Raw genomic sequence first — 56420 nt, 5'->3', positions numbered from 1 at the left:
GATGTCGGGATGGGCCTTGGTGAAATGCTCCGACAGCTTCTGCATGCGGATCATGTCGCCGTTGTTCACCGTGGCGATCGACAGCGTTTCCGCCTGTGCCGAGCTGCCGAGAAACGCGGCGACCGCCGCGCCGATCAAGGATAGCGCACGCTTCATTCCAGTTTTCCTCCCCAATGTCCTGTCCGGCCGCGCCTTGGCTTTGCTCCGCCGGCCTCTGCGACTGGTCGCCCGACCTCCGCATGCGTCCACGGCATTCGGTTTGTAGGGCGCACGAACACTATGGCGCAGGAGGCGGAGGGGTGCAATAGATAAATCACATTGATTTTGATATTCGGGGGCGTATGGCACCGAGGCCTTGGTCGTGGGCTAGGTCTGTGGCAAGGAGTAAGCCGGTTTCGGTACTGCGCTTGCGTCTGTCCGGTGCGACTTGCTACGGTGATCAAGGGTCTGAACGGAGCCAGCGGCGCCATTTCGAAGGTTCAGGAGCGCCACTAAGTAAATCACTTTGATTTTGTTATGATCGGTTGTTATACGGATTGTTGGTGACATCCGAGGCAGGAGGCGGCGGGAGCATGCGGGGCGGCGATACCACCGGGCTGCGCGCCTACAACGAGCGGCTGGTCATGCATGCGCTGTTGCAGGCCGGCATGCTGTCCAAGGCGGAAATCGCGCGGGAAACCGGGCTGAGCGGGCAGGCGGCGTCGGTGATCGTCAACCGGCTGCTGGAAGACGGGCTGCTGGTCAAGCTGGACAAGGTGCGCGGGCAGGTCGGCCAGCCCTCCACCCCGATCGCGCCGAACCCGGAGGGGGCCTATTCGCTGGGGGTGAAGATCGGCCGGCGCAGCGTCGAGGCGATCCTGATCAACATGCTGGGCGAGGAGATGGGGGCGAGCCGGGTGCGCTACGACGCGCCGCTGCCGGAGCCGACGATCTCCACCGCCATCGCCCAGGCGGTCGGGCTGCTGGGGCATCTGTCGCCGGCGGCGCGGTCGCGGGTGGTCGGGCTGGGCGTCGCCATGCCGGACGAGATCCATGCGTGGTCGGCGGAACTGGGCTTGGCGCCGGGCGCGCTGGACGGCTGGCGCGATGCCGACATCGGCGGCGCCTTCGCGCGGGAAACCGGGTTGCCGGTGACGCGGTACAACGACGCGGCGGCGGCCTGCGCGGCGGAGATGATCGCCGGCCACGCCATCACCAGCCGCAGCGCGCTCTACATCTATCTCGGCACCTTCATCGGCGGTGGGGTGGTGATCGACGGGCGGCTTTACCGCGGCGAGCAGGGCAATGCCGGGGCCATCGGGTCGATGCCCACCGGATCGAACGGCCGGGGAGAAGCGCCGGGGCAACTGATTCACGCCGCGTCCATCTTCCTGCTGGAGCGTGAACTGGCGGCCGCCGGGATCGATCCGTCGGCGGCGCTGTCCGCCGCACTGGCCGACGGCAGCGGCGAGCGGGCGGACGCCATCTTCGACGCCTGGGCCGAAACCGCCTGTGCCGAGCTGTCGCGCGCCGTGGTGTCGGCGCTCAGCGTCATCGATTTTCAGGAGGTGGTGGTCGACGGCTTCCTGCCGCCGTCCTGGCGCGACCGCTTCACGCAACGGCTGGCGGCGGCGGTGGAGCGCTTCAACCGGTCGGGGCTGAAGGCGGCGCCGGTGCTGGCGGGCTCCATCGGCCCGATGGCCCGCGTGCTGGGGGCGGCGATGCTGCCGCTGAAAGCGCGGTTCTCGCCCGACACCGATTTGCTGGTGCGGTCGGGCATGGCGCGGGATCTGGTCTGACGGCTCAGATCACGATGCCGGCCAGGGCGGGGCTCTGGTCGAGGGCGTCGGTGAGGGTTTCCAGCATGCGGCGGCAATCGGCGCGGCTCACCGGGGCGCCGAGGCAGATGCGCAGAGCCTCCGGTGCCGGGCCGGCAGTCAGGAAGACGTCGCTGACGGCGGCGGCGATGCCGGCGCTGCGCAGATGGGCGGCGAACTCCCCGCGCGTCCAGGCCGGCGGCAGGCTCAGCCACAGGTGGAAGCCTTCCGCGTGGGCGGTGACCGATTCGGGGGGCAGCAGGTCGCGCGCCATGCGCTGGCGGGCCGTGGCCTCGGCGCGGATGGCGGTCAGCAGCGCGTCGGCGGTGCCGTCGGTGATCCATTGGGTGGCGACGGCGGCGGGGATCGGCGGCGTGCCGAGGATGGTGGCGCGCTGGGTGGCGGCCAGCCTTGACGCCTGACGGGCGTCGGGGGCGGCGACATAGGTGACGCGCAGGCCGGGGGCCACGCATTTGGCGAGACCGACGACGTGGAAGGTCACGTCGGGCGCCAGCGCGGCGATGGGTGGCGGGGCGTCCTGCGGCAGCACGCCGTAGATGTCGTCCTCGATGATCGGGATGTTGTGCGTGCGGGCGATGGCGGCGATGGCGGCGCGCCGCTCCGCCGGCAGGTTCGCCGTCGTCGGGTTGTGCAGGGTGGGGGTGCAATAGAGCGCCTTCGGGGCATGGGCCTCCACCGCGGCGCGCAGGGCGTCGGGGTCGAGCCCGTCGCCGTCCATCGCCACCCCGACCACCCGCAGCCCAAGCTGCCGCGCTATGGCCTTGAAGCCGGGATAGGTCAGCGCCTCCGTACAGACGGTGTCGCCGGGGCGGGTGAGCATGCAGAGCAGGGCCAGCAGCGCGCTCTGCGTGCCGGGACAGACGACGATCCGGCCGCTATCCTCAAGGTCGGGCAGGCGTCTGCCGAGCCAATGTGCGCCGGCGGCACGGTCGTCTTCCCCGGCACGGAAACCGGCGTCGGCCTCGGGATAGCGCAGCAGCGCTTGCGGATCGAGGTGCAGCATCGCCTGGGCCAGCCCCTGCCGCACGCGGTCCAGCAGCTCCGGCGAGTCGGGCAGCGGCGGCTGGTTCATGGTCATGTCGATGACCGCGGCCGGGGCGAAGGCCGGGCGCTGGGACGGGACAGGTGCGGCGCTTTCCGATGGTGCATTCGGTGCGCGGACGAAGGTGCCCTGGCCGACACGGGCGTCGAGCAGGCCGCGGCGGCGGGCCTCGGTGTAGGCGCGGCTGACGGTGGTCAGATCGACCCCCAACCGGTCGGCCAGCACCCGCTGTGGCGGCAGCCGCTGTCCCGCCGCGAGACGCCCGCCGGCGATGTCGCCGGCAAGGGCGTCAGCGATGGCGAGATAGACCGGCCGCGCGCGGTTGGTCAGGTCGGGCTGCCAGATGCCGGTGTCCGCCGCTTCGGCTTGCCCTGCGTTATCGGATTGCATGGATTTCCTGGCCGTTCCCTTGCCTGCATGCTGCGGCAGTGTCGATAGCATATGCGCGTTTCAGTGCGGGTGCCGCAAGCAATCACACATCGACGATAAATGCCCTCTCCCGTCCCGGGAGAGGGAGGGACCCGCCGAAGGCGGGAGGGTGAGGGGTAGGGCAAGGATCCAGAAGCGCATAGCTCCTTGAATCACCCCTCACCCTTCCCATGCTCCGCATGGGCCCCGAAGTCGCTCGCAAGTCTCGCGACTGCATTGCACCTACGACTGCGTTGCAGTCGTCCGGCCTGCGGCCGTCGGCTCCATGCCCTCTCCCGGGGCGGGAGAGGGAAAGCTCCTGCGGGCGATTCGGTCACGGCGCCAGGAAGACGCTGTCGTGCCGGACGGGCTGGCCGTCGCCGGTTTCGGGAGTCAGAGTGACGGTCACGGGGGTGGAGGAGCCGGTCAAGGCCGAATGGGGCACGCGGACCTGGATGCGGTAGGTCTCCACCGCGTTGGCGCGGGCGGACAGCGACAGCGCGCCGGCCTCGGTGCCGTCGCCGGACAAGCTGAGGCTCGCCTGCGGCAGGCCGGCGAGGGTGAGGCGGTAGTGGCGCTCCACCAGCGACATGTTGGCGATCTTGATGGTGTAGGCGTTCTGGATGCGGCCGTCGTTGAGCGTCACGAACAGCGGCGCCCGGTCGCGCAGAACGGAGATGTCGTTGCTGGACCTCAACGCCAGCGCGATCGCCATCGCCCCGCCGACCACGACCAGCATCAGGCCATAGACGATGGTGCGTGGCCGGATCAGGCGGTAGCGGGGCGGCGGAACGGCGGTGGCCTTCGCCGCCTGGGACGTCAGCGTGTCGAAACGGATCAGGTCGCCGGGCCGGCCGATGCGTGCCATCACGTCGTTGCAGGCGTCGACGCACAGGCCGCAGCCGATGCATTCCATCTGGATGCCGTCGCGGATGTCGATCCCGGTCGGGCAGACGTGGACGCATTGCCCGCAGTCGATGCAGTCGCCAAAACCCTGGTGGGTGCGGGTGTCCCAGCCCTCGCTCTTGCGCAGCGGCGCGCGTCCTTCGCCGCGCCAGTCCTGATAGGTGACGACCAGGCTGTCCTCGTCCAGCATGGCGGCCTGGATGCGCGGCCAGGGGCAGACGTAGAAGCACATCTGTTCGCGCATGAAGCCGGCCATCGCATAGGTGCAGGCGGCGATGAACAGGACGGAGCCGGCGGCGAGCGCCGAGGCGTCGAAGCGCAGCAAATCGACCGCCAGCGTCGGCGCGTCGGTCAGATAGGCGATGCCGAGGAAGCCGGTGACCAGCGAGACCGCCAGCCACGCCGCATGCTTGACCGTCTTTTTCGCCAGCCAGCCGGTGGTCCAGGGGTGTCGGTCGAGGCGGATGCGGTCACCGCGGTCGCCCTCAACCCGCCGCTCCACCCAGACGAACAGGTCGGTCCACACCGTCTGCGGACAGGTGAAGCCGCACCAGACCCGGCCGCCGAGCGCGGTCGCCAGGAACAGGCCGATGGCGGCCAGAATCATCACGCCGGTGATGTAGTAGACATGCTGCGGCCACAGCTGCAGGGCGAAGATGTAGAAGCGCTGGCTGCCCAGGTCGAACAGGACCGCCTGATCCGGCAGGCCCGGCCCGCGCTCCCAGCGCAGCCAGGGGATGACGGCGAACAGCGCCAGCAGGACCACGCCCAACAGCGTCTTCACGCGCCGGTATCGCCCGCGCACCGCCTTGGGATGGATCTTGCGGTGGGAGGCATAGGCCGGACCTGGGGCCGGGGCCTGCTCCGGGGGGACGGTCGCATGGTCCGGGCGGCGGGTGATGATGGGCGCATCGCTGGGCATGGATCACCTGGCACGAAGAAGCCGTCCGGCCGCCTGCCCGTGCCTGTCAGGCGCATGGAGCGGCGGCCCTCCGGCGATGCGGCTTGTATGGATCAATCGTACGGATTGCTCAAGAGCATTGTACGGAAATTTGTGCTGGGAAATCCGTCGTGCGTCGGTTTGACGCATCATACCCATGGCTTTGATAGCCTGACTTCTCCATACAATCGACTGGTTCGGTGTTGATCTCATGGACTGTATGGATTTGGTGCGTGGTCAGCCGCCATTGCCGCGCCGGATTTGCGGCGCACTTTGTCTGCGACTGGAGACGACCACGCGACAGGACAGATGAGCGGAAAATCGAAGGACAGGTTGGGCAGGGCGACGGACAACCCTTGCATCGGCCTCTGCCGGTTCGGTGGCGACGGTGCCTGCCTGGGCTGCCACCGCACCAAGGCGGAGGTGAAGGGGTGGAAGCGGCTGAGCGACGCGGCCAAGGCGGCGATCAACGACAGGATCGCCCAAGGGGGCCGGCAAGCAGTTCAGGCCGACCCCGCCGAAGGAAAGGCGCCGCGCAAGCGCCTGCGCAAGCTCGACCGGAAGATCGGCAAGCTGGAATCGAAGCTCGCCGCCTTGCGGGCCGAGCGCGACCGCGTGGCGGGTGCCGGCCGGGCCGGATAGGCGCCGCCGGTGGGGCCGCGTCAGGTTTCTGAAAGGAAGGTCCGGATCGCTTCGACCACCTCGTCCTCGCATTCGCGGTGGGGAACGTGGCCGGTGTCGGGCAGGAGGCGGACGGTTCCGCGTCCGGCGGCGATGCGGGCCGGGTGCTCGGCCGACCCGTATTCGTCGCGGTCGCCATGCAGGGCCAGCACCGGGCAGCGGACCTGCGACAGCGGCGTGTCCAGGGTCCAGTCGGCGAAGGCGGGGGACAGCCAGCTTTCAGTCCAGGCATCGACCGCCCAGCGTGCCTTGTCGCCCTGATATCTCGCCAGCCGGGCGAGCTGCGCCGGATCCTGGAAGCCCTGTTTCGCCACGCGGATGCCGTCGAGCGTCCGTTCCTCGACGAAGGCCTGCGCGGCGATGGTCACCAGCGCCCGGCAGCGGGTGGGGAAGCGGGCCGCGGTCTCCACAGCCATGCCGCCGCCGACGCTGTGGCCGCAGGCGACGAAATCGCCGATGCCGAGATGGTCGAGCAGGAGAGGGATGGTATCCCGCGCCTCCGCCGCGACGAAATCGCGGGGGAGGGCGCCGGGGTGGGGATCGGAGCGCCCGAATCCCAGCCGGTCATAGGCGACGACCCGCCGCGCCGTCGCGGCGGCAAGGCGGGCGGGAAAGCTGCGCCACAGATCGACGCAGCCGAGCGAATCGTGGAGCAACAGGATGGGCGGGAGCGTGCCGGCGGTCTCCGTGTCCGGGGTCCAATCCTTCACATAGAGGCGGCCGGCGGGAGTGGGGATGAGGCGGTCCTGGTCGCTGACGGCGGTGGTCATGTCGTCCGGTGGCTGGTGCAGTCGAGGTCGGACGGCAGGATAGCATGAATTGCCGCGCCTTAAGCCCGTGCGCGCAGATAGGGGGTCATGCGCCATTCGGCGTGGCGGATCAGGCGGGTGGCGATGAAGTTGATCAGCAAATAGAGGATGCCGGCGACGATGAAGATCTCGAAGACCGCGAAGGTCTGGGCGATCATGCGGCGGGCGACGCCGGTGATCTCCATCATCGTGATGGTGCTGGCGAGCGAACTGGCCTTGACCATCAAAATCACCTCGTTGCCATAGGCCGGCAGCATCTGGCGGATCGCCACCGGCAGGACGATGCGGCGGAACACCCGCAGCCGCGACATGCCGCAGGCCCGTGCCGCCTCCACCTGTCCCTGCGGCACGGTTTCGATGGCACCGCGCAGGATCTCGGACGTGTAGGCGCCGGTGTTGAGCGCCAGCGCCAGGATGGCGCACCACATCGGCTGGCTGAGGAGCGGCCACAGGACGCTGTCGCGCACGACATCGATCTGGCTGAGGCCGTAGTAGATCAGGAAGATCTGCACCAGCAGCGGCGTGCCGCGAAAGACGAAGGTGTAGGCGGAGGTCAGCGCCACCGCGATGCGGTTGCCGGACAGGCGCAGAAGCGCGGTGGCGAAGGCCAGCACCGCGCCGAAGGCGAGCGCCAGCGCCACCAGCTCCAGGGTCAGGGGCAGGGCCGCGAGCATGCGCGGCAGGCTGTCCCACATCAGAGTCCAGTTCATCGTCAGGCCCTCCGCACGCCGCGGCTGGCGTAGCGCTCGGCCTGCTGGAACGCCGTCGTCGAGACGGTGGTGAGCGCGAGGTACAGCAGGGCGGCGACGCTGTAGAACAGGAAGGATTGCCGGGTGGAACCGGCGGCGATGTGCGCGACGCGCATGATCTCGGCCAGCGCGGTCACTGAGATGAGCGCGGTGTCCTTCAGCGTCAGCTGCCAGACATTGCCCAGGCCGGGCAGGGCGAAGCGCAGGGTCTGCGGCACCAGAACCCGGCGCAGGATGCGCCAGCGCCCCATGCCGCAGGCGCGCGCCGCCTCGATCTGGCCGTAGGGCACCGCTTTGACGGCGCCGCGGATCACCTCGGTCGAATAGGCGCCGGAGATCAGGCCGACGGCGGCGACACCGATGGAGAAGGCGTTCAGTTCGACATAGCCGCTGTAGCCGAAGATGCCGGCCACCGCCATGATCATGCCGGACCCGCCGAAGAACAGCAGGTAGATCACCAGCAGTTCCGGCACGCCGCGCACGGCGGTGGTGTAAAGCTCCGCCAGGCCCTTCAGCAGGATGCTGTCGCTGAGCTTGGCGGCGGCGCCGGCGGCCCCGAAGGCGAGGCCGAGCAGGAAGGAGGACAGCGCCACCGCGACGGTCATCGCCGTCCCGGACAGCAGCTGTGGCCCCCAGCCGTGCAGGCCCTGGGTTATGAAGTCCAGCATCGGCGTTCCCTCTGTCGATTGTTCTGAAGGACGCGGGTGCGCGTCAGGCGGCGAGATGGCGGGACAGGAACTGCCGCACGCGGTCGGAGTCGGGGTTGGTCAGCACGGTGTCGGGCGCCCCTTCCTCCTCGATGCGGCCCTGGTGGAGGAAGACGACCTTGGAGGAGACCTCGCGGGCGAAGTCCATCTCGTGCGTCACCAGGATCATGGTGCGGCCTTCGTCGGCCAGCTGGCGGATGACGCGCAGCACCTCGCCGACCAGTTCGGGGTCGAGGGCGGAGGTCGGCTCGTCGAACAGCATCACCTTCGGCTGCATGGCGAGCGCGCGGGCGATGGCGGCACGCTGCTGCTGCCCACCGGAGAGCTGGACCGGGTAGCAATCGGCCTTGCCCAGGATGCCGACCTTATCGAGCAGGCTTCTCGCGAGGTCGATGGCCTCGCCCTTCGGCACGCCAAGGACATGCACCGGCGCCTCGATGACGTTTTCCAGGATGGTCATGTGGGTCCAGAGATTGAAGTTCTGGAACACCATGCCCAGGCTGGTGCGGATGCGGTCGACCTGCCGCGAATCGGCCGGCATGGTCCGCCCGCGCGCCGTCTTCATGGCGATGGTCTCGCCGCAGATGGTGACGCGGCCCTCGTCGGGGACCTCCAGCATGTTGATGCAGCGGAGAAGTGTGCTCTTGCCCGAGCCCGACGAGCCGATCAGCGTGATGACGTCGCCTTCGCGGGCGGTCAGCGACACGCCTTTCAGCACCTCCAGCGATCCGAACCGTTTGTGGATGCCGTCCGCCTGCACGGCGATGGTGGCGGCAGGGTTGGTGGGAGGGTGGCGGTGGGCCGGCCCGTCCTGGCCGACGCTGGCGATACGATCGATGGCGATGCGATGCTGGTCCATGCGGCGTCCCGTTTTCGTTGGGGACACGGAGCATCCGTGAAGCAGATGGCGGCCGAAAGATGAAAAAGTGACGGAAGACTCGGGTAAACTTGCCAGATTGGAAGCTTGGTCTGCGCGGATTGGCAGGTCGGGAGCGGTCTACAGCCGGGCGCGGGTGCTGCGCGGGGTGTTCAAGAGAAGGTTCGTCTCGCTGGTGGTGATGCCGGGAATGAGGCGGATGCGGCGCAGCACCCCGTCGAATTCCGGCAGGCTGGCGGCCGACAGTTCGACGATCAGATCCCAACGCCCGTTGGTGCTGTGGATCTCCATGATCTCGGGGAATCCGCTGAGCGTCCGCACCACACGGTCGGTCGCCTGCCCTTCCACCTCGATCAGCATGATGCCGCGCACCGGCGCCTCCACCGTGTCGGCGCGCAGGATCACGGTGTAGCCGGTGATGATGCCGGAGCTTTCCAGCCGCTCCATCCGCGAGCGCACCGTCGCCCGCGACACGCCGAGTTCGATGGCGAGGTCGGAAATGCTGCGGCGGCCGTCATGGCGCAGCAGGGTGATGAGCTTCTCGTCGAGTTGGTCGAGCGTCATTTTCGCGGCCCTTCGACATTCTGGAAAGCTTGGCTGTTCAGTTTGGTAGGCCCGATGGAGAGTTTTGTCAAATTGTCCTGTCCGTTCCGCCGGAATCCTGTGGTTTGCTGGTGAGAGGAACAGGCAAGAGACCAAACAATGTCCTACCAGAAGACAAAGACGAAGCAGTGCCGGCTGGTCGGCGTGCCGGTGCAGGATGGGGCGGGCCGGCTGGGCTGCGAAATGGGACCCAGCGCCTACCGCACCGCCGGCATCGCGCGGGCTCTGTCGGACCTCGGCCACAGCGTGATCGATCTCGGCAACGTGGCGCCGGTGCCGCAGCGGCCGATGGTGCATGGCAACGCCGCGCTGAAATTCCTGCCGGAGGTGGCGGGCTGGACCGCCGCGCTGTCGCAGATCGCTTATGAGGCGAGCGCCGGGCAGGACGCCATGCCGATCTTCATGGGCGGCGACCACAGCCTTGCCGCCGGCACCCTGACCGGGCTGGCGCAGCGCGCCGCCGAGATGCGGCGCCCGCTGTTCGTGCTGTGGCTGGACGCCCATCCGGATTTCCATACGCTGGAGACGACGGAGAGCGGCAATCTGCATGGCGTGCCGATGGCCTACGCCACCGGGCGGAGCGGTTTCGACGGCTATTTCCCGCCGCCGCCGGCCCGGCTCGACCCCCACAATGTCTGCATGATGGGCATCCGCAGCGTCGATCCGGCCGAACGGCGGGCGCTGGAGACCTCCGGCATCACCGTCCATGACATGCGCAAGATCGACGAGCACGGCATCGTCGCCCTGCTGCGGCCGTTCCTGAAGAGGGTGGTGGAGGCGGACGGGCTATTGCATGTCAGCCTGGACGTCGATTTCCTCGATCCCGGCATCGCGCCCGGCGTCGGCACCACGGTTCCCGGCGGCGCCACTTTCCGCGAGGCGCATCTGGTCATGGAGATGCTGCACGACACCGGTCTGGTCAGCAGCGTCGATCTGGTGGAGCTGAACCCCTTCCTGGACGAGCGCGGCCGGACCGCGACCCTGATGGTGGAACTGCTGGCGAGCCTGATGGGGCGCCGCGTTCTCGATTACCCCACCCGCAGTTTCTGAACGAACGGAGCGTCCGACAATGATTCCGAACCTGAACCTCGTTCCCTTCGTCAGCGTCGATCACATGATGAAGCTGGTGCTGCACATCGGCGTGGAGCGCTTCCTGACCGAGTTGTCGGCCTATGTGGAGGAGGATTTCCGCCGCTGGGAGAGCTTCGACAAGACGCCGCGGGTGGCCTCGCACAGCGCGGAAGGCGTGATCGAGTTGATGCCGACCAGCGACGGCCGCACCTATGGCTTCAAATACGTCAACGGCCATCCCAAGAACACGCGGGAAGGGCGGCAGACCGTCACCGCCTTCGGCGTGCTGGCCGATGTCGGCAACGGCTATCCGGTGCTGATGACGGAGATGACCATCCTGACGGCGCTGCGCACCGCCGCCACCTCCGCCGTTGCGGCCAAGCATCTGGCGCCGAAGGATGCGGCCTGCATGGCGATCATCGGCAACGGGGCGCAGGCGGAATTCCAGGCGCTGGCCTTCAAGGCGCTGCTGGGGATAGGCAAGCTGCGGCTCTACGACATCGACCCGGCGGCGACGCAGAAATGCGTGCGCAACCTGCGTGACCAGGGCTTCGAGATCACCGCCTGCAAGTCGACCGAGGAGGCGGTGGAGGGCGCGCAGATCATCACCACCGTCACGGCCGACAAGCAGTATGCCACCATCCTGACCGACAACATGGTCGGGGCGGGGGTGCACATCAACGCCGTCGGCGGCGATTGCCCCGGCAAGACGGAACTGCACCGCGACATTCTGCTGCGGTCGGACATCTTCGTCGAATACCCGCCGCAGACGCGGATCGAGGGCGAGATCCAGCAGTTGGCGCACGACCATCCGGTGACGGAACTGTGGACGGTGATGACCGGCCAGGCCGTCGGCCGGCGCGACGCGCGGCAGATCACGCTGTTCGATTCGGTGGGATTCGCGACAGAGGACTTTTCCGCCCTGCGCTATGTCCGCGACAAGGTGGCGGGGACCGGGCTCTACGAGAATCTGGACATGCTGGCCGATCCGGACGAGCCGCGCGACCTGTTCGGCATGATCCTGCGCGCGGCAAAACCGGCGCCGGTGGGCGAGGCGGCGTAGGGAGGCCATCTCCCGCCGGAATCCTCCCTCTCCCCCCCGGGGAGAGGGTCGGGGTGAGGGGGATGCGTAGGGTGGATTCGGTCGAGGCGGAGGGTGCGCGATGCTTGATGTTCCTCGCCGCGCGACCCCCTCACCCTAACCCTCTCCCCGGGGGGGAGAGGGGATCCTGGCGGGGTGAAGTGGAGTTACCCCACACCTTCCTCCGCCAGCGCCTGCTCGGCGCTGAGTTCCTCAAGGTCCAGTTCCGCTTCCAGGCGGTGGAGCACCGTGTCGTGGATGCGGCCGCCGCGGTGCAGGCCCAGGATCTCGGTGCGGGCGGCGCGGTTGGCGGCCAGGACGGCGGCGAAATGCTCGCGCCGGTCCTCCGTCAGCATGCCTTCGCTCTCGTGGAAGCGCTCGGCCATGGTGGCGCGGTGGCCGTATTGTTCGAGCAGGCGGGGGTGACGCTGGCGGCCGTCCGGCGTGCCGGAGCGCTTGCGCACCGCCTCCAGCGCGGCGCGGGCCATGCGGATGCGGGTTTCCGATTCCGACAGAGTCGGGCGCCGCTCCAGGGTGAAGCCGCCCAACCGCATCTTGCGGATCAGCGGGGCGAGCGTCGTCGCCTGTCCCAGGATCGACAGCAGGATCACCGCCCAGGTGGTCGCCAGGATGATGTCGCGGCCGGGGAACTCCACGGGAACCGACAGGGCGACGGCAAGGCTGACCACGCCGCGGATCGCTGCCCAGCCCATGATCACCGGCACCGCCACCGACGGGTAGGGATCGCGGCGGCGTAAGCTTGGGAACAGGAAGCGCGGCAGGTAGGTCGAGGGGAAGAGCCAGGCGAAGCGCGACAGGACCATCGCCAGGGTGACGGCGACGATCATCGGCAGCAGATCGGTCAGGCCGGTCCCGGCTTCCGCCAGCCGGCCCAGCACGCCGCGCAGCGACAGGCCGATGATGATGAAGACCATCGATTCCATCAGGAACACCGCCACCGTCCACACCGCGTTGGCGTGGGTGCGGAGTTGGGCGGTGAACACATCGTGCTGGCGCCGGCCCATCACCAGCCCGCAGCCGACGGTGGCGAGCACGCCCGACACATGCAGCGCCTCGCCGCCCAGATAGCTGCCCCAGGCGGCGAGAAAGCCACCGACGATGCTGAGCGGCACGTCGCGCAGACGACCCAGCAGCAGCGCGGCGATATGGCCGAAGACCACGCCGGCCGCCACGCCGCCGATCGCCAGCCACAGGAACTCCAGCGAGGCGTCGGCGGCGTCGAAGGTGCCGGTCATCCCGGCGGCGATGGCGATGCGGAACAGCACCAGCCCGGTGGCGTCGTTCACCAGGCTCTCACCCTCCAGCAAAGTGACGATGCGCGGCGGCAGCGGCAGGCCCTTCAGAACCGCCTTGGCCGCCACCGCGTCGGGCGGCGACAGGATGGCCCCGAGCGTGAAGCAGGCGGCCCAGGGCAGCGACGGCATCACCAGATGGGCGGCCACCCCGATCGCCAGCGTGGTGAAGGCGACGGCGCCGACCGCCAGTTGAAGGATGATGCGCAGGTTGGCGCGGAAGTCGCTCCACACCGTGAAATAGGCGCTGGCGAACAGCAGCGGCGGCAGGAACAGCAGCAGGGTCAGGTCGGGATCGGGCGTGATCTCCGGCAGTCCGGGGACCAGGGCGAGCGCGATGCCGCCCAGCACCAGAACGGCCGACGGCGGCATCCGCAGACGCTTGGCCGCCAGTTCCAGCACGATGATCGCCGCCATCAGGCCAAGGACAAGTTCGAACTGACCGGATGGCGACATGCTGGGGGTCCGCTGTTCTGCTTCGGAAGAGTCGAGGGGATCAGGCGGCGGCCGGGGTGGCGGCGGCGGGATGCAGGGCGCAGGCGGCGGTGCCGGCCAGACCCAGCGCGCCGGCCAGCAGCAGCGGCGCGGCAAGGCCGCTGTGCGTCACCAGCGCGGCGCCGATGGCGGCACCGATGAAGATGGCGACGACACTGCCGATGCGGCGGATCCAGTTGGTGTCGGCTCCGCCGGCCAGCCGGGAATCGGCCGCCAGACCGGTCAGCGTCAGGGTCAGCACCGTGGTGGTCAGGTCCGGCACCTTCAGCTGCCGGATGGTCGCGTTGCGGAAGCCCATCGCCAGCGCGGTCAGCAGGATGATGCCGTAGAAGCCGGCCGAGTGGCTGGCGGCTTCTCCACCCTGGCGCAGCCATGCCACCAGGGCCGCCAGCCACAGCAGCCCGGCCTCGATGGCGGCGGCGCTCAGCAGCCAGCGACGCAGCGGAAGGCCGGCATGGGCCTTGCCGGTGCGGCCGGCGACCAGCGCGCCGATCAGGAAGGCGCAGATCGCCGTCAGATAGGGGGCGACGTCGAAACCCGGCGTGCCGGCGGCGGCGAAGCCGAGGAAGACGATGTTGCCGGTCATGTTGGCGGTGAACACCTTGTCGAGGCCGAGCACGCTGGTGGCGTCGACCAGACCGGTCGTCACCGACAGCAGCATCAGCAGCCAGGGCAGCGGCGCCGCGACGGGGGGAGAGGACGGGGCCATGGCGTTCCCCTTTTTCAGGCGTTCGGGCCGAGCCGGCGGCGCATCCGCGAGATGATCGCCGCCAGGACGAAGCCGCCGACGAGCCCGACATGCTCGAAGAAGGCGTTGGTGGCCATGAAGCGCTCTTGTCCCGCCATCGTCCAGAAATCATTGGCGATCAGGGCGGCCAGAACGGTGAAGACGCCGAGCGCGCCGGCACCGAGCCAGAGCGCGCGGTCCAGCAGGATCAGCAGCGGGCCGACCAACTCGACCAGAATGGTCAGGGCCGCCCACAGGGCCGGCGGGGTGAGGCCGAAATGCGCCTGTTCGGCGACGGCGCCCGGCCAGTCGGTCAGCTTCACCAGACCACCGAGGAGGTAGGCACCCACCAGCGCCAACCGGGCGAGCAGCCATGTGCCGTCCCAGTCGAGGATGCGGTCGACGATGCGCTCTGCCGGGCGTTCGAAGGAGCGGAGGGTCATGGCGGGGGTGTTCCGGGTTGGGGAATCGCGGGATTCTCCCTCTCCCCCCGGGGAGAGGGTCGGGGTGAGGGGGATGCGCAGGGTGGATTCTCGGTAAAGGGCCGCCGCGCGACCCCCTCACCCTAACCCTCTCCCCGGGGGGGAGAGGGGATCCGCTTTAGGGGAGAGAGGTCAAACCGCCCAGCAGCCACAGCCCAGCGCGCCCCAGAAGGATTGCACGTCGGCGGCCGGAACGTCGGTGGCATAGGCGGCAGCGTGGTTGTGGCCGTGGACGCCGCAGCCGGTGGCGCAGCCGCAGGCCGAGGCGAGCGCCTTGCGCTGGTCGCCCGAACCGGCATCGGCCGACTTGTAATAGCCGCCGAAGGTCCGCACCGGCGACCAGTCCGGCATCGGCTTGGGCAGTTGCGGCGCCAGCGGGCCGAAATCGCCCTTGCCATGCACGACGGCGCCGCCGAGGATGGTCAGCACCGAGTTCAGATGGGCGATGCGGTCCTCCGATACCGAGAAGAAGTCGTCGGACAGCACGGCGAGGTCGGCGAGCTGGCCGGCCTTGATCTGACCCTTCTTGCCCTGCTCGTTGGAGAACCAGGTGTTGGCCTCCGTCCACAGGCGCAGAGCGGTTTCGCGGTCCATCAGGTTGGCCTGGGGATAGAGGCCGAGCCCGCCCACCGTCTTGCCGGTCACCAGCCAGGACAGCGAGACCCACGGGTTGTAGCTGGCGACGCGGGTGGCGTCCGTGCCGGCGCCGACCGGCAGGCCGGCCGCCATCATCTTGGCGATCGGCGGGGTGCGTTCGGCCGCCTTGGTGCCGTAGCGCTCGACGAAATATTCGCCCTGGTAGGCCATGCGGTGCTGGACGGCGATGCCGCCGCCGAGCGCGGCGATGCGGTCGATGTTGCGGTCGCTGATCGTCTCGGCATGGTCGAAGAACCAGTGCAGCCCGTCGAAGGGGATGTCGCGGTTGACCTTCTCGAACACGTCAAGCGCGCGGCTGATGGTCTGGTCGTAGGTGGCGTGCAGGCGCCAGGGCCAGCGGTTCTCGGCCAGCAGGCGGATCACCGGCTCCAGATCGCCTTCCATGTTGGGCGGCATGTCGGGGCGGGCGACGCGGAAATCCTCGAAGTCGGCGGCGGAATAGACCAGCATCTCGCCGGCGCCGTTGTGGCGGTAGCTGTCGTCGCCGTCGCCGGGCTTGACCTTCGACGCCCAGCCGGCGAAATCGGCCAGCTCCTCCTTCGGCTTCTGGGTGAACAGGTTGTAGCTGATGCGCAGAGTCAGCTCGCCGTCGGCATGCAGCTTTTCGATGATGGCGTAATCGTCGGGATAGTTCTGGTAACCGCCGCCGGCGTCGATCACCCCGGTCACGCCCAGCCGGTTCATCTCGCGCATGAAATGGCGGGTGGAGTTCAGCTGGTACTCGGGTGGCAGCTTCGGACCCTTGGCCAGCGTCGAATAGAGGATCGTCGCGTTGGGCTGGGCCAGCAGCAGGCCGGTCGGATTGCCGGCGGCGTCGCGCACGATCTCGCCGCCCGGCGGATTCTGGGTGTCCTTGGTATAGCCTACCGCGCGCAGGGCCGCGGCGTTCAGCAGGGCGCGGTCGTAGAGGTGTAGGATGAAGACCGGCGTGTCGGGCGCGGCGGCGTTCAGTTCGTCGATGGTCGGCAGGCGCTTTTCCGCGAACTGGTGTTCGGTGAAGCCGCCGACGACGCGGACCCATTGCGGCGCCGGGGTGACCGCCGCCTGCTGCTTCAGCATCGCCATGGCGTCGGCGAGGCTCGGCACGCCGTCCCAGCGCAGCTCCATGTTGTAGTTCAGGCCGCCGCGGATGATGTGCATGTGGCTGTCGATCAGCCCGGGGATCACACGCCGGCCCTTGGCGTCGATCACCGTCGCCTGGGGCGCCGCGGCGCGCACCTCGGCCTCCGTGCCGACGGCGAGAAAGCGGCCGTCGCGGATGGCGATGGCGCTGGCCTGCGGGTTGGCGCGGTCGAGCGTGGTGACCTTGGCGTTGACGAGGATCAGGTCACCAGTGGGTGCGGTGTTCGGCATGGCGGCATTCCCGGGTCTGGACGCGAGGGTGGACAGCAGCGGCGCGGCGAGCAGCGAGGCGGCGGCGCTGCCCGCCATCGCCTTGCGGCGGCTGATGGCGGGAGGGGCGGGCGGCATCATGCCTTCTTTCCCTTGCCGGCCTCGTCGGCCTGAACCAGATCGGCCGGCGGCTTGTCGGCTCCGGCCTGCGGACCCAGCACATGGCGGGCGCAGTCGGTCTGGATGAAGGCGACGACCGGTTCGCCGGCGATCATGCGCTTGACCACCGGCACCACCTGCTCGCCGACCAGCATGCCGAGCAGTCCGATCAGCGCGATGGTCGGCGGTGCCGGCGAGCGGACGCCGATCAGTGCATAGATGACGCCGACCAGGATACCGGCGCCGGCCGAAAGGAGATAGGGCATCATGGGTCCGGTCTCCCGGTCTGTAGATTGGGGCCGGTGCCCGGCCGGAACCGGGCACCGGGGACAGGATCAGGCGTGCCGATTACGCATGTTCGTGCGCGGCGGCGCCGGTCACCTTGTGCGCGAACTCGCCGCGCTGCGGGGCCTTGTGGACCATGGTGTAGGCGTAATCGACGCCCATGCCGTAGGCGCCGAAATGCTCGCGAACGATGTTCATCACGCCGTCATAGGTGCCGCGCTTGGCCCAATCGCGCTGGATTTCCAGCAGGACGTTGATCGAGGTGATGGAATGGGCGCCGGCCTGCTCCATGCGGCGAACCGCGGCGTCGTGGGCCTCCTTGGAGGTGCCGCCCGAACAATCGGTGACGATGTAGACCTCGAAGCCTTCCTCGATGGCGCACAGCGTCGGGTACAGCAGGCAGGCTTCGGTCCACAGCGCGGCGATGACCAGCTTCTTCTTGCCGGTCGCCTTGACGGCGGCCACCAGCTCTTCCGAATCCCAGCTGTTCATCGAGGTGCGCTCGATGGGGTCCTGCTTCAGGACGTCCATCAGCTCCGGCCAGATGTAGCCGGAGAAGCTCTCGGTCTCCACCGCGGTCACGATGGTCGAGGCGCCGAACAGCTTGGCCGTCTTGGCGAGCGCGATCGTGTTGTTCTTCAGCTGCTGGCGGTCGATGTTGACAACGCCGAAGGACATCTGCGGCTGGTGATCGATGAAGATGAAGACGGTGTCGTCGGCGTTGATGAGCGACTTGGCCGGGAAGGTCATGATCGTTTCCTGTTCCGTGTGGATTTTGAAGGGGTTGGCTGCCGCTTTCGTCGGCGGCGCCGTCTGAAAGGATATTGGCACATGCCGGGATTTCGGGATAATTCCACCAGTCAGAACATAATTGTTGCTGTTTGGAGGACAGTGTCCCGGTTTCCCGGTTACGCGCGGATGAAGGCCAGCAGTTCCTCGTTCACGAGGTCCTTCTGGGTGGTGCACATGCCGTGCGAACCGCCGGCGACGACCTTCAGCGTGCCCTTCGGCAGCATCGCCGCGGCGGCCTTGCCGGTGGTGGCGAGCGGGACGACCTGATCGTCGTCGCCATGGAGCACCAGCGTCGGGACGATCATCTTCTTCAGATCGTCGCGCTGGTCGGTCTCGGAGAAGGCCTTGATGCATTCATATTCGGCCTGAAGCCCGCCCATCATGCCCTGCAGCCAGAAGCTGTCGATGACGCCCTGCGAGACCTTGGCGCCCGGCCGGTTGTAGCCGTAGAAGGGGATGGTCAAATCCTTGAAGAACTGCGACCGGTCGGCCTTCACGCTGGCACGGATGCCGTCGAACACCTCCAGCGGAACGCCTTCCGGGTTCCAGTCGGTTTTCACCATGATGGGCGTAATGGCGCCGATCAGCACCGCTTTGGCGACGCGCGACACGCCGTGGCGGCCGATGTAGCGGGCGACCTCGCCGCCGCCGGTGGAGTGGCCGACATGGACGGCGTTCTTCAGGTCCAGCGCCTCGGTCACCGCGGCCAGATCGTCGGCGTAATGGTCGAGATCGTTGCCGAAGCCGGGCTGCGACGAGCGGCCATGGCCGCGGCGGTCATGGGCGATGGTGCGGTAGCCGTGCTGGGCCAGGAACATCATCTGGTCTTCGAAGGCGTCGCCGGTCAGCGGCCAGCCATGGCTGAAGACCACCGGCTGGCCGGTCTGCGGACCCCACTGCTTGACGTAGATCTGGACGCCGTCCTTGGTGGTGACGTAGCTGCCCTGGAGCATCGGTTTCGTTCCTTTGGTCGGGTCTTGGCGGGCGGCCATCTTTTCGGCCGCGGCGGCGGTGCCGGGGAGCGCGCCCAGCAGGCCGCTGCCCGCAACGGCGAGGGCGGCGCTGCCGGAAAGGACCGTCCGGCGGGAGGGATGGAAGTCCTGGATGGTCATGCGTGGTCCGTTCCTGGCCGGGCCGGCAGGACCGGCTCCGGCTGTCTTGATGAACGGATGGTACGGAAAGGGCGGAGAGGGTGATTGCCTCTTCGGAACGGCTTTTGCCGGTTCTGCGCATCGCGCTGTCGGGAACGCAAAAAGCCTTGAATCCCCTCTCCCCCCTGGGGAGAGGGTTAGGGTGAGGGGGACGCATTGGGAGGATCAGGGGGATATGCGGCGCCTTGCATTTCTTGCAAAGCCACGCAGTGCGCCCCCTCACCCCGACCCCCTCCCCGGGGGGGAGAGGGGGATTTGGGCGGGAGAGGGAACTAAACCGCCAAACTTACCCACGCGGCATTGCGCCGGCTGGACTCAACCGCGCCATGGATGAAGCGCACGCCGCGCAGCCCGTCCTCCACCGTCGGCAGGGGCACGTCGGTGGGGGCCGAGCGGCCGTCCAGGCGGGCGGCGATGCGGTCGGCGGTGTCGCGGTAGATTTGCGCGAAGCCTTCCAGATAGCCTTCCGGATGGCCGGCCGGGGTGCGGGAGATGGAGGAGGCCGCGGGCAGGCTGCCGGCACCGGCGCGGAGAAGGGTGCGGGTCGGCTCGCCCAGCGGGGTGAAGCGCAGTTCGTTGGGCTGCTCCTGCTGCCATTCCAGGCCACCGGCCTCGCCGAAGACGCGCAGGCGCAGGCCGTTGGTGGTGCCGGGGCTGACCTGGCTCGCCCACAGCATGCCGCGGGCGCCGCCGTCGAAACGCATCATGATGTGGGCGTTGTCGTCCAGCCGCCGGCCGGGCACGAAGGCGGTCAGGTCGGCGGCGAGAGCGGTGCAGTGGAGACCGGTGACGAACTCCGCCAAATGGAAGGCGTGGGTGCCGATGTCACCTATGCAGCCGGCGATGCCGCTCCGCGCCGGATCGGTGCGCCAGGAGGCCTGCTTCTGGCCGCTGGCCTCCAGATCGGTCGCCAGCCAGTCCTGGGCATATTCGGCCTGCACCACCCGGATTTTGCCGAGCATGCCCGACGCCACCATGGCGCGGGCCTGCCGGATCATCGGATAGCCGCTGTAATTGTGGGTCAGCACGAAGACGAGGTCGCGGCTGCGCACCAATGCCACCAACTCCTCCGCCTCCTCCACCGTATGGACCAGCGGCTTGTCGCAGATGACGTGGATGCCGGCCTCGAGGAAGGCTTTCGCGGCCGGGTAATGCAGGTGGTTCGGCGTGACGATGGCGACGGCGTCGATGCCGTCGGGGCGTGCCGCCTCCGCCCTCGCCATCGCATGGAAGTCGTCGTAGCAGCGGTCGGGGGCGAGGAACAGCTCCGCTCCGCTGGTCCGCGCCCGCTCCGGATCGGAGGACAGGGCGCCGGCGACAAGCTCATAGCGGTCGTCGATGCGGGCGGCGATGCGGTGGACGGCACCGATGAAGGCGCCCTGACCGCCGCCGACCATGCCCAGCCGCAAGCGCCTCGCGGAGGCGGGCGATTGGGCTGGCGTTTGATCCGGGCTCATGGTGCCCCTTTCCCCAGACCGAGAATCCGGCGGTTGGCCGCCTCGTCGGTGCCGGCGTCGGCGAAATCGTCGAAGGCGCGGTCGGTGACGCGGATGATGTGATCCTGGATGAAGCGGGCGCCTTCGGCGGCTCCCTGCTCCGGATGCTTGATGCAGCATTCCCATTCCAGCACCGCCCAGCCGTCGAAGCCGTACTGGGTCAGTTTGGAGAAGATGCCGCGGAAATCGACCTGCCCGTCCCCCAGCGAGCGGAAGCGCCCGGCCCGGTCCTTCCATGGCGCATAGCCGGAATAGACGCCCTGCCAGGGGGTCGGATTGAACTCCGCATCCTTGACGTGGAACATGCGGATGCGGTCGTGGAAGACGTCGATATAGCCGAGATAGTCCAGCTGCTGCAGGACGAAGTGGCTGGGATCGAACAGGATGTTGCAGCGCTCATGCCCGCCGACGCGGTCGAGGAACATCTGGAAGGTCGTGCCGTCGAACAGATCCTCGCCGGGGTGGATCTCGTAGCAGAGATCGCAGCCGGCTTCGTCGAAGGCATCGAGGATCGGGCGCCAGCGCTTCGCCAGCTCGTCGAAGGCGGTCTCGATCAGGCCCGGCGGGCGCTGTGGCCAGGGATAGAGGTAGGGCCATGCCAGCGCGCCGGAGAAGGTGGCGTGGGCGGTCAGGCCGAGATTGGCCGATGCCTTGGCGGCGAGATGCAACTGCTCCACCGCCCAGGACTGCCGCGCGTCGGGGCGGCCGTGGACCTCCGCCGGGGCGAAGCCATCGTAAAGCGCGTCATAGGCGGGGTGGACGGCGACGAGCTGGCCTTGCAAGTGGGTGGACAGCTCGGTCAGTTCGACGCCGGCATCGGCCAGGGTGCCCTTGACCTCGTCGCAGTAGGTCCGGCTGGTCGCGGCCTTTTGCAGGTCGAACAGGCGTCGGTCCCAGCTGGGGATCTGCACGCCCTTGAAGCCGAGGCCGGCGGCCCAGCGGGCGATGGCGTCCAGCGAGTTGAAGGGGGCGGCGTCGCCCGCGAACTGGGCGAGGAAGATCGCGGGGCCTTTGATGGTCTTCATGGGTTTTGGCTCCCTGATGGGGGGAGGTGCGGCCACTTGCCCCCACCCTAACCCTCCCCCGCTCTCGCGGGGGAGGGGACAAGTGCTTAGGCGGGACAGTGGCGGCAGTTCCTCCCCCGCCATCGGACCGACCTTCGGTCGGCCGAGAGCGGGGGAGGTTAGGTGGGGGTCTAACGTCACCAAGGATCAGTACGGCGAATCCGGGAAGTAGAACTCCTTGGCGTTCTCCTTGGTGATCAGCGCCGACGGGATGATGTGGGTCGCCGGCAGCTTGTCGCCCTTCAGGCGGGCTTCGGCGGTCATCTTGATGGCGTCGTAGATGAATTTCGGCGAATAGGACACGTCGGCGTGGATCAAGGGGTTGGAGCCGTCGAGGATGGTCTTCACCATCGTCTTGGACCCGGCGCCGCCGAACACCTCCTTGATGTCGGTGCGCTTGGCCTGCTCGATCGCCTTCAGCACGCCGAAGGCCATGTCGTCGTCGGCGGCCCAGATGACGTCGATGTCCTTGAAGCGGGTCAGGAAGTCCTGCGTCACCTTGAAGGCGTCGTCACGGTTCCAGTTGGCGTATTTGCCGTCGAGAATCTTGATGTCGGGATACTGCTTCAGCACGCCGGTGAAGGCCTCCCACCGCTCGTTGTCGAGCGTGGTCGGGATGCCGCGCAGGGCCACGATGTTGGCCTTGCCGTTGTATTTCTTGGCGATGTATTCGGCCGGGATGCGGCCGAAGGCGGTGTTGTCGCCGGCGATGTAGGCGTCCTGCGCGCTGGTGTCGGTCAGGCCGCGGTCGACGACGGTGACATAGACGCCCTTCTTCTTGGCCTGCATCACCGGCTGGGTCAGGGCGGCGGATTCGAAGGGGAAGATGACCAGCGAGTTGATCCCGGTCACCGTCACCAGATCCTGGAGCTGGTTCGCCTGTTCCGGCGCGCCGCTGGCGGTCTTGACGGTGATCTTCAGGTTGGGATGGGCCTTTTCCAGCTCCGCCTTCGCCTGGTTGGCCCACCAGACGATGCCGCCGGTGAAGCCGTGGGTGGCGGCCGGGATGCTGACGCCCAGCTTGACGGTGTCGGCCGCCAGGGCGAAGCCGCCGCCGAGGGCCACCGTCGCGGCCATGGCGAGGCCGGCGCCGAGCACAACACGTCGAGTATAACGAGCAACTTCCGACATGACGTTTCTCCTCCTTATCGTTTCTTACGGGCGCCGGCGCTGCAGGAAGGCGACGGCGATGATGACGCAGCCCTGGACCGCCGCGTTCAGATAGACGCTGATGATGCTGGTCAGGTTCAGGATGTTGCTGATGACCGACAGCAGGACCGCACCGATCACCGTCCCGGCGATCCGGCCCTCGCCCCCCTTGAAGGAGGTGCCGCCGACGATCACCGCGGCGATGGCCTCCAGCTCCCACAACAGTCCGGTGGTGGGGGAGGCGGAACCGAGGCGCGGCACATACAATACGGTGGCGATGCCGACGCAGACGCCGAGCAGCCCGTAGGTCAGCAGCTTCACCCGGTCGACGTCCACGGCGGCGAAGCGCGCCACCTGCTCGTTGGAGCCGATGGCCTGGACATAGCGACCGAAGGCGGTGCGGTTCAGCAGAACGGCGCCCGCCACCGACACCGCCAGGAAGACCCAGACCGGCACCGGGAGGCCCAGCAGGCTGCCGTAATAGACGGGGCCGTAGGCGTCGGACAGGTCGTTGTCCAGCGTGATGGCGCCGCCGTCGGCCAGCCACGTCAGCACCGCGCGGAAGATGCCGAGCGTGCCCAGTGTGACGATGAAGGGTTCGATCCGGCCGCGCGTGATCAGAAAACCGTGCGCCAGCCCGAAACCGCCACCCAGCAGCAGCGCGAACAAAACGCCGAGGGCCACCACAGCGACCGGGGAGCCGACCGACGCGGCCAGCGCGTTCATCACCAGGATCATGCTGCCGGCGATCAGCGCCGCCATCGACCCAACCGACAGGTCGATGCCGCCGGAGATGATGACGAAGCACATGCCGATGGAGATGATCCCGATGAAGGCCGTGCGGGTCAGCACGTTCATCAGGTTGCCCCAGGTCGCGAAATCCGGGTTCAGCGCCGTGCCGATCACCAGCAGCAGAACCAGTCCGACGACCGGGCCGAAGCGGTGCGGGTCGAAGCGGCGCGCCGGCTTTCGGGCGGACACCGCACGGACCTCAGCAGCGGGTGTTGGGGCGGGTGTGGGTGCTGATGTCGGTCCCGCTGGCATCTGTCCCGATGGCATGGGCAATCAACTCCTCTTCGCTGAGCCGGTCGGCGGGCACGGTCGCGGTCACCCGCCGCCCGCGCATCACGATCACCCGGTGGCAGAGCCCGATCAGTTCGATCAGTTCCGATGAAATGACGATCACGCCGCGCCCTTCGGCGGCCAGCCGCGCGATCAGGAAATAGATGTCCCGCTTGGCGCCGACATCGACGCCGCGCGTCGGCTCGTCCAGCACGAAGACGCGGGGGTCCGGCTCCAGGAACTTGGCGATGGCCAGCTTCTGCTGGTTGCCGCCGGAGAGCGACGACGCCTTTCCCTGCGGATCGCCGCGGATGCCGAAGCTGGTCACCGCATGCTCCAGCGCCCGGTCCTCCGACGCCGGCGACAGCAGCGGGTGGGCGTGGTGGCGCAACGTCATCAGGGTCAGGTTGTCGCGCAGGCTCATGCCGACATGCAGGCCCTTGCCCTTGCGGTCCTCGCTGAGATAGGTCAGGCCGTTGCGCATGGCCTCGCGCGGATTGCGCAAGCGAACCGGGCGGCCGCCGATCTCGACGGTTCCGGCGCTGCGCGGGCGCAAGCCCAGGATGCCCTCGAACAGTTCGGTGCGGCCGGCGCCGACCAGACCGGCGAAGCCCAGGATCTCGCCGGGGTGGAGATCGAAGCCAACATCCTCCGCCCAGCCGGGCACGGTCAGGCCGCGCACCGCCATCAGCGGCTTGCCGAGGGCCGGGATGTGCTTGTCCGGGAACATGTCGGTCAGTTCGCGCCCGACCATCAGCGTCGCCATGCGTTGGCGCGGGGTTTCGGCCGTGGGGGCGCGGGCGACGAAGCGGCCGTCGCGCATCACGATCACCTCGTCGGTGATTCGCTCCACCTCGTCCAGCTTGTGGGAGATGTAGACGATGGTGACGCCGTCCCGGCGCAGCCGCTCGATCAGCCCGAACAGCCGGTCGCATTCCGACGGGGTCAGGCTGGCGGTCGGCTCGTCCATGATCAGCAGGCGGGCGTTGCGCAGCTGCGCCTTGGCAATTTCCACCAGCTGCTTCTCGGCGACGATCAGGTCGCGCACCTTGGTGTCGGGGTCGCCGTCGAATCCGACCTGCCGCAGGGCCTGGGCCGCCTGGTCGCGCATGGCGCGGTCGTCGAGCAGCCAGCCGCGCTTGATCTCGTGGCCGAGGAACATGTTCTGGGCGACGGTGAGGTCGTCGGCGAGGCTAAGTTCCTGGTGGATCAGCACGATCCCGCGCTTTTCGGCGTCGCGGGAGCTTTTGAAGGTGACGGCTTCGCCGTCGATGCTGAGCGTGCCGGAGGTCGGCGCGTGGTAGCCGGCGAGGATCTTCATCAGCGTCGATTTGCCGGCGCCATTCTCGCCCAACAGCCCATGCACCCGGCCCGGATGCAGGTCGAAGCCGACACCGTGCAGGACGCGCACGGGTCCGAATTCCTTGGTGATGCCGTCGAAGGCGACATGCAGGCTCATGGCTCCGCACCCCCTGACGGCCGTTCCACCGACCGCGTTGTGGCGGGGCGGGTGCCGTCCATGACGTTTCTCCCACTGCGGAGCGTGTCGTCCCGCAAGACGCCGCTTCGTTCGTTGAGCGGATGGTAAGCCCGGTGCTTTGGACAGACAATGGACGACTTTGAACATAATTTGGCAAAAGTGGGGTGGGTGTGGTAGGGATGGGGTGGGGGAAAGTGCGGACTCTTGCCCCCACCCCAACCCTCCCCGCTGGGCGGGGGAGGGGGCAGTGCTGATGCGGGAGGGTGGCGGCAGTCCCTCCCCCGCCCAGCGGGGGAGGTTAGGTGGGGGTCTAACCCCGCAAGAATCAGAAAGGCACCCTTCGATGGTTGACTGGCAACGTCTGTCGGACGGCGAGCGCGCCCTGCTGGAGCGGTTGTTCTGGGCCGGCGGGCTGTCGCGCGGCGAACTGGCGGCGTCGGTCGACTTTTCCAAGAGCAAGGCCAACCTCGCCATTTCCAGCCTGATCGGCCGCGAACTGATCGAGGAGGGCGGGGTGCAGCCGTCTTCGGGCGGGCGGCGGCCGGAGGTGCTGCGGCTGAGCCACCGGATGGGGGTGCTGGCAGGAATCGACATCGGCGCCACCAGCATCGACGTGGCGCTGCTCGCCCCCGACATGACGGTGCTGGACCACCGGTCGGAACCGGAGGACGTGCGCGACGGGCCGGTGGCGGTGTTCGGACGGGTGCGGACGCTGCTGCGCGAGGCGCGGGAGCGGCTGGGCATCGGGCCGGCGCGGGTGCTGGGCATCGGCGTCGGGGTGCCGGGTCCCGTCGCCTTCGGCAGCGGCATGCTGGTCAACCCGCCGCTGCTGCCGGGTTGGGAGAGCTTCTCGATCCGCGAATGTCTGGCGGAGGAGTATGCCGCGCCGGTCTTCGTCGACAACGATGTGAACATCATGGCGCTGGGCACCCATTGGCGCCTGCACGGCCAGCTTCAGAACTTCCTGGTCATCAAGATCGGCACCGGCATCGGCTGCGGCATCATCTGCCACGGCATGGTCTATCGCGGGCGGGACGGGTCGGCGGGGGACGTCGGGCATATCTGCGTCGATCCCCACGGGCCCGTCTGCCATTGCGGCAATGCCGGCTGCGTCGAGGCGATGGCGGCCGGCCCGGCCATCGCCCGCATGGCGGAGGACGCGGCGCGCGCCGGCGAGAGTCCACGGCTGATGGAGGTGCTGGAGCGGAACGGGCATCTCACCACCGTCGATCTCGGCAATGCCAGCCGGGCGGGCGACGCGGCGGCCAACGCCATCGTGCAGCAGGCCGGCGGCCATATCGGGCGGATGCTGGCGGCGGTGGTCAATTTCTTCAACCCGTCGCACATCTTCATCGGCGGCGGTGTCGCGCGGATCGGGCCGCTGTTGCTGGCCTCGATCCGGCAGAGCGTCTATCAGCGCTCGCTCGCCCTCTCCACCCGGCATCTCGACATCCAGTATGTGCCGGAGGTCGAGAGCGCCGGGGTGATCGGTGCGGCGGTGATGGCGGTTCAGGAAACCATGCTGGCCGGTACGGGGCTGACTGGCACCGGCGTCACGCCGCGCGAACGGCGGTGATGAAGCTGGTGACCTCGCCGCGCAGGGTCTCGGCCTCGCGAGCGAGGCTGCTGGCCGCGTCCAGCACCTCGGTGGCGGCGGAGCCGGTTTCCAGCACCGCATGGTTGACGCCGACGATGGTGGAGGAGACCTCGGTGGTGCCGCGCGCCGCCTCCGTCACGTTGCCGGCGATGTCGCGGGTGGCGGCGCCCTGCTCCTCGATGGCGGCGGCGATGGTGGTGGTGATCTCGCTGATGCGGCCGATGGTCTGGCCGATGCCGGCGATGGCGTCCTGGGCGCCGCCGGTGGCCTGCTGGATCTCCTTCACCTTGGCCTGGATCTCGTCGGTGGCGCGGGCGGTCTGGCTGGCCAGCGCCTTCACCTCGCCCGCCACGACGGCGAAGCCCTTGCCCGCTTCACCCGCACGCGCGGCTTCGATGGTGGCGTTCAGCGCCAGCAGGTTGGTTTGCGCGGCGATGGTGTTGATCATCTCCACCACATGACCGATCTGGTCCGCCGCCTCCACCAGCATCCGCATGGTGCTGTTGGTCCGTTCGGCCTGGGTCACCGCCTCGCCCGAGATGCGGGTGGAGGCGGCGATCTGACGGCCGATCTCATGGATGGAGGCCGACAGCTCCTCCGTCGCCGAGGCCACGGTCTGCACGTTGGCCGACGCCTGTTCGGAAGCCGCGGCGACGGCGGTCGCCTGGGCGCTCGCCTGCGTCGCGGTGGTGGACATGGTGCCGGCGGTGCCCTGCATCTCGGTGGCGGCGGACGCGACGGTCTCCACGATGTGCATCGCCTTGGCGTCGAAGTCGCGCATCAGCGCTTCCAGCCGGGCGGCCCGCGCCTCCTTGGCGGCCTGTTCGCGGGCCTGTTCCGCCGCCAGACGGTCGGCGGTGATCATGCTGTCGCGGAAGACGGTGACGGTCGCCGCCATGCCGCCGATCTCGTCGGCACGGCCCAGGCCGGGGATCGCCACCGCCATGTCGCGGTCGGCCAGACGGCGCATCGCCTCGGTCATCGAACGGATCGGGTCGCTGACCCGGCGCTTGGCGACGATCAGGCCGGCGACGGTCAGCAGCACGGCGGCCAGCACCAGCAGGCCGGCGATGACGGCGTCGCGGGTGGCGCGCGCGGCCTGCGATTCGGAACGGACGACCATCCGGTCCACCGCCGCCAGCGCGGCATCGACGATGTAGCCCTGGCTGGCGGTGTCCTGCCGGCGCAGCGTGCCGATCTCCACCGGCGAGGGACGGCCCTCGGCAAGGGCGGCGAGCACCGCCTTGCGCTGGTCGACCAGCGGGCCTTCGAAATTCACCTTGGCCTTCTCGACCGCCTCGCGGATGGAGTCCGGCGTGTCGGGGCGGGACGCCGATTCCTTGACCAGGGCCCAGGCCTGCACGGTGCGGCCGATGGCCTCCGCCACCGCCTGCGCGTCGGCCGGCGTCCAGGCTTGGCCGGTGGCGACCGCGGTCTGGATGCGCAGCGCCATGCCACCGGCGTTCAGGCGGGTGTTCCAGGCGGCGCGCTTGATGCCCAGCAGATGGTCGACCACCGGATCGGCCAGCTTCAGCGAGCCGTCGAGCAGGTCGGTGGCGGCGGTCAGCGCGTCGAGATAGGCGACCGGCGCCGTCGCCCAGGCGTCCGCCACCGCCGGATCGCGCGAGGCCTTGCGCTGGCGCACCGCGCCATCGGCCTGCTGGCGCAGGGCGGCAAGCGTGTCGTGGGTGGCGCGCAGTTTGTCGGCCGCTGACGGCAGGCCGGGCAGGTCGAGAGTGGCGAGCTTGGCGGCGATGGCGGCGTAACCAGCCTCCGCCACCGCGCGGTTGGCGGCGATGTCGCGCAGTTCGGCATCGCCGGCCGGCTCCTCCGCCCCCAGTGCCGGACCGACCAGACCGCGCTCCAGACGGATCGCCAGCAGCGTGCGCAGCAGGTCGCGGCTGGTCTCGCTGAGCGTGGCGACACGGTGGGCGTTGCGGGTGCGGTCCACGACGTCGACCAGCATGTGGCTGCTGGTGGCGATCAGCAGCAGGCCCAGCGCGGCGACGACAAGTCCAAGGGTGGCGCGGATCGACAGCCGCGAGAGGAGCGTGATCATGGTCGATTCCTGTTTGTGCGAAGAGTTCGAGCCGTCGCGGGACGGGCGCTGTCCGGAAAGAGGTCTGGATGTGAGCCAAAGACGTTGATGGAAACCGAATCGTCCTTTCGGCTCAGCCCCTATTGACAGCGGCCGGCATGGTCCGCGACGGCATCTCTCCGGCGTTGATATATTAATATGCTAAAACTGCGTGGATTGAGATAGCAGGTAAATTCGAAGCATGGATCAAAATGCCGCATGAGGTCTGCGGAAGTATTTGACCGTAATTTAAAATAAACGCGCTTAGAAACGCGCGCCGCTGCCGCCGGGGCCACCACCCGGCCCTCCATCAGGGCCGCCGCCAAATCCGCCGCCAAATCCGCCGCGGGGGCCGCTGTGCGGAGAACCGCCGCCACCTGGAACACCGCCGCCCGGTCCCCGGCCGGGACCGCCGAATGCACCGCCCGGACCGGGGGAACCGCCAACGGGGCCGGGGGGCGGCGCCGCTCCTGGACGGGAGCGCATGCCGTCGACCGGACCATCCGGCCCCTCCATGCCGGGCGCGTTCGGTCCCGGTATTCCGTCGGAGCGCATGCCTTCCGGCCGCATGCCCGCGCCCAGACCGGCGGCGCGGTCGGCGGGATCGGTGCCGGGCAGCGACCGGCCGCCCAGATGCGGCGCGCCGAAGGCCCGTCCGCCGCCGAACCCGCCGCCAGTGGTGACCACACTGTCGATCACCACCCGTGCCGGCGCGGCGATGCCGTTTGCCCGGTCGATGCGCGGTCCGCCCGGCGCGACGGTCTGGCCGGAGCCGTCCACATAGGTCTCGACCGACAGGGCGCCGACCGTGGTGCCGAAGGGGTTGAAGGGATCGGGCTCCACCGTCAGCGCCGCACTGCCATCGGCTTTTCCAGCGGCAGCGCCGGTGACGCGCACCATGCCGCCGACCTCCGGCAAAGCACCGTCGAGCCCCCGGCCGCGGGACAGCGTCAGGCCGGCGACGGTCAGCGTCTTCGGCGTGATGGCATCGAGCCGGCCGCGAAGAACCCAGCCGCGCGCCGGGTCCCAGGGATCGACACGGCTGGCGTCGATCACGCCGTCGGGACGGCGCAGGCCGGAGACGGCAACCCAGCGTCCGGGCGTGAGCGCGGTGGTGCCCTCGGCCTCGGCGAGGTCGATGCTCTGGCCCAGCACCAGCGCGCCGCCGGCCGTCGTCCGGTCCACCGGGCCGGCGACGGCGAAGCGCACTTCCAGCGTTTGCGCGGTCAGTCCGGTCGGCCCGCCGGGCGCGGCGGTCATGGCGACGGTCTGGCCGATGCGGACATCGCCGGGCTGCGCCGGACGGCCTTCGATCCGCACGATGGTGGTCGGCGGCAGATCGACCCGCAGGCCGTTGACCCAGACGCTGCCGAACGCGGTGACCGTGCCGACGATGCCGGTGCCTCCGATCCCTGTGCCGCCGATGCCGCGGTCGGTCACGGACACGCCGGTGCCGCCGATGCCGCGGTCCGCCAGCCCGTCATCCCGGCCAGGGGAGTGGGCAGGCCCACAGCCGGCGGCCAGCAGCAGCGTCAGCAGCAGGGTTCGGGCGAGGGGCTTGCGTGTCACGATGCGCCTGCTCCCCCGCCGGAGCCGGCATGTTGCTGCGCAGGAACGGGCGCCTCGTCCTCGTCATAGAGATAGAGGCCGGCGGTGAAGCGGTGGCTGGCGTCGTCGCGGCCGGCATCGCCGTCGGCGAGATCGGCGGCCATGCGGTTCAGCTCGACCAGCATCGCCATGCCCAGCCGGTCGGCTTCGCGGCGCAGGGCGGTGATGGAGTCGGGGCTGAGCCGGTCATAGGCCAGCGCCCGCTCCAGGAAAGGCGGGGTGCCGCCGGCCAGATTATGCCCGGACGCCGCCAGATGGTCGGCGAGGTTGCGGCCGTAATAGTAGGCGAGCTTGTCCAGGTCGCCACGCGGCACATGCGCCGCCTCGGCAAGGTCGAGCAGACCATCGGGCCGTTCCGTCACCAGCCCGGCATGCAGCAGTTCGTCCAGCAGGGCGCGCGGGCGGATGTCCTTGCTGATGCCGGTCACCAGCGTCTCGAAGCCGGGCTCGCGGTCCGAAGCGGAACTGCGGGGGAGGGGGAGGGGGCAGCCGGCGGCATCGAGGAAGCCGGGATCGGTCAGCCAGCGGCTCAGCACCTGCGACCCCAGCGACGGCGCGGCGGCGGCGGCGGCTTCCGCAGCCGGCGGAGCGCCGCGGATCTGGCTGACGTCCTTGCGGTGGACGCCGGTCAGCAGGGTGATCCGGCTGTCGGTCATCGGCTTTCCGGGCAACGCGAAGCCACGCTCCGCCACCTCGACATACACCGACTTCAGCAGGGTCGCCAGCATCGGCCAGGAAATGCCGAAGCCGATCAGCGTCCGCACCAGCGGGACCAGCACACGGCGCACCGCCGAAAGCAGCGCCGGCGGCGGCGCCGCCCCGGTGATGCCCGCCTCGCTGGGGCGGTCTGGCTGGGGGCTGCGGGTGGGCACGCGCCTGACACTCCGGCGGTTGGGGCTGTCTCTATTGCCGATGCGACAATAGCGCGGCGGGGCCGAAAGGGAATCACCTTTTCGCTTGATGTGGGAAATTTTCCCACGCATGATGCCGGGCATGTGACAGCCGCGGTCGCTGCGCAGTTCCACGGGGACCACCAAGGTCCCCCAAACTTTCCCCAAGGTCAGGAGCGGCCGTCCGGCCGTAGCCCGCATGAGCCTGTCATCGATTGACCAGCCTGCTTATCCGCCCGCCCGCGGGGACGCTCCCAACCCTGTCGGGGCGCATGGAAAACGGAACCCGTCTTCGGTCCTACCCTTTCGAACGCGAGCGTCCGACATGGCGTCGTCCATCGCCCGTAACGCCGCCATCAACCGGTCGGCTTTGATCCGCAGCATCCTGTTCGGGGCGGCGGCGAACCTGCTGGTGGCCGGCAGCGCGCTCTATGCCCGGCCGCTGCAGGACGCCCTGTGGACGCGGGCCGGCGACGGCAGCCTGCTTCTGCTGGTTGCCATTGCGCTGGGGCTGTTCGCCCTGCATGCGCTGCTGGACTTCGGCCAATCGCGCGAACTGGCGCGGCTGGTGCCGCCTGGCGCTGTGTCCGGTGCGCCGGCGGGGTTGCTGGAGCGGCTGTGGCTGCTGGAAGCGGTATGGGCACCGATCCATCTGGCGGTGCTGACGCTGCTGAATCCGCTGATGGGAGCGATGGCGCTGGCGGGGATCGCGGCGTTGGCGGCGATGATCGCCGTCGGCGCCACCGGGCCGGCGAGCGCCATCGGCGGGCGGTCGCAGCTCGCCCGGCTGGCCGGCGCGGACAGCTTCGGCTGCACCGACGGATTCCTTGCCGGGCTGGGCTTCTGCGAGACGGTCTATCGGGTGCTGATCGTCGGGCTGGGAGCGGCGCTGCTGGTGCGTAGTGATCTGGAGCCGGGACTGTTCGTCGCCGCCTCACTGATCGGCATCGCCGCGATGCGCGCCGCCGCCCGCGGTGCCGCCCGTTGGCATGGCGGACGGCAGGCGGCGGTGATGCTCAGGGTCGGGCGGGTGTGATGGGAGGTTAGATGTCGAAATGTCCCGGAACGATCCCCTCTCCCCCCTGGGGAGAGGGTTAGGGTGAGGGGGGCGCGTGGCGAGGATTCTCAAGGAAGTCCGGCATGTGCATCCCCCTCACCCCGACCCTCTCCCCGGGGGGGAGAGGGGGGATTGGCCCATCAAAGCCCCGGCCACGTCTCCGCGACCAGACGGCGGACTTCGGCGGCGCTGTCGGTGCCGAGTGCGGCTTCGGCGACGCGGCGGCAATCCTCCAGGCGCAGGGTGCGGATGAAGGCCTTCAGGTCGGCGATCACCGCCGGGGTGGCCGACAGCTCCGTCACGCCAAGCCCGATCAGCAGCGGCGCCGCCATCGGGTCGGAGGCGGAGCCGCCACACACCGCCACCACCCGGTCGTGGGTCTTCGCCCCCATCACCGCAAGGCGGATCAGCCGCAGCACGCCCGGATGCAGCGCGTCGAGCTGCGCCGCCACATGCGGGTTGCCGCGGTCCATCGCCAGCACATACTGGGTCAGGTCATTGGTGCCGATCGACAGGAAATCCGCCACCGCGCCGATGCGGTCGGCGATCAGGGCGGCGGCCGGCACCTCGATCATCGCGCCCAGTTCGATCGGTTCGGCGCGGCCGAGCCTGGCCCGCTCCTCGTCCACCATCGTCCGCACCGCCAAAAGCTCGGACGGCGAGGCGATCATCGGCACCATGATGCGGCAGATGCCGGCCGGCTTGACGCGCAGGATGGCGCGGATCTGCGCGCGCAGAAGCTCCGGCTCGCGCAGGCCGACGCGGACACCGCGCAGGCCCAGCACCGGGTTCTCCTCCTTCGGCAGCGGCAGGTAGGACAGCGGCTTGTCGCCGCCGACGTCCAGAGTGCGGATCACCAGCGGCCGGCCTTCCAGCGCGTCGGCGATCTGCTGGTACTGCTGGTATTGCTCATCCTCGGTCGGGGCGGACTGGCGTTCCAGGAACAGGAATTCGGTGCGCAGCAGGCCGCAGCCCTCCGCCCCCTCCACCACGGCGCCGGGGGCGTCGCTGACCCGGCCGAGATTGGCGAACACCTCGATCCGGGTGCCGTCGGCCATGCGGCAGTCCTCGCGGGAGGTGCGGCGGTTCTCCTCGCGCCGGGCGGCACGGGCGGCGACGGCGGTGCGGGTGGTCGCCAGCATATCCTCCGGCGGGAAGACCAGCAGCTCGCCGCGGTTGCCGTCGAGCACCACGGGGGCGCCGTCCGGCACCCGCTCCGCCTGCCGGCCCAGCGCCACCACGGTCGGCACGCCGAGCGCGGCGGCCAGAATGACGGCGTGGGACGTCGGACCGCCATGGGCCATGCCGATGCCGGCCAGCCGACCGGCCGGAACCCCGGCGAGGTCGGAGGGAAGGATCTCGTCGGCCAGCACGATGGTGCCGGCCGGCAGGTCCGCCAGCCCGGCCGACGGCTCCTTGCCCGACAGGGCGGTCAGCACCTGCTGTTCCAGGTCGCGCAGGTCGGCGGCGCGTTCGGCCATGCGGGGATCGGCGAGACCGGCCAGCGCGTCGGCCTGCATCTGCGCCGTGCGCTGCCACGCCCATTCCGCACTCTTGCCGGCGCGGATGTCGGTCAGCGCGCTGTCCAGAAGTTCGGGATCGTCCAGGATTTCGCGGTGGGCCTGGAAGATGGCGGCGTGGTCCGGCATGCGCTTGGCCGAGTCCGCCAGCCTGGAGATCACGCGCTCCAGCGCCTGATGCAATCGCGGCTCCTCGACCTCGGGTCCGGCGCCCTGTTCCGTCACGCGCACGCCGCTGCGGAAGCGGCGGACAACGCTGCCGACCGCCTGTCCCGGCACCGCGATGGTGCCCTTCAACAGCGCCTCCTCGCCGGGAGCGAAGGGCGGGCCGATGTCTTCCTCGGCGGCCGGTTGGGCCTGGGCCGGGGTGGCGGCGGGAGCAGGAGCCGGAGCGGCGACGCCTTCGACGACGGGGTCGCCAAGGCCGCTGTCGATCAGGCCGGCGATGCTCTCCACCACGCCCTGTGCGCCGGGACCGGTCGCGCGGATGGTCAGCCGGTCGCCCAGCACGGTGCCGAGCCCCATCAGGGCGACGACGCTCTTGGCATTGGCGCTGCGGTCGCGGCAGAGGATGGTGACGGTGCCGGGATGCGCCTTGGCGGCGGCGACCAGGGCTGCGGCGGGTCGGGCGTGCAGGCCGTGGGCGATGCGCAGCGCGACCGTGCGCTCGGCCGTCTCGCCCGACTCGACCGGAGCGGCAGCCGGGGTGGGGGCGGCATCGGCGCCGCTGCCGCCATGGACGGTCATTGCGGCGTCGCCGGCCGCGATCTCGCGGTCCACCGACTGGCCGTCGACGGTATAGCCGTCATTCACCACGACCATCATGCTGACCAGGCTCTGCGCCCGGCTTCCCACCAGATCCATGTCGAAGCTGATCAGGCGGTCGCCGGTCTTCACCGCCTGACCGTCCTGCACATGGGCGGTGAAGCCCTCGCCGTTCAGGCCGACGGTGTCGACGCCCAGATGCAGCAGCACCTCCGCGCCGCTGGCGGTGCGGACGGTGCAGGCGTGGCGGGCGCGGTGGACCGACAGCACGACGCCGTCGCAGGGGCTGCGCAGCTCGTTCACCGTCGGGTCGATGGCCATGCCGGTTCCGACCAGCCCCTGGGCGAAGGCGGGATCGGGCACCTCGGTCAGCGGCATGGCCCATCCGGCCAGCGGGGCTGCAAGCGTGATCGCGGTCATGATGGTTCGATCCTCTTTTCTTATCGCTTGGACCGGAGCGGGCGTCACCATGTCGGACGCCGTCTGTGCGCAGACGCCGCATAGCCCAAGCGGAATTCTCATCATATGTTAGCGAAAGATCCTGTCCGGGAAAGGCGGAAGCCTGCGGCCAATCCGCGCCCCAGCCGACGCATCGGGGATAAGCCGCAAGCTTGCCCGATTCACTATGTCGCCTATGTCGTGAAACCAGAGCATGGGTCAGGTTGTAATTCCGTCCTGAGCAAACGATGTCGCCGCCGCCGGACAATTTGCGGGAGAGCCGCCATGGCATTGAACCCCTTTGCGTTTCTACAGAAAATCGGCAAGTCGCTGATGTTGCCGGTGGCGGTTCTTCCCGTCGCCGGTCTGCTGCTGGGCATCGGTGCGGCGAATTTCGAATGGATGCCGCCGCTGCTGTCGATGCTGATGAAGAATTCGGGCGACGTGATCTTCGGCAACCTGCCGCTGATCTTCGCCATCGGCGTGGCGTTGGGATACACCGAGAATGACGGCGTGTCGGCCATCGCCGCCACCATCGGCTATATCGTGATGCTCGCCACGCTGGGCGTGATGACCGGGGTCTGGGGCATGGAGCCGAAGACCATCATGGGCATCAAGTCGATGGAAACCGGCGTGTTCGGCGGCATCCTGGCCGGCGGGCTGGCGGCGGCGATGTTCAACCGCTTCTACAAGATCGCGCTGCCGGCCTATCTGGGATTCTTCGCCGGCAAGCGGTTCGTGCCGATCATCACCGCGCTGGCCGCCATCGTGCTGGGTGTCGTGCTGTCGGTGGTCTGGCCGCCGATCCAGGGCGGCATCAACAGCTTCTCGCACTGGGCGGCGGTGAACGACCCTCGCCTGGCCGCGACCATCTACGGCTTCGTCGAACGGCTGCTGATCCCCTTCGGCCTGCACCATATCTGGAACGTGCCCTTCTTCTTCGAGATCGGTTCCTTCCAGGATGCAACGGGGCAGGTGGTCCATGGCGACATCAACCGCTATTTCGCCGGCGACCCCACCGCCGGCATCCTGTCCGGCGCCTTCCTGTTCAAGATGTTCGGCCTGCCGGCCGCCGCCATCGCCATGTGGCATGCCGCCAAGCCGGAGAACCGGGTGCGCGTCGGCGGCATCATGATCTCCGCCGCGCTGACCTCCTTCCTGACCGGCATCACCGAGCCGATCGAGTTCAGCTTCCTGTTCCTGGCGCCGGTTCTGTACCTGATCCATGCGGTTCTGGCGGCGACCTCGCAGTTCATCATGAACTCGCTGGGCGCCCATATGGGCTTCACCTTCTCCCAGGGCGGCATCGACTTCGTGCTGTTCAACGTGCTCAGCCCCTATTCGCAGAAATGGTGGCTGGTGCTGATCCTGGGGCCGGTCTATGCGGCGATCTACTATGTCGTGTTCCGCTACACCATCCTGGCGCTGAACCTGAAGACCCCCGGCCGTGAGGACGCGACGGAAGAGGGGATCAGCACCGCCATCGGCAGCGAGCGGGCGCGCGACCTCGTTCTGGCCTTCGGCGGGCGGGGCAACATCAGCAATCTGGACGCCTGCATCACCCGCCTGCGCGTGGTGGTGAAGGATCCGGCGCGCGTCGACGAGGGCAAGCTGCGCAATATGGGCGCGTCGGGCGTGTTGCGGGTGCGCGACAGCGTGCAGGCCGTGTTCGGCACCCTGTCGGAGAATCTGAAGACGGAAATGCAGGAGTATCTGCACAGCGCCGGTTCGGAGGCGGACGGGCCGGCCAGCGTGGCGGCACCGGTCGCGGCGCAGACCATTTCCGCTCCGACTGCGGCGCCTGTGCCGACCGACCGCGCCGCCCGCATCGCCGAGGCGCTGGGCGGGGCCGGCAACATCAAGACGCTGGCCGCCTTCGCCACCACCCGCCTGCGGGTCGAACTGGGCGATGCCGGCAAGACGAATGCCGAGGCGCTGAAACGGGCCGGCGTGCGCGCGGTGATGGGGCTGGGCGCCAATGGCATCGACCTGATCGTCGGCAATGACGCCGACGCGCTGGCCGGAGCGATGACCGGCATGCTGCCGGGCGGACGGCGCGCCGCGGAATAGGTCACTCTCTGCGTGGTATTCGACTGGTTTCATCGGGCGGCACGACCTTATCCGGGTCGTGCCGCTTTTCTTTTCCGCATTGCGGCTGTCGTCGTGAAGCGATTCCACCAATGGACGCTGGCCTCCGGCGCAAGAAGGTCTTACATTGGTATCTATACCAGCCAATCGCGAGCGCCGCCATGACCGATCCGGGCATTCCTGATTTCAAGCCGTCCCGCACCACTCCCCTGATGGCGGTGGAGGCGGCGGAGGCGCCCGCCGCGGTGGCCCGGCAGATCGCGCGCTGCGGCGCCGGCTTCGCCGAGTTGGGCGCGCGCCTGCGCCGCGAACCGCCGCGCTTCGTCGTCACCTGCGCCCGCGGCAGTTCCGACCATGCCTCGGCCTACGGCAAATACCTGATCGAAACGCGGATTGGCCGGGCGGTGGCCTCCATCGGGCCGTCGATCGCTTCGGTCTATGGCGGGCATCTGAGTCTGGAAGGGGCGCTGTTCGTCGCCGTCTCGCAGTCGGGGCGCAGCCCGGACCTGCTGCGGCTGGTGGAGGCGGCCAAGGTCGGCGGTGCCCTGGTGGTTGGATTCGTCAATGCGGAGGACTCGCCGCTGGCGGAGATGTGCGACCATTTCCTGCCGCTGGCGGCCGGGCCGGAGCGCAGCGTCGCCGCGACGAAATCCTGCATCGCCTCGCTGGCCGCCTACCTGCAACTGGTGGCGCATTGGCAGGATGATCCGGTGCTGAAGGCGACATTGGCGGCCCTGCCCGACACGCTGGCGGCAGCCCAGGCGCTGGACTGGAAACCGGCGCTGATGCCGCTCGCCACCGCACAGAACCTCTATGTGCTGGGGCGCGGAGTCGGCTTCGGCGCGGCGCTGGAGATGGCGCTGAAGTTCAAGGAGACCTGCCGCCTGCATGCCGAGGCCTTCAGCGCGGCGGAGGTCGTGCACGGCCCGCTGGCGCTGGTCGGTCCCGGATTCCCGGTGCTGGCCCTGACCCAGGCCGACGCGGCGGAACCCCACACCCGCGCGGTGGTGGAACGCATCGTCGGGCTGGGCGCCGCCGTCGCCACCACCGAAGCGGGACTTGCCGGAACCACCCTGCTGCCCAGCCTGCCGGGGATCGCACCGGAGGCTGCACCGCTGGCGGCGTTGCAGAGCTTCTACGGCGCGGTCTATGAACTGGCGTTGGCCCGCGGCATCGATCCCGACAGCCCGCCTAACCTTGCCAAAGTGACGAAGACCGTCTGATGCGACAGCTCCTGACCGGTGCCCGGATTTTCACGGGCGAGACCATCCTCGACGGCCGTAGCCTGCTGGTCGGCGATGGCCGCATCCTCGACATCGTGGCGCCCGGCCGCACCGCGCCGGAGGTCGACCGGACGGTGGCGCTGGAGGCGGGCGACCTGCTGGCCCCCGGCTTCCTCGACATCCAGGTCAATGGCGGCGGCGGCGTGCTGTTCAACGAGAAGCCGACGGCGGAGGGCGCACTCGCGATCGCCGCGGCGCACCGGCGCTTCGGCACCACCGGGCTGCTGCCGACCATCATCACCGACACCCCTGACTGCCACCGCGCCGCCGCCGAGGCGGCGGTGAAAGCGGTGGCGCAGCCCGGCAGCGGCGTGTTGGGCATCCATTTCGAAGGGCCGTTCATCAGCCCGCAGCGGGTCGGCGCCCATGACCCGCGCTTCGTCCGCGCGCCGGACGAGGGCGATCTCGACTTCATCGGCGGGCTGCCGGCGCGGATGCCGGGCGGGCGGGTGCTGCTGACCCTGGCGCCGGAGTGCGTGGAGGATGCGGCGCTGTCGCGGCTGATGGCGGCCGGGGTGATCCTGTCGGTCGGCCACACGATGGCGAGCGCCGAGCGGGTGGTCGAGGCCTTCGATCTCGGCGTGCGCGGGGTGACGCATCTTTACAATGCGATGCCCGGCATCGCCAACCGCCAGCCGGGTCCGGCCGGGGCGGCGCTGGGTGACTGGCGGCCCTGGTGCGGGCTGATCGCCGACGGGCATCACGTCCATCCGCTGATGATGCGGGCGGCGCTGGCAGCCCGGCCGCGGGGGCGGATGATGCTGGTGACCGACGCCATGCCGCCGACCGGCACCGATGCCGACAGCTTTGAACTGAACGGGCGGACGATCTACCGGCGCGACGGCCGGCTGGTGCTGGCCGACGGGACGCTGGCGGGGGCGGACCTCGACATGGCGACGGCGGTGCGCAATGCCGGGACGCTGATCGGCCTGCCGCTGGAGGAGTCGCTGCGGATGGCGTCGCTCTATCCGGCGGAGTTTTTGGGGATGGACGGGGAGCGCGGACGGATCGCGCCGGGTTGGCGGGCGGATCTGGTGCTGCTGCAACCGGATTTGACGGTGAAGGGGACCTGGGTGGAGGGGGAGTGGTGGGGGGCTAAGTGAGGCCGATCACAGTTCTCGCATTATGACATTTGACGCCATATGCTGTTCGATGCCATAGTTTGATATCTCGATGACGGGACGTGCCGATCCGTGCCGAAGGCCGAACTGCTTTACAAGGACCGCCGTGAGCTGGCCGGAGGCGCCGTCATGGAGGCGAAGATCTGGAAAGTCCCGACGCCAGTTCCGCCCTCCCGGCATCCGCTGAAATACTCGCTCGTCTACATTGTGAACGGCGAGCGGGTGGTCGGCTACGACAATGAGCGGGGCAAGGGCGACCATCGGCATTACGGTCCACGCGAGGAACCCTATTCCTTCACCTCGCCGGAACAGCTCGTCATGGACTTTCTGGCCGATGTCAGGGCAGCAGGAGGCGAGGTATGAGCGACCTACAGATCCATGTCGGCGACAGTGCCGATGACTTCGCCACCCGCTTCGCGGACGCATGGCACCGGGCCGAGCGGGGAGAAGCGGTAAGCGAGCGACATCTGTCGTTCGACAGCTTCGAGACGCTGGCCCGCGCACTGACTCCGAAGCGGTTGGAGTTGCTTCGGCATCTCCACCAAACGCCGGCCGCCAGCATCAACGCGCTCGCCAAGTCAGTGGGTCGGGACTATCGCCGTGTGCATGAGGATGTCGAGGCGCTGGTCGCCGCCGGCCTTGTCGATCGCGAGGAGGACGGCACCGGGCTGACCGCGCCATACGACGCGATCTCCACCCGGATTGCCTTGTAGGGGGAGCCCTTCTCAGCCCCCCACCGCCACGATCTCCAGCCCGTCCTCCTCCACCCGCACCCGCAGAGCCGTCAGGTCGGGCAGGCACAGGTTGCCGTCCAGCTCATGCGCCGGCAGCGTCGTGGTCAGCGCGATCACCAGGGCGCCGGCGGCACGTCCGGCCTCCAGCCCCGCCGGGGCGTCCTCGAACACCACGGTCTCGCGCGGGTCGAAGCCCAGCTTTTCGGCGGCGGTGCGGTAGCCTTCGGGGTGGGGCTTGCCGTGGGCGACCATGTCGGCGCCGATCAGCAGGTCGGGTAGGGGCAGGCCGGCCTGGGCGATGCGCTTCCGCGCCATGTCCTGCGGAGCCGAAGTCACCACCGCCCAGCGGTGGCGCGGCAAGGACTGCAGAATCTCCAGCGCGCCGGGGACGGCGCGTACCCCCTCGGTGTCGTTGGTGTAGCAGTCTTCCACCAGCCGGACCTCTTCCTCGATGTCGGCGCCGGCGGGGGCGAAGCGGCGGACGGTTTCGATGCTGCGGACGCCATGGCAGACGGCCAGGATCGCGTCGGGGTCCAGGTCGTGCCGGGCGGCCCAACTGCGCCAGGAGCGCTCCACGGGACCCTTGGTGTCGATCAGGGTGCCGTCCATGTCGAACAGGATGGCGCGGACACGGAACGGGGTATCAAGGGCAGGCTTCATCGCGCGCTCTCGTCAGGATTTTCTTGCAGGGAACGGAATGGTCCGGGGGGATCAGACCAGCGACAGCTCCACGACGAAGTCATAGGCGTCGCCGCGGTAGTGGGAACGGACGAACTCCAGCGGGGTTCCGTTCTCCAGGAAGGTGCGGCGCTCAATGTAGAGGGCTGGGGCGCCGTCCGGAACCCCCAGAAGCGTCGCCTGATCCGTCGGCAGGCGAATGGCAGACAAGCGTTGCAGCGCCCGGAACGGCGGATAACCCCGTGCGCGCAACGTCTCGTACAGGGACCCCTGCACCAGATCCGGGTCGGGCAGGAAGCTGGTCGGCAGGGCGCTGAGTTCGATGGCGAGCGGGGTGCCGTCGGCCAGCCGCAGCCGGTGCAGCCGCACCACCTCCGCCCCTGGACGCAGGCCCAGCGCCATCGCCTCCTCCGGCGTCGCGGTGGCGACGGAGCGGCTGAGCCAGCGTGAATCCGGCTTCAGGCCGCGCCCGCCGATGTCCTCGGTGAAGCTGGTCAGGGCGGACAGGCGCTGTTCGACATGGGGGCTGCGGTTGATGAAGGTGCCGGCGCCCTGGCGCTGGTGTAGCAGCCCCTCCGCGATCAGTTCGCGGAGCGCCTTGCGCACGGTGACGCGCGACACGCCGAAGGTTTCCGCCAGCTCCCGTTCACCGGGCAGGGCGTCCTGGTCGGTCAGCCGGCCTTCGACGATCAGCGTCCGCAGATGCCGCGCCAACTGCAGATACAGCGGCAGGGGCAGCGCATCCGACAGGGCGGCGGGGTCGAACGGGGCCGCGGGGGCGGCGGTGGACATCGGCAACCACTCCAGTGCTCCGGGACCGGCATGATACCACTGAAAGGCCTTTGGGCAACAGGCCCGGGCGGCAGCCCGCGGTGCCGCGCACGATTGTGACCAGTTTCAGATTGCGGAATGTCCGGATTTTGGTATTCTGCGCATACAGTCCAATCTAATACCACCAACCAGACATCACCAACCTCCGGTCCATGTGCCGGAGCGACAGCGGAGCCGGGGAATGGCAAGCGGCACCGAGGATGCGGCGAACCGGTACAGCCGGCTGGACGTGTGGCCGGCCGCCGAACTGATGACGGCGCTTTGGGAAGGGCAGACGCGGGCGCTGGCATCTTGCGTTCCGGCATTGCCCTTGGTCGCCGCCGCGGTGGAGGCCGCGGCCGGGCGTCTGTCCGGCGGGCAGGGCCGGCTGATCTATGCCGGGGCCGGGTCGTCGGCGATGGTCGCCGCGCTGGATGGGCTGGACCTGGGGCCGACCTTCGATTGGCCGGCGGATCGTCTGGTGCTGCTGATCGCCGGCGGGCTCGATCTGTCGCGCGGGCTGGCCGGGGCGGCGGAGGATGACGAGGGGGCCGGGCGCGCCGATGCCGGCCGGGCGGGGATTTCCGCCGCCGATGTGGTCGTCGGGCTGTCGGCCAGCGGGGCCAGCGCCTACACCGTCGGCGTCCTGCGCGTCGCGCGGGAGGCGGGGGCGCTGACCATGGGCATCGCCAGCAGCGCCGGCTCGCCCCTGCTGGAAGCGGTGGAGCATCCGGTGCTGACCGCGACGGGGGCGGAGGTGATCGCCGGCTCCACCCGGCTCGGCGCCGGGACGGCACAGAAGGTGGTGCTGAACCTGTTTTCGACCGGCGTCATGACGGCGCTCGGCAACGTCTACGACAACCTGATGATCAATGTCCGGCCGGAGAACGCCAAGCTCCGCCGCCGCTGCACCGTCATGGTCGCCCGCATCGCCGGCGTCGACGAGGATGCTGCCGGTGCGGCGCTGGAGCGGCATGGCGATGTGCGCCGCGCCGTGCTGGGGCTGGCCGGGCTGGATGGGGCCGACATCGACCGGCTGCTGACCGAGACCGGCGGCAACCTGCGCCGGGCGATGGAGCGTGCCAAATCAACCACTTGATAATGACCAACACGACAGGCCCGGCACCCTGAGGCCGGAGCCCGCTTCACTGGGAGACGTCCGAATGTCTGCTGATCGTTTGCCGGGCGACCGCTTCTCGGGCGTCCAGAGGCTTGGGCGGGCGTTGATGCTGCCGATCGCCGTGCTGCCCATCGCCGGGCTGCTGCTGCGCATCGGCCAGCCCGACCTGCTGAACATCGCCTTCATCGCCGCGGCGGGCGACGCCGTCTTCTCCAACCTGGGCGTCCTGTTCGCCGTAGGCATCGCCATCGGCTTCGCGCGGGAGAACCACGGGGCCGCAGGTCTGGCCGGCGCGGTGGGGTATTTCGTGGCGGTGAAGGGTGCCGTGGTGCTGAGCGGCGTCGCGCCCGAGCTGGTGGCGAAGATGTCGAGCCGCATCAGCATTCCGGTCGGCATCCTGATCGGCATCATCGCCGGCCAGCTCTATAACAAATACAAGGACATCAAGCTGCCGGACTATCTCGCCTTCTTCGGCGGGCGGCGCTTCGTGCCCATCGTCACCGGTCTGGCGGCGCTGGGGATTGCGCTGGTCTTCGGCTATGGCTGGCCCATCGTCGATTCGGGCTTGAGCGCGCTGACCACCGGCGTGCTTGGGCTGGGCGAGTTCGGCCTGTTCCTGTACGGCGTGCTGAACCGCATCCTCATCATCACCGGCCTGCACCACATCATCAACAACATCGCGTGGTTCCTGCTGGGCGATTACCAGGGCGTCACCGGCGACCTGAACCGCTTCTTCAAGGGCGATCCGACGGCCGGCGCCTTCATGGCGGGCTTTTTCCCGGTGATGATGTTCGGCCTGCCGGCCGCCTGCCTCGCCATGTACCACACCGCCAAGCCGGAGAACCGCGCCGCGGTCGGCGGCGTGCTGCTGTCGATGGCGCTGACCGCCTTCCTGACCGGGGTGACGGAGCCGGTGGAATTCGCCTTCATGTTCCTGGCGCCGGTGCTGTTCGCCGTCCATGCCGTGCTGACCGGCCTGTCGATGGTGCTGATGGACGTGCTGAACGTGAAACTCGGCTTCGGTTTCTCGGCCGGGCTGTTCGACTATGTGCTGAATTACGGCAAGGCGACCAACCCGATCCTGCTTCTGCCGGTGGGGGCGGTGTACTTCGCCGTCTATTACGGGCTGTTCCGCTTCGTCATCCAGCGCTTCGATCTGAAGACGCTGGGCCGCGACGATGTCGCCGTTCCCGCCGGTCAGGCGCCGGCCGCCGAGGGCGTCCGTCCCGCCGCCGCGCCGGTCGCGGTGACCAGCGACCGGGCCGGCGCCTATGTCGCCGCACTGGGCGGGGCCGGCAACCTGCGCTCGGTGGAGGCCTGCACCACCCGCCTGCGCCTGAGCGTCGCCGATGCCGGCCGCATCGACGAGGCGGCGTTGAAGCGGATCGGTGCGCGCGGCGTGGTGAAGCCGACGGCCAACTCGGTACAGGTCATCGTCGGCCCGATCGCCGACCAGTTGGCGGGCGAGATCCAGGACTCGCTGAACGCATCGGCGGGATTGCGGGTCTGAGCGCCGGGCCAAGAAAGCCGGTCTGACGAAAAGCCCCGGTCCTCCGATGAGGCCGGGGCTTTTTCATGCTGTGCTCAATCGCCCGGCTTTATCCGTGGCGGACAGTGCCGAGCAACTGGCCGGTGGCCCTTCCGTCCGCTCAAACCCGTCGCGGTTCCGGGAACTCAGGCGCCGTCATGCCGGGCAGAGCCGCTTGGCCGACCATCGTTCCGGCATCCAGCCCGTCCAGAATCCGGCGGGCGGCTTCGGCGCATCGGCTGCGCAGTTCCGGCACGGCGGTCATCTCCCAGAAGGGGGCCTTGGCGACTGGACCAAAGGCGAGCAGGCGCGGGGAGGGGGTGCCGTCGGCAGCGATCACCGCACCGCCTTCCGTCACGTCCAGCCCCAGCCGCAAGGCATCCGGCCGCGCAATGCCACGGTCGAGCAGCGAGCGCACCAGGGGATGGCGGATGCGGGTGTAGTCGCAGTTGGTGCCGGTGGCGTTGATCAGCGCGCCCGCCGTCAGCAGCCGCTCCCTCCCGCCGCCGCGCTCGACGACGGTCAGCTCCAGCCCATCGGCGATGAGGGCCGCGTCCTTCAAGCGACCGGGCAGGATGCTCAATTGTCCGCCGGCACGGGCGGCGGCGATGCGGTCGGCGACCTGCGGCGCCATGCGGTGGCGGTGCACCTCCCAGAAGGGGCGGGCGTGGCGGAGGAAGCGCTGGCGTTCCTCCATCGGCAGATGCGCCCAGATGCGGTGGTGGTGAGGCCGCAGCGCATCGAAGGCCGACCGCCAGTCATAGCCGGCAGCCGCGGCCCGCCGCGCGTCGGCCTTCAGGGCGATCAGCACGTCCAGAACCGTGCTGGGCAGCACGTCGGGATGGAGGAACGAGGTGTAGGGCCGCGTCTCCTCATGCCGCAGCGGCAGCAGGCCGCGGCGCGACACGGCGGTGATCGGACCGCGGTGCCCCTGGTCGAGCAGCGTCAGAACCGTGTCCACCATGGTCAGGCCGGTGCCGAGGATCGCGACGGCGGCTTGCCCGTCGATCCTGGCGATGGCGGCGGCATCCCACGGGTCGCCGATGAAGCGCTCCGACGCGAAGGCCTCCGCCGCCGTCGGGGATGCCAGACAGGGTGGAGAGGGCGGGAAATTGCCGATGCACAGGGCCGCCGTGTCGGCGCTGACCACCCGTCCGTCGCCGAGGCGGACATGCACCGCCGGCCGGTTGCCGGAGGAGGTCTCGGTGCGAACGTCCACCGCCTCGCCGCGGATCTGGTTCAGGCGGGCATGGGCGGGAGCCTCTGCCTGTGCCTCCGCCAGGACATCCTGGATATAGGCGCCATACAGCGCGCGGGAGACGAAGGCATGGCCGCTGGGCGGCTGGTCCGGCACCGGCCCATCCGCCCGGCTCCACAGCCAGCGCAGAAAATGGCGCGGGTCGTCGGGATAGGCGCTCATGTTGTAGGCGCGGACGTTCAGCACATGCGTGCCGTTCGGGGTCGAATAGGCGACGCCGGTCCCCGGCCGGTGGCCGTATTCGATCAGATGGACCACCAGCGGCGCCCGGGCACCGCGCAGCAGATGGGCCGCCAGCAGGCTGCCGGTGAAGCCGGCGCCGACGACAGCGATCTGGCGGGGTTGGTGGAAACTGTCCGGCGCGCTGCCGCCGGGCGGATGGAAGTGAGGCGTTGCAGGCATCGAAGTCCGTCCTTCCGTGAGTCATTCCGGAAAAGGCCGGCCGTTGGCGGCTGCTCCCCAGGTCCGTCAATCCGTGATCGGGTGCGGGGTTTCGCGTCGGCCGTGTGTCTGCTCGGTCCGCTTCGTTCTCTCCTGCATATCACAGGGTCCGGACACGCGCCATCGGCCGAACGGCAAATACCATTACCAAAGTAGGATTCAGTTTATTTTCACACAGATTGGTTTTTCCACGTTGACTCATAGTCCACCAGAACTGTAGAGAATAGAGGCGAGCCCGCTTCCGGAGCCGCCGCGGCAATTTGAATCGCAGCTTGCGCCGCGTCACCAAACGCTAAAGCGCCACGATCCCGATCGTGGATTCGTCGAAGGAGTGACCGGATATGTCCATGGTCGCATTCCAGTTTTCCATCATGCCGCCTGTCGCTCCAGCCGCGCCGATGGCGCGCTGTACCTGTCGCGCCTGACGCGACGGGCCTGATGGTGAGCGCCTGACGCCGGGCGCCCCGCCGATCCAATCCTTCCCGGTTCCCGGACGCAGCCCCGCATTCCGTGGCTGTGCTTACCCCCGGCTTTTGCCGTGACGGCGTGCGCGATCCTTTGCGCCGCACCGGGAGACCTGCACCGATTTTAAAGGTGGTCAGTCCATGAAACAATTCACAAAACGGATCGCCCGCTCGGTCCTGGCCGCTGCCGCCGTGCTGACGGCCGTCACCGTCGCCGGAAGCGCCGTGGCCGAACCGGTCACCATCCGCTTCGGCTTCGCCCAGGTCGGGGTGGGCAACCGCCAGTTCGGCAGCGGCAACACCGCGGCAATCCTGCATTCCAGGGGAATCCTGGCGGAGGAGTTCAGGAACGACCCCGACGTCAAACTCGACTGGTCCTTCTTCAAGGGCGCCGGTCCCGCGGTGAACGAGGCGATCGCCAACGATCAGCTCGATTTCGCCCTGCAAGGCGACCTGCCGTCGCTGGTCGGCCGATCGAACGGGCTGAAGACCAGAATTCTGGCGGCGAGCGGCCTGCGGTCGAACCTTTATCTGGCGGTGACGCCGAAGGCGGGCATCCGGTCCATCGCCGATCTGAAAGGCCGCAAGGTGGCGCAGTTCCGCGGCACCAACCTGCAGCTGGCGACCGACAAGGTGCTGGCCGCCCATGGCCTGACCGAGCGCGACGTGAAATTCATCAACATGGACTTCGCCACCGCCACGGCCGCACTCGCCACCGGCGACATCGACGCGGCGTTCGGGCAGGCCGATTATCTGGCGCTCGACGGCCAGGGCGTCGCCAAGGTCGTCTACAGCACCCGCGGCGACGACCCGACCTTCACCCGCCATTCCCACCTGCTGGTGACGGAGGCGTTCGAGAAGGCGCATCCCGATATCACCTACCGCGTGGTGAAGGCGCTGGTGAAGGCGGCGGCCTGGGCGTCGGACGAGGCCAACCGCGAGGCGCTGTTCGGGGAATGGGCCAAGTCCGGCGTTCCGGCCGAGACCTTCCGCGCCGATTTCGAAGGACAGGCGCTGGGCTACCGCAACAGCCCGCTGATCGACGACTTCCTCGTCGCCGCCTACCGCGATCAGGCGGAACGGGCCAAGGGCTACCGGCTGGTGCGCAGCGACGTGCAGATCGACGGCTGGTTCGAGCCCGCCTATGTCGACCGCGCCGTGGCCGAGCTGGGGCTGGCCGGCACCTGGAAGCGCTACGACGCCAAGGGGCATCAGCAGACGGCGGCGAAGTAACGCCCCACCGATCGGAGGAGTTCGCCCCATGACGAACCTCGAACTGAGCCGTGGCGCCTATGAAGCCGCCCGGATCGCCGGCAACGGACGCCTCGACCTGCGGGTGGATGATGGTAACCCGAAGCCGGCCGCCGCCGTCCTGCGGCCCACGCTGACCGCCCTTTCGGCCCTGGTCTTCCCGGCGGCCCTGTTGGGAATGTGGACGCTGTCGTCGCATTTCGGCTGGCTGCCGGCCCAGATCCTGCCGGCACCGGATCAGGTGGCCGCCACGCTGGCCGATCTCGCCGACAGCGGCGACCTGTGGTTCCACACCCGCATCAGCCTGCTGCGCGTGGTGGAGGGCTTCGCGCTCGGTGGAGCGGCGGGGTTGTTGCTGGGCATCGCCATGGGCTTGTCGCAGCGGGTGCGCTGGACCGTCGAGCCGCTCTTCACCGCGCTGGCCCAGGTGCCGCCATTGGGCTGGATCCCGGTTCTGATGCTGCTGGTCGGCATCGACGAGGGGCTGAAGCTGCTCATCATCGCCAAGGCGGCCCTGATCCCCGTGGCGCTGAACACCCACAAGGGCATCCGCAATGTTCCCGACGGCCTGCGGGAGGTCGGGTCGGTCCTGACCTTCGGCCCCTGGGCGACGCTGACGCGGATCGTCCTGCCGGCGGCGGTGCCGTCGATCTTCACCGGCATACGCTATGGCCTGACCAGCGCGTGGCTGGCGCTGGTGGCGGTGGAGCTGCTCGCCTCGTCGGAGGGGCTGGGATACCTGATGGTGTGGGGCCGCCAGCTGTTCCAGCTGGACATGGTGATCGCCGCGATGCTGGTGGTCGGGTTGATCGGCTTTGCACTGGACTGGACCCTTTCCCGGGTCGAGCGCCGCCTGCAACGCTGGGAGCTGGCCGGATCATGAGCACGCTCGACCATCCCGCCGCATTCCGCGTCTCGCGCCGTCTCCATGGTCTGATTCCCGTGCTGGCCCTGCTGGCCGGGTGGGAAGCCGCCAGCCGCAGCGGCCTTGTCGATCCGAAGCTTCTGCCGTCGCTGCTGACCGTCGCCGGGCGTGCGGGGCAGGAGCTGGCCGAGGGGCGGCTTGCCGTCGATGTGGCGGCCAGCCTGGCCCGCGACATCGCCGGCTTCACCATCGGCAGCCTCGCCGGGATCCTGGTCGGATTGCTGCTCGGCCTGTCGCGGCTGGCCGACCGGCTGATCGGGCCCAGCTTCAACGCCGTCAAGCAGATCGCGATCTTCGCCTGGATCCCGCTGATCTCGGTGTGGTTCGGGGTGGGGGAGGACGCGAAGATCGCCTTCATCGCGCTCGCCGCCTTCACGCCTGTCGTGGTCAACACATGGGAAGGTGCCCGCGCCGCGCCGCCAAAGCTGGCGGAGGTCGCCCGCGTGCTGGAGTTCGGCCGCTGGCGGACCTTGCGGCTGGTCGCGCTGCCGGCGGCGCTGCCCGCCATCTTCGCCGGGCTTCATCTGGGCCTGATCAATGCCTGGCTCGCCACCGTCGGCGCCGAATATTTCATGACCGTCGGTCCGGGCATCGGCGGGCTGATGACCGAAGGGCGCGAGCATTTCCACATGGACCTCGTCCTGCTCGGCGTCCTGCTGCTGGGGCTGATCGGCCTCGCCCTCAACACCCTTGCCACCCGGCTGGAAGCGCGCGCCCTGCGCTGGCGCCGCCGAGCTTAAGTCCCTGAGCCTGATAAGGAGCGTTCCCGTCATGGCCGACATCATTCGACCAAGCCATCACTCCATCCACCACGCCACGGCACGCGGCGCGCTGGAGATCCGCGGACTGACCAAGCGCTATCGCGTGTCCGGCACTCCGTTCACCGCCTTGCAGGACATCGACCTGTCGGTGGCGCCGGGTGAGTTCGTCTCCATCGTCGGCGCGTCCGGCTGCGGCAAGTCGACCCTGCTGCGCCTGATCGTCGGGCTGGAGCGGCAGTTCGACGGCGACATCCGTCTGGACGGCCGTCCCATCGCCGGCCCGGGTCTGGACCGCGCCATCGTCTTCCAGGAACACCGCCTGTTCCCCTGGCTGACGGCCGAGGAGAATGTCGCGCTGGGTCTGCTGAAATCGAACCGTCCCGCCGCGGACAAGCGCCGTCTGGTGCGGGAGCATCTGGAGCTGGTGGGGCTGGGCGCCTTTGCCGGGGCCTATCCATCGCAATTGTCCGGCGGCATGTCGCAGCGGGTCGCCATCGCCCGCGCCCTGGTCAACCGCCCGCGCATCCTGCTGCTTGACGAGCCCTTCGGCGCGCTCGACGCGCTGACCCGCAGCCACTTGCAAGCCGAACTTCTGCGCATCGTCCGGGCGGAGGGCATCACCGCCATCCTCGTCACCCACGACGTGGAGGAGGCGCTGTATCTGGGCGACCGCGTGGTGGTCATGCACCCGCGTCCCGGCCGGATCGCCAGCATCATCCCGTCCGGCCGCCTGCCTGCGGCGGAAGATGGCAGCGGCAGCCCGCACCATGGCCATGGGCACGATCGCGTCGATCCGACCTTCGTCCGCCTGCGCGAGGCCGTGCTGGCCGAACTCGGCGCCGGACATGCACAGACGCCCGTCCGGCGAGCCGCCTGACCCGCGTAATTCCCGCCCAATCACAAGTCCGACAACCAACCAAGGATCATCTCATCATGACGACTCTGACCGCCGACGTCGCCACCCGTTCCGAGACCTCGCCGGCCGGCTTCGGCCTCGACATCCGTCCCATCGGCGGGCGCATCGGCGCGGAGGTGCATGGCTTCCGCCTGTCCGGCGACCTGCAGCCCGCCACCGTCCACGCCATCCGGCAGGCGCTGACCGAGCACAAGGTCCTGTTCTTCCGCGGCCAGACCCATCTGGACGAGGCCGAGCAGGAGGCCTTCGGCCGGCTGTTCGGCGATCTGGTTTCCCACCCCACCGTGCCGTCGCTGGCCGGGACGGAGCATGTGCTGGACGTCGACGGCAGCCGGGGCGAGCGCGCCAGCTCCTGGCATGCCGACGTCACCTTCGTGCCGGATTACCCGTCCATTTCCATCCTGCGCAGCGTCGTGGCGCCCCGGCGCGGCGGTGACACCATGTGGGCCGACAATGTGTCCGCCTACAACGAACTGCCGGAGCCGCTGCGCGAACTGGCGGAGAAGCTGTGGGTGGTGCACTCCAACGTCTACGATTATGTCGGCGACCGCCAGAACCGGTCGGAGCAGGCGCTGCATCGCTACCAGACCGTCTTCACCTCCACCCGCTATGAGACGGAGCATCCGCTGGTCCATGTTCATTCGGAAAGCGGCGTGAAGGCGCTCATTCTCGGCCATTTCGCTCAGAGGATCGCCGGCTTGACCAGCACCGATTCCCGCCTGCTGCTGGATCTGTTCCAGGGTCACGCCACCCGGCCGGAGAATGTGGTGCGCTGGCGCTGGAGCCCCGGCGACGTGGCCGTGTGGGACAACCGCACCACCCAGCACCGCGCCGTCGACGACTATGACGACCAGCCGCGCGTCGTCCGCCGCGTGACGGTCGCCGGCGCGGCCCCCGTGGCGGTCGGCGGCCGCCGCAGCTTCTCCCGCTCGGTCGTCCAGGCGAACGCCGCCGCGGCGTGATATGGCTTGGGGCGCGGGCCGCGGCATTCGCCACGGCCTCCGCCCCGCCGCCATCATCAAGGTCGCCAATCCGGCGCCGATGTGGCACATGCGATGGCGCGCACCGCCGATGCGCACGTCGTCCCATGTCCCGTCAGGAGGCTGCCATGTCCGTGTCGCCCACCGCCCGCTCTTCCGCTTCCGACCGGCTGGAGGCCGCCCTCTCCCGGATTGCCGATCCGGAGCGGCAGGGCTCCCTGGTGTTCACCGAAGTCTATGCGGAGGAGGCGCGCGCCGCCGCCATGGCCAGTGACCACCGCGCCGCCCAGGGCCGGCCGCTGGGGCCGCTCGATGGGCGCATCGTCTCGGTCAAGACGCTGTTCGACGTGGCGGGCGACACCACGGCGGCCGGGTCCGCCATCCTGCGCGGCCGGCCGGCTGCGGCGCGCGACGCCCGGGCGGTGGCCCGGCTGCGGGCGGCGGGCGCGGTCATCGTCGGCCGGACCCACATGACGGAATTCGCCTTTTCCGCCGTCGGCATCAACCCCCATTACGGCAATCCCGGCAATCCGCATGACCGCTCGCGGGTGCCGGGCGGCTCGTCCTCCGGGGCGGTGATCTCGGTGGCCGACGGCATGGCGGAGATCGCGCTGGGCAGCGACACCGGCGGCTCGCTGCGCATTCCGGCAGCGTTGTCCGGCGCCGTCGGCTTCAAGCCGTCCGCCGGGCGCCTGCCGGCCGAAGGGGCGTTCCCACTGTCGCCGACACTGGACGTCATCGGCCCGATCGCCGCGACCGTTGCCGATGCGGCCTTGCTGGACAGCGTGCTTTCCGACGGCGACATGGCGCCACTGGCCGCGCTGCCGGTTGCCGGACAGTCCTTCCTGGTGCCGCGCGGGCGATTGTTCGACGGCGTCGAGCCTGCGGTCGCCGCTGCGTTCGAGGCGGCGCTGGACCGGCTGCGCGCGGCCGGCGCCCACATCGCGGACGGCTCCATCGAGGCGGAATTGGAGGCGCTCGCGGAGTTGGACCGCATCGGCGTCTTCACCGCCATCGAGCTGGCGGCGACGCTGGCCGATCTCGGCATCACGGCGCTCGACGGCATCGATCCGAAGACCCGCGCGCGGATCGAGGCCGGTGGCAAGGCACCCGCCGCCGATTATGTCCGCATGCTGCGCCGGCGCGCCGAACTGATCCGGCTGATGGACGAGCGGCTGACCCGCCATCCGGTCCTGCTGCTGCCGACCGTGCCGATGACCGCGCCCGCCATTGCCGACGTGCTGGAGGATGCGGCCTTCCACCGCGTCAATCTGGCGCTGCTGCGCAACACCCGCGTCGCCAACCTGGTCGACCTGCCGGCCATTTCCCTGCCGGTGCCGACCGACGGCCTGCCGGTCGGGCTGATGGCGATGGGGCGGCGCGGCAGCGACCGCAGCCTGCTGGGCATCGCCGCCGGAATCGAAGCTGCGCTGCGGGGGTGATCCCCGGGTGAGGATGTGACCAACGTGGGGCCGGGAATTTTCCGCGCAGGAATCCCGGTTCCGCACGTATCACTGGTGAGGACGTGTGTCGTTGCTGAAGAGCATGAACTAAAATTCATAAATAACCGCTTCATGACTCCCAAATGACCACTCATCGTCACAAGCGGTGGCAAAGAGTGGGTACAGGACAGAATCCGGTTCATTTCGCATAAAGTCACCGCCTATTGTCTCCGTGCGGTCCGATGAGGACTGCAGACGAGAGCTGAACGCCGTCGATGATGACGGCCGGTAGCCATCCGGTTGCGCCGGAAATATTGGCGCTGAAAATCCGGGTGGCAATCAGCTGAAATGTTTGGAGACTACTTATGGCTAACAACTTCGCCACTGATTCGCTCAAGTCCGTGATGTCCAAGGCTGCCACCGGCCCGACCTCTTCCGTCGCGACCTCCGACAGCGCAGTTGCCGAGTTCCGAGCCCACCAGCCTCTGCACCAGGACACCCAGAGCGACGCCTCCGCTGGCGGCACCACCGACATCACCGCCCAGCATGGCACGCCGACGCTGTCCGACAGCGCCATCGCCGAACTGAAGGCCGCCTATGTCGCGGTCGAACACGCGATTGCCGAGGCCAAGACCGGCACGACCGGCGGCACGACCGACACGACGGGTACGGACAAGGCGGCCACGGATTCGGCAGCCACGGATACTGCCTCGACCGACAAGACGCCCACCGATGCGGCCAGCCATAAGACCGCCGACTCGTCCACGCACCAGCCGCCGGCCGGTCCGCTGGTGAAGGTTCTGGCCGACGCCACCGGCGAAACCACCGCCACCGTTCAAGGCGTGCTGCAGCAGGTTCGCGCCGTGCTGCACCAGGAGCACCTGACCGACGCCTCCGGCCATAATTCCGGCCATGCCGGGACGACCGACACGACGGCGGACGCCAAGCCCTCCACCGGCACCTCCACCGCCACGGAAAACACCTCAACGGCGGCGGACGACGCAAAGACCGGCAATGCCCCGCATTGGCACGACCGTCTGATCGCTCAGCATGACGGCTCCGGCACCACGGGCTCGACGGATGCCGCCGGCGGTCAGGGTGGGGTCGACAGCGGCAGTGCCATCTGGCAGCATTTCCTGAACCACTATGCCTCCGGCGACAGCGCGGTCACCACCAACGCCGGGGTGGTCGCGGCGGTCGACGAATTCGCCGACACCGTCCAGTCGCTGCACCTCGACCACGGCCATGGACAGATGCATGACCATGGCACCGACGGCGCCCATCTCGGCACCGCCGCCTGACTCGCGCTGCGCCCTTCCATTCAACGGGAGGGCGCAGCCTTTTCACGACAGCCCGTATTTCCTGATCTTGTCGTGCAGCGTGGTCTTGGCGATCTGCAGTTCTTCCGCGGCGCGGGCGAGGCTGTGGTTGGTGCGGCGCAGGGTGTCGGCGATCAACGCGCGCTCGAAGGCCTCCACCGCCTCGGCCAGCGGGCGACCGGCGGCGGGATGGACGGTGGCGAAGGGCGGGAAGCCCTGTTCGATGCCGAGCACGCAGCGGTCGGCGACGTTGTGCAGTTCGCGCACGTTGCCCGGCCAGTCGTAGGCCATCAGGCGGCGCATGCGCTCGGCATCCGGCGGCGGGACCGGGCGGCCGTGGCGGGCGGCGGCCTGGAGGGTGAACTGCTCGAACAGCAGCGGAATGTCTTCGCGCCGGTCGCGCAGCGGCGGCAAGGGCAGGTTGGCGACGTTCAGGCGGTAATAGAGGTCGGCGCGGAACTGCCCGCGGTCGGCCAATTCGCGCAAATCCACCTTGGTCGCGGCGATCACCCGGCAATCGACAGGAACGGGGGTGTTGGAGCCCAGCCGCTCCAGCGTGCGTTCCTGAAGCACGCGCAGGAACTTGATCTGCACCGGCATCGGCATGCTCTCGATCTCGTCGAGGAACAGGGTGCCGCCATTGGCGTGCTCCACCTTGCCGATGCGGCGCTTCCCGGCCCCGGTGAAGGCGCCGGCCTCGTGGCCGAAGATCTCGCTGTCGATCAGGCTTTCCGGCAGGCCGCCGCAGTTGATGGCGACGAAGTTGCCGCCGCGGCGCGGGCTGGCGTCGTGCAGGCAGCGGGCGGCCAGCTCCTTGCCAGAGCCGGTCTCGCCATGGATCAGCACGTCGGCGGCGGAGTTGGCGAGTTCACCGATCAGCCGGCGCACCCGCTCCATCTGCGGCGATCCGCCGACCAGCCGCGCCTCGATGCTGTCGCGGTTCTGCAGGCGGGCGCGCAGGTCGCGCACCTCCAGCGTCAGGCGGCGCTTTTCCAGGGCGCGGCGCACCACCTCGACCAGATAGTCGGGGGAGAAGGGCTTCTCGATGAAGTCGTGGGCGCCCAGCTTCATCGCCTGCACCGCCATCGCCACGTCGCCGTGGCCGGTCATCAGCACCACCGGCAGATCCGGGTCGCTTGCCAGCAGTTCGGCCAGCAGCGCCATCCCGTCCATGCCCGGCAGGCGGATGTCGGTGACGACGATGCCGGGGAAGCCCTCGGCCACCAGCCGGCGGGCCTTCTCCGCGCTGTCCACCGCCTGGGTCGGGATGTCCTCCAGCTCCAAAGCCTGCTGGCAGCCGAGGCTGACATTCGGGTCATCCTCGACGATGAGGACCTTCAGAGCGTTGGCGGCAGCGTCGGACATGGAAACTCTCCGGCCTGGATGGCGGTCGGGTCGGTGGGCAGGGCGGCGGCGGGAAGGTCGACGGTGAAGACCGCTCCGCCATCCGCGCCGTTCGCCCCGGTCAGGGCGCCGCCGAAGTCACGCACGATCCCGGCCGAGATGGCAAGCCCCAAGCCGAGCCCGCCGCCGCCCTCCTTCGCTCCGTCCTTCGCCGCCTCCTTGGTGGTGAAGAAGGGCTCGAACAGGCGGGGAAGGACGTCGGCGGGCAGGCCGGGGCCATTGTCGGCCACCTGGATGCGAACCCGGCCGTCCTCCGTCCGGGCGGTGAGCGTCAACCTGCCATTCTCGCGCCCGGCCAGCGCGTCCAGGCCATTGGCGACCAGATTGACCAGCACCTGCTCCAGCCGGTTGGGGTCGCAGAGGGCCGCGACATCCTCCGGCACATCGAGGCGAACGGTCACGCCGGACCGCCGCAGCCGCTGATCCAGCAGGAACAGCGCGTTGTCGATCGGCCGGCGCACCGCCACCGGGCGGGGGGCGCCGGAGGATTTGCGGGCGAAGGATTTCAGCTGGCTGGTCAGGGCGCCCATGGTGTCGACCAGACTGGCGATACGCTCCAGATTGCCTTGCGCCGCGTCCAGATTGCCGCGCTGGAGGAACTTGACGCTGT

At 69.0% G+C, this 56420-nt stretch carries 49 protein-coding genes (2 of these 49 cut by a window edge); 20 read left to right on the top strand and 29 right to left on the bottom strand.

Going from position 1 to position 56420, the window contains the following annotated elements; translation table 11 throughout:
- Positions 1-156, bottom strand: partial view of an ABC transporter substrate-binding protein gene (locus ACCD06_RS31350; RefSeq protein ID WP_413346115.1) — the 5' end (the start) only. The gene continues 1155 nt to the left of window position 1, outside the view; the window shows 156 of its 1311 coding nt (coding positions 1-156); the start codon lies at positions 154-156; the stop codon falls past the left edge of the window.
- 416 nt (positions 157-572) lie between these two features.
- Between ACCD06_RS31350 and ACCD06_RS31345 the strand changes: the two genes are divergently transcribed.
- Entirely contained in the window at positions 573-1778 is a 1206-nt protein-coding gene (locus tag ACCD06_RS31345) for an ROK family transcriptional regulator (protein WP_413346113.1), read from the top strand.
- Positions 1779-1782: 4 nt separating this feature from the next.
- Here ACCD06_RS31345 and ACCD06_RS31340 read toward each other — a convergent pair whose 3' ends face one another.
- Both ACCD06_RS31340 and ccoG read right to left on the bottom strand, forming a co-directional pair.
- Positions 1783-3249: a PLP-dependent aminotransferase family protein gene (locus ACCD06_RS31340; RefSeq protein ID WP_413346111.1), complete on the bottom strand. Its 1467-nt coding sequence runs from the start codon at positions 3247-3249 to the stop codon at positions 1783-1785.
- 352 nt (positions 3250-3601) lie between these two features.
- A complete protein-coding gene (ccoG, locus tag ACCD06_RS31335) occupies positions 3602-5095 on the bottom strand; it encodes a cytochrome c oxidase accessory protein CcoG (RefSeq protein ID WP_413346109.1) in 1494 nt (497 codons plus the stop codon).
- Positions 5096-5422: 327 nt separating this feature from the next.
- Between ccoG and ACCD06_RS31330 the strand changes: the two genes are divergently transcribed.
- A complete protein-coding gene (locus tag ACCD06_RS31330) occupies positions 5423-5755 on the top strand; it encodes a DUF1289 domain-containing protein (RefSeq protein WP_413346107.1) in 333 nt (110 codons plus the stop codon).
- 20 nt (positions 5756-5775) lie between these two features.
- Here ACCD06_RS31330 and ACCD06_RS31325 read toward each other — a convergent pair whose 3' ends face one another.
- From ACCD06_RS31325 to ACCD06_RS31305, 5 genes are all read right to left on the bottom strand, one after another.
- Entirely contained in the window at positions 5776-6564 is a 789-nt protein-coding gene (locus ACCD06_RS31325; protein WP_413346105.1) for an alpha/beta fold hydrolase, read from the bottom strand.
- A 59-nt stretch (positions 6565-6623) separates the two neighbouring features.
- Positions 6624-7313: an ABC transporter permease gene (locus ACCD06_RS31320; protein WP_413346103.1), complete on the bottom strand. Its 690-nt coding sequence runs from the start codon at positions 7311-7313 to the stop codon at positions 6624-6626.
- Positions 7314-7315: 2 nt separating this feature from the next.
- A complete protein-coding gene (locus ACCD06_RS31315; protein WP_413346101.1) occupies positions 7316-8020 on the bottom strand; it encodes an ABC transporter permease in 705 nt (234 codons plus the stop codon).
- A gap of 43 nt (positions 8021-8063) precedes the next feature.
- The gene (locus tag ACCD06_RS31310; protein ID WP_136701794.1) at positions 8064-8918 is read right to left on the bottom strand and encodes an ABC transporter ATP-binding protein; all 855 of its coding nucleotides are present in this window, start codon (positions 8916-8918) and stop codon (positions 8064-8066) included.
- 138 nt (positions 8919-9056) lie between these two features.
- A complete protein-coding gene (locus ACCD06_RS31305) occupies positions 9057-9500 on the bottom strand; it encodes an Lrp/AsnC family transcriptional regulator (protein WP_109075869.1) in 444 nt (147 codons plus the stop codon).
- 138 nt (positions 9501-9638) lie between these two features.
- Between ACCD06_RS31305 and rocF the strand changes: the two genes are divergently transcribed.
- On the top strand, positions 9639-10589 hold the full coding sequence (rocF, locus tag ACCD06_RS31300) for an arginase (protein WP_136701795.1): 951 nt from the start codon (positions 9639-9641) through the stop codon (positions 10587-10589).
- Between the two features lie 19 nt (positions 10590-10608).
- Positions 10609-11673: an ornithine cyclodeaminase gene (locus tag ACCD06_RS31295; RefSeq protein WP_413346098.1), complete on the top strand. Its 1065-nt coding sequence runs from the start codon at positions 10609-10611 to the stop codon at positions 11671-11673.
- Positions 11674-11858: 185 nt separating this feature from the next.
- On the opposite strand, the gene ACCD06_RS31290 is transcribed toward ACCD06_RS31295, so the two are convergent.
- The 12 genes from ACCD06_RS31290 to ACCD06_RS31235 all read right to left on the bottom strand — a co-directional run bounded on the left by ACCD06_RS31290 (position 11859) and on the right by ACCD06_RS31235 (position 25314).
- A complete protein-coding gene (locus tag ACCD06_RS31290; RefSeq protein WP_413346096.1) occupies positions 11859-13460 on the bottom strand; it encodes a Na+/H+ antiporter in 1602 nt (533 codons plus the stop codon).
- A gap of 40 nt (positions 13461-13500) precedes the next feature.
- The gene (locus ACCD06_RS31285) at positions 13501-14208 is read right to left on the bottom strand and encodes a YoaK family protein (protein WP_413346094.1); all 708 of its coding nucleotides are present in this window, start codon (positions 14206-14208) and stop codon (positions 13501-13503) included.
- A gap of 14 nt (positions 14209-14222) precedes the next feature.
- Positions 14223-14669 carry a DoxX family protein gene (locus ACCD06_RS31280; protein WP_413346092.1) on the bottom strand — a complete coding sequence of 149 codons (447 nt, stop codon included), beginning with the start codon at positions 14667-14669 and terminating at the stop codon, positions 14223-14225.
- A 171-nt stretch (positions 14670-14840) separates the two neighbouring features.
- The gene (locus tag ACCD06_RS31275) at positions 14841-16838 is read right to left on the bottom strand and encodes an amidohydrolase (RefSeq protein WP_413346090.1); all 1998 of its coding nucleotides are present in this window, start codon (positions 16836-16838) and stop codon (positions 14841-14843) included.
- The gene (locus ACCD06_RS31270; protein ID WP_085082383.1) at positions 16835-17125 is read right to left on the bottom strand and encodes a XapX domain-containing protein; all 291 of its coding nucleotides are present in this window, start codon (positions 17123-17125) and stop codon (positions 16835-16837) included. The genes ACCD06_RS31275 and ACCD06_RS31270 overlap by 4 nt, the downstream gene beginning before the upstream one ends.
- A 79-nt stretch (positions 17126-17204) precedes the next feature.
- Positions 17205-17891, bottom strand: a complete 687-nt coding sequence (locus ACCD06_RS31265; RefSeq protein WP_109075863.1) for a hydrolase — start codon at positions 17889-17891, stop codon at positions 17205-17207.
- A gap of 158 nt (positions 17892-18049) precedes the next feature.
- Entirely contained in the window at positions 18050-18886 is an 837-nt protein-coding gene (locus tag ACCD06_RS31260) for an alpha/beta fold hydrolase (protein WP_348770442.1), read from the bottom strand.
- A gap of 470 nt (positions 18887-19356) precedes the next feature.
- Positions 19357-20541 (bottom strand): Gfo/Idh/MocA family protein, encoded by a 1185-nt coding sequence (locus tag ACCD06_RS31255; protein ID WP_413346088.1) that lies wholly within the window; start codon positions 20539-20541, stop codon positions 19357-19359.
- Complete coding sequence (locus tag ACCD06_RS31250; protein ID WP_413346086.1) at positions 20538-21605, bottom strand: sugar phosphate isomerase/epimerase family protein; 1068 nt, start codon at positions 21603-21605, stop codon at positions 20538-20540. Before ACCD06_RS31250 ends, ACCD06_RS31255 begins: the two co-directional genes overlap by 4 nt.
- 186 nt (positions 21606-21791) lie before the next feature.
- A complete protein-coding gene (locus ACCD06_RS31245) occupies positions 21792-22775 on the bottom strand; it encodes a substrate-binding domain-containing protein (RefSeq protein WP_109156251.1) in 984 nt (327 codons plus the stop codon).
- A 24-nt stretch (positions 22776-22799) separates the two neighbouring features.
- Positions 22800-23774, bottom strand: coding sequence for an ABC transporter permease (locus ACCD06_RS31240; RefSeq protein ID WP_247882412.1), 975 nt, complete (start codon positions 23772-23774; stop codon positions 22800-22802).
- A gap of 10 nt (positions 23775-23784) precedes the next feature.
- Positions 23785-25314: a sugar ABC transporter ATP-binding protein gene (locus ACCD06_RS31235; protein WP_413346083.1), complete on the bottom strand. Its 1530-nt coding sequence runs from the start codon at positions 25312-25314 to the stop codon at positions 23785-23787.
- 364 nt (positions 25315-25678) lie between these two features.
- On the opposite strand from ACCD06_RS31235, the gene ACCD06_RS31230 reads away from it, so the two are divergent.
- On the top strand, positions 25679-26911 hold the full coding sequence (locus tag ACCD06_RS31230; protein WP_413346081.1) for an ROK family protein: 1233 nt from the start codon (positions 25679-25681) through the stop codon (positions 26909-26911).
- Here the strand turns inward: ACCD06_RS31230 and ACCD06_RS31225 are convergent.
- The 3 genes from ACCD06_RS31225 to ACCD06_RS31215 form a co-directional block, all read right to left on the bottom strand.
- Complete coding sequence (locus ACCD06_RS31225; RefSeq protein WP_413346080.1) at positions 26889-28991, bottom strand: methyl-accepting chemotaxis protein; 2103 nt, start codon at positions 28989-28991, stop codon at positions 26889-26891. The genes ACCD06_RS31230 and ACCD06_RS31225 overlap by 23 nt on opposite strands.
- Positions 28992-29273: 282 nt before the next feature.
- A complete protein-coding gene (locus tag ACCD06_RS31220) occupies positions 29274-30578 on the bottom strand; it encodes a DUF5666 domain-containing protein (protein ID WP_413346078.1) in 1305 nt (434 codons plus the stop codon).
- Entirely contained in the window at positions 30575-31489 is a 915-nt protein-coding gene (locus ACCD06_RS31215) for a DUF6502 family protein (protein WP_413346076.1), read from the bottom strand. The genes ACCD06_RS31220 and ACCD06_RS31215 overlap by 4 nt, the downstream gene beginning before the upstream one ends.
- Positions 31490-31832: 343 nt before the next feature.
- Here ACCD06_RS31215 and ACCD06_RS31210 point away from each other — a divergent pair, with 343 nt between their 5' ends.
- Positions 31833-32543 carry a hypothetical protein gene (locus ACCD06_RS31210; protein WP_413346074.1) on the top strand — a complete coding sequence of 237 codons (711 nt, stop codon included), beginning with the start codon at positions 31833-31835 and terminating at the stop codon, positions 32541-32543.
- Positions 32544-32704: 161 nt separating this feature from the next.
- Here ACCD06_RS31210 and ptsP read toward each other — a convergent pair whose 3' ends face one another.
- Positions 32705-35269, bottom strand: coding sequence for a phosphoenolpyruvate--protein phosphotransferase (ptsP, locus tag ACCD06_RS31205; protein WP_413346072.1), 2565 nt, complete (start codon positions 35267-35269; stop codon positions 32705-32707).
- A 303-nt stretch (positions 35270-35572) separates the two neighbouring features.
- Here ptsP and ptsG point away from each other — a divergent pair, with 303 nt between their 5' ends.
- The 5 genes from ptsG to ACCD06_RS31180 all read left to right on the top strand — a co-directional run bounded on the left by ptsG (position 35573) and on the right by ACCD06_RS31180 (position 40492).
- Positions 35573-37357 carry a PTS glucose transporter subunit IIBC gene (gene ptsG / locus ACCD06_RS31200; RefSeq protein WP_413346070.1) on the top strand — a complete coding sequence of 595 codons (1785 nt, stop codon included), beginning with the start codon at positions 35573-35575 and terminating at the stop codon, positions 37355-37357.
- Positions 37358-37536: 179 nt separating this feature from the next.
- Positions 37537-38598, top strand: a complete 1062-nt coding sequence (locus ACCD06_RS31195; protein ID WP_109156260.1) for an SIS domain-containing protein — start codon at positions 37537-37539, stop codon at positions 38596-38598.
- A complete protein-coding gene (gene nagA / locus ACCD06_RS31190; RefSeq protein WP_413346067.1) occupies positions 38598-39761 on the top strand; it encodes an N-acetylglucosamine-6-phosphate deacetylase in 1164 nt (387 codons plus the stop codon). Before ACCD06_RS31195 ends, nagA begins: the two co-directional genes overlap by 1 nt.
- A gap of 90 nt (positions 39762-39851) precedes the next feature.
- Positions 39852-40142 (top strand): DUF6516 family protein, encoded by a 291-nt coding sequence (locus ACCD06_RS31185; protein WP_252140906.1) that lies wholly within the window; start codon positions 39852-39854, stop codon positions 40140-40142.
- Positions 40139-40492, top strand: a complete 354-nt coding sequence (locus ACCD06_RS31180) for a hypothetical protein (RefSeq protein ID WP_413346065.1) — start codon at positions 40139-40141, stop codon at positions 40490-40492. The genes ACCD06_RS31185 and ACCD06_RS31180 overlap by 4 nt, the downstream gene beginning before the upstream one ends.
- Before the next feature lie 12 nt (positions 40493-40504).
- Here the strand turns inward: ACCD06_RS31180 and ACCD06_RS31175 are convergent, their stop codons facing one another.
- Together ACCD06_RS31175 and ACCD06_RS31170 are read right to left on the bottom strand one after the other, a co-directional pair.
- Positions 40505-41173 carry an HAD family hydrolase gene (locus tag ACCD06_RS31175; RefSeq protein WP_413346063.1) on the bottom strand — a complete coding sequence of 223 codons (669 nt, stop codon included), beginning with the start codon at positions 41171-41173 and terminating at the stop codon, positions 40505-40507.
- Between the two features lie 51 nt (positions 41174-41224).
- On the bottom strand, positions 41225-41983 hold the full coding sequence (locus tag ACCD06_RS31170) for a GntR family transcriptional regulator (protein WP_413346061.1): 759 nt from the start codon (positions 41981-41983) through the stop codon (positions 41225-41227).
- A gap of 220 nt (positions 41984-42203) precedes the next feature.
- On the opposite strand from ACCD06_RS31170, the gene ACCD06_RS31165 reads away from it, so the two are divergent.
- Both ACCD06_RS31165 and nagE read left to right on the top strand, forming a co-directional pair.
- Entirely contained in the window at positions 42204-43100 is an 897-nt protein-coding gene (locus ACCD06_RS31165) for an N-acetylmuramic acid 6-phosphate etherase (RefSeq protein ID WP_413346059.1), read from the top strand.
- Between the two features lie 64 nt (positions 43101-43164).
- The gene (gene nagE, locus ACCD06_RS31160; protein ID WP_109156265.1) at positions 43165-44631 is read left to right on the top strand and encodes an N-acetylglucosamine-specific PTS transporter subunit IIBC; all 1467 of its coding nucleotides are present in this window, start codon (positions 43165-43167) and stop codon (positions 44629-44631) included.
- A 139-nt stretch (positions 44632-44770) separates the two neighbouring features.
- On the opposite strand, the gene ACCD06_RS31155 is transcribed toward nagE, so the two are convergent.
- A complete protein-coding gene (locus ACCD06_RS31155; RefSeq protein ID WP_413346057.1) occupies positions 44771-46309 on the bottom strand; it encodes an FAD/NAD(P)-binding protein in 1539 nt (512 codons plus the stop codon).
- Positions 46310-46953: 644 nt separating this feature from the next.
- Here ACCD06_RS31155 and ACCD06_RS31150 point away from each other — a divergent pair.
- The 7 genes from ACCD06_RS31150 (at position 46954) to ACCD06_RS31120 (ending at position 54388) form a co-directional block, all read left to right on the top strand.
- Positions 46954-48045 carry an ABC transporter substrate-binding protein gene (locus ACCD06_RS31150; protein ID WP_109156267.1) on the top strand — a complete coding sequence of 364 codons (1092 nt, stop codon included), beginning with the start codon at positions 46954-46956 and terminating at the stop codon, positions 48043-48045.
- Between the two features lie 28 nt (positions 48046-48073).
- Positions 48074-48946: an ABC transporter permease gene (locus ACCD06_RS31145; RefSeq protein WP_413346054.1), complete on the top strand. Its 873-nt coding sequence runs from the start codon at positions 48074-48076 to the stop codon at positions 48944-48946.
- The gene (locus ACCD06_RS31140) at positions 48943-49728 is read left to right on the top strand and encodes an ABC transporter permease (RefSeq protein ID WP_413346052.1); all 786 of its coding nucleotides are present in this window, start codon (positions 48943-48945) and stop codon (positions 49726-49728) included. The genes ACCD06_RS31145 and ACCD06_RS31140 overlap by 4 nt, the downstream gene beginning before the upstream one ends.
- Before the next feature lie 31 nt (positions 49729-49759).
- Entirely contained in the window at positions 49760-50626 is an 867-nt protein-coding gene (locus ACCD06_RS31135; RefSeq protein ID WP_413346050.1) for an ABC transporter ATP-binding protein, read from the top strand.
- 56 nt (positions 50627-50682) lie between these two features.
- Positions 50683-51627 (top strand): TauD/TfdA dioxygenase family protein, encoded by a 945-nt coding sequence (locus ACCD06_RS31130; RefSeq protein ID WP_413346048.1) that lies wholly within the window; start codon positions 50683-50685, stop codon positions 51625-51627.
- A 146-nt stretch (positions 51628-51773) separates the two neighbouring features.
- Entirely contained in the window at positions 51774-53087 is a 1314-nt protein-coding gene (locus tag ACCD06_RS31125) for an amidase (RefSeq protein WP_413346046.1), read from the top strand.
- A gap of 365 nt (positions 53088-53452) precedes the next feature.
- Positions 53453-54388, top strand: a complete 936-nt coding sequence (locus ACCD06_RS31120) for a hypothetical protein (RefSeq protein ID WP_413346044.1) — start codon at positions 53453-53455, stop codon at positions 54386-54388.
- A 42-nt stretch (positions 54389-54430) separates the two neighbouring features.
- Here the strand turns inward: ACCD06_RS31120 and ACCD06_RS31115 are convergent, their stop codons facing one another.
- Positions 54431-55771 carry a sigma-54-dependent transcriptional regulator gene (locus ACCD06_RS31115; RefSeq protein WP_136701829.1) on the bottom strand — a complete coding sequence of 447 codons (1341 nt, stop codon included), beginning with the start codon at positions 55769-55771 and terminating at the stop codon, positions 54431-54433.
- A protein-coding gene (locus ACCD06_RS31110; RefSeq protein ID WP_413346042.1) for a sensor histidine kinase crosses the window boundary here: on the bottom strand, positions 55744-56420 show its 3' portion. Its footprint extends 1162 nt past the window's final position; 677 of the gene's 1839 nt are visible here — the last part of the coding sequence; its start codon lies beyond the right edge, outside the window; it ends in the stop codon at positions 55744-55746. The genes ACCD06_RS31115 and ACCD06_RS31110 overlap by 28 nt, the downstream gene beginning before the upstream one ends.

The organism is Azospirillum sp. CT11-132, assembly GCF_047302835.1.
Lineage (GTDB): Bacteria > Pseudomonadota > Alphaproteobacteria > Azospirillales > Azospirillaceae > Azospirillum.
This window is presented reverse-complemented; position numbering and strand designations above follow the sequence as displayed.

What these genes read in the sequence shown, in the direction of transcription:
- ACCD06_RS31345 (WP_413346113.1), top strand. Translation starts at nt 573, where the DNA reads ATGCGGGGCGGCGATACCACCGGGCTGCGCGCCTACAACGAGCGGCTG.
- ACCD06_RS31340 (WP_413346111.1), bottom strand. Translation starts at nt 3,249, where the DNA reads ATGCAATCCGATAACGCAGGGCAAGCCGAAGCGGCGGACACCGGCATC.
- ccoG (WP_413346109.1), bottom strand. Translation starts at nt 5,095, where the DNA reads ATGCCCAGCGATGCGCCCATCATCACCCGCCGCCCGGACCATGCGACC.
- ACCD06_RS31330 (WP_413346107.1), top strand. Translation starts at nt 5,423, where the DNA reads ATGAGCGGAAAATCGAAGGACAGGTTGGGCAGGGCGACGGACAACCCT.
- ACCD06_RS31325 (WP_413346105.1), bottom strand. Translation starts at nt 6,564, where the DNA reads ATGACCACCGCCGTCAGCGACCAGGACCGCCTCATCCCCACTCCCGCC.
- ACCD06_RS31320 (WP_413346103.1), bottom strand. Translation starts at nt 7,313, where the DNA reads ATGAACTGGACTCTGATGTGGGACAGCCTGCCGCGCATGCTCGCGGCC.
- ACCD06_RS31315 (WP_413346101.1), bottom strand. Translation starts at nt 8,020, where the DNA reads ATGCTGGACTTCATAACCCAGGGCCTGCACGGCTGGGGGCCACAGCTG.
- ACCD06_RS31310 (WP_136701794.1), bottom strand. Translation starts at nt 8,918, where the DNA reads ATGGACCAGCATCGCATCGCCATCGATCGTATCGCCAGCGTCGGCCAG.
- ACCD06_RS31305 (WP_109075869.1), bottom strand. Translation starts at nt 9,500, where the DNA reads ATGACGCTCGACCAACTCGACGAGAAGCTCATCACCCTGCTGCGCCAT.
- rocF (WP_136701795.1), top strand. Translation starts at nt 9,639, where the DNA reads ATGTCCTACCAGAAGACAAAGACGAAGCAGTGCCGGCTGGTCGGCGTG.
- ACCD06_RS31295 (WP_413346098.1), top strand. Translation starts at nt 10,609, where the DNA reads ATGATTCCGAACCTGAACCTCGTTCCCTTCGTCAGCGTCGATCACATG.
- ACCD06_RS31290 (WP_413346096.1), bottom strand. Translation starts at nt 13,460, where the DNA reads ATGTCGCCATCCGGTCAGTTCGAACTTGTCCTTGGCCTGATGGCGGCG.
- ACCD06_RS31285 (WP_413346094.1), bottom strand. Translation starts at nt 14,208, where the DNA reads ATGGCCCCGTCCTCTCCCCCCGTCGCGGCGCCGCTGCCCTGGCTGCTG.
- ACCD06_RS31280 (WP_413346092.1), bottom strand. Translation starts at nt 14,669, where the DNA reads ATGACCCTCCGCTCCTTCGAACGCCCGGCAGAGCGCATCGTCGACCGC.
- ACCD06_RS31275 (WP_413346090.1), bottom strand. Translation starts at nt 16,838, where the DNA reads ATGATGCCGCCCGCCCCTCCCGCCATCAGCCGCCGCAAGGCGATGGCG.
- ACCD06_RS31270 (WP_085082383.1), bottom strand. Translation starts at nt 17,125, where the DNA reads ATGATGCCCTATCTCCTTTCGGCCGGCGCCGGTATCCTGGTCGGCGTC.
- ACCD06_RS31265 (WP_109075863.1), bottom strand. Translation starts at nt 17,891, where the DNA reads ATGACCTTCCCGGCCAAGTCGCTCATCAACGCCGACGACACCGTCTTC.
- ACCD06_RS31260 (WP_348770442.1), bottom strand. Translation starts at nt 18,886, where the DNA reads ATGCTCCAGGGCAGCTACGTCACCACCAAGGACGGCGTCCAGATCTAC.
- ACCD06_RS31255 (WP_413346088.1), bottom strand. Translation starts at nt 20,541, where the DNA reads ATGAGCCCGGATCAAACGCCAGCCCAATCGCCCGCCTCCGCGAGGCGC.
- ACCD06_RS31250 (WP_413346086.1), bottom strand. Translation starts at nt 21,605, where the DNA reads ATGAAGACCATCAAAGGCCCCGCGATCTTCCTCGCCCAGTTCGCGGGC.
- ACCD06_RS31245 (WP_109156251.1), bottom strand. Translation starts at nt 22,775, where the DNA reads ATGTCGGAAGTTGCTCGTTATACTCGACGTGTTGTGCTCGGCGCCGGC.
- ACCD06_RS31235 (WP_413346083.1), bottom strand. Translation starts at nt 25,314, where the DNA reads ATGAGCCTGCATGTCGCCTTCGACGGCATCACCAAGGAATTCGGACCC.
- ACCD06_RS31230 (WP_413346081.1), top strand. Translation starts at nt 25,679, where the DNA reads ATGGTTGACTGGCAACGTCTGTCGGACGGCGAGCGCGCCCTGCTGGAG.
- ACCD06_RS31225 (WP_413346080.1), bottom strand. Translation starts at nt 28,991, where the DNA reads ATGATCACGCTCCTCTCGCGGCTGTCGATCCGCGCCACCCTTGGACTT.
- ACCD06_RS31210 (WP_413346074.1), top strand. Translation starts at nt 31,833, where the DNA reads ATGGCGTCGTCCATCGCCCGTAACGCCGCCATCAACCGGTCGGCTTTG.
- ptsP (WP_413346072.1), bottom strand. Translation starts at nt 35,269, where the DNA reads ATGACCGCGATCACGCTTGCAGCCCCGCTGGCCGGATGGGCCATGCCG.
- ptsG (WP_413346070.1), top strand. Translation starts at nt 35,573, where the DNA reads ATGGCATTGAACCCCTTTGCGTTTCTACAGAAAATCGGCAAGTCGCTG.
- ACCD06_RS31195 (WP_109156260.1), top strand. Translation starts at nt 37,537, where the DNA reads ATGACCGATCCGGGCATTCCTGATTTCAAGCCGTCCCGCACCACTCCC.
- nagA (WP_413346067.1), top strand. Translation starts at nt 38,598, where the DNA reads ATGCGACAGCTCCTGACCGGTGCCCGGATTTTCACGGGCGAGACCATC.
- ACCD06_RS31180 (WP_413346065.1), top strand. Translation starts at nt 40,139, where the DNA reads ATGAGCGACCTACAGATCCATGTCGGCGACAGTGCCGATGACTTCGCC.
- ACCD06_RS31175 (WP_413346063.1), bottom strand. Translation starts at nt 41,173, where the DNA reads ATGAAGCCTGCCCTTGATACCCCGTTCCGTGTCCGCGCCATCCTGTTC.
- ACCD06_RS31170 (WP_413346061.1), bottom strand. Translation starts at nt 41,983, where the DNA reads ATGTCCACCGCCGCCCCCGCGGCCCCGTTCGACCCCGCCGCCCTGTCG.
- ACCD06_RS31165 (WP_413346059.1), top strand. Translation starts at nt 42,204, where the DNA reads ATGGCAAGCGGCACCGAGGATGCGGCGAACCGGTACAGCCGGCTGGAC.
- nagE (WP_109156265.1), top strand. Translation starts at nt 43,165, where the DNA reads ATGTCTGCTGATCGTTTGCCGGGCGACCGCTTCTCGGGCGTCCAGAGG.
- ACCD06_RS31155 (WP_413346057.1), bottom strand. Translation starts at nt 46,309, where the DNA reads ATGCCTGCAACGCCTCACTTCCATCCGCCCGGCGGCAGCGCGCCGGAC.
- ACCD06_RS31150 (WP_109156267.1), top strand. Translation starts at nt 46,954, where the DNA reads ATGAAACAATTCACAAAACGGATCGCCCGCTCGGTCCTGGCCGCTGCC.
- ACCD06_RS31145 (WP_413346054.1), top strand. Translation starts at nt 48,074, where the DNA reads ATGACGAACCTCGAACTGAGCCGTGGCGCCTATGAAGCCGCCCGGATC.
- ACCD06_RS31140 (WP_413346052.1), top strand. Translation starts at nt 48,943, where the DNA reads ATGAGCACGCTCGACCATCCCGCCGCATTCCGCGTCTCGCGCCGTCTC.
- ACCD06_RS31135 (WP_413346050.1), top strand. Translation starts at nt 49,760, where the DNA reads ATGGCCGACATCATTCGACCAAGCCATCACTCCATCCACCACGCCACG.
- ACCD06_RS31130 (WP_413346048.1), top strand. Translation starts at nt 50,683, where the DNA reads ATGACGACTCTGACCGCCGACGTCGCCACCCGTTCCGAGACCTCGCCG.
- ACCD06_RS31125 (WP_413346046.1), top strand. Translation starts at nt 51,774, where the DNA reads ATGTCCGTGTCGCCCACCGCCCGCTCTTCCGCTTCCGACCGGCTGGAG.
- ACCD06_RS31120 (WP_413346044.1), top strand. Translation starts at nt 53,453, where the DNA reads ATGGCTAACAACTTCGCCACTGATTCGCTCAAGTCCGTGATGTCCAAG.
- ACCD06_RS31115 (WP_136701829.1), bottom strand. Translation starts at nt 55,771, where the DNA reads ATGTCCGACGCTGCCGCCAACGCTCTGAAGGTCCTCATCGTCGAGGAT.